The sequence below is a fragment of the Qipengyuania atrilutea genome (assembly GCF_013370205.1).
Lineage (GTDB): Bacteria > Pseudomonadota > Alphaproteobacteria > Sphingomonadales > Sphingomonadaceae > Actirhodobacter > Actirhodobacter atriluteus.
The window spans coordinates 344,574-402,244 of sequence record NZ_JABWGV010000003.1 but is presented as its reverse complement, the minus strand read 5'-3'; the positions used below and the strand labels follow the sequence as shown (position 1 = coordinate 402,244).

44 protein-coding genes and 1 tRNA gene (2 of these 45 cut by a window edge) are annotated in these 57,671 nt (G+C 60.4%); 19 read left to right on the top strand and 26 right to left on the bottom strand.

The genetic code is table 11. The features are described from left to right. Positions 1-120: the 3' end of a riboflavin synthase gene (locus HUV48_RS09980; RefSeq protein ID WP_176267632.1), read on the top strand. It extends 501 nt beyond the left edge of the window; only the last 120 of its 621 coding nucleotides appear in the window; the start codon falls outside the window, past its left edge; it ends in the stop codon at positions 118-120. Positions 121-123: 3 nt separating this feature from the next. Here HUV48_RS09980 and HUV48_RS09975 read toward each other — a convergent pair whose 3' ends face one another. After that, positions 124-1,299: an amino acid aminotransferase gene (locus tag HUV48_RS09975; protein ID WP_176267631.1), complete on the bottom strand. Its 1,176-nt coding sequence runs from the start codon at positions 1,297-1,299 to the stop codon at positions 124-126. Between the two features lie 109 nt (positions 1,300-1,408). Beyond that, positions 1,409-2,191 carry a DUF1134 domain-containing protein gene (locus HUV48_RS09970; RefSeq protein ID WP_176267630.1) on the bottom strand — a complete coding sequence of 261 codons (783 nt, stop codon included), beginning with the start codon at positions 2,189-2,191 and terminating at the stop codon, positions 1,409-1,411. A 254-nt stretch (positions 2,192-2,445) separates the two neighbouring features. Between HUV48_RS09970 and HUV48_RS09965 the strand changes: the two genes are divergently transcribed. Beyond that, a tRNA-Ser gene (locus HUV48_RS09965) sits at positions 2,446-2,537 on the top strand. Positions 2,538-2,900: 363 nt separating this feature from the next. Here the strand turns inward: HUV48_RS09965 and HUV48_RS09960 are convergent. From HUV48_RS09960 to HUV48_RS09950, 3 genes are read right to left on the bottom strand one after another with little or no spacing between them, the layout of a single operon-like run. Beyond that, a complete protein-coding gene (locus HUV48_RS09960) occupies positions 2,901-4,508 on the bottom strand; it encodes a recombinase family protein (RefSeq protein ID WP_176267629.1) in 1,608 nt (535 codons plus the stop codon). After that, entirely contained in the window at positions 4,505-4,912 is a 408-nt protein-coding gene (locus tag HUV48_RS09955; RefSeq protein WP_176267628.1) for a DUF2924 domain-containing protein, read from the bottom strand. The genes HUV48_RS09960 and HUV48_RS09955 overlap by 4 nt, the downstream gene beginning before the upstream one ends. Then, positions 4,909-5,139, bottom strand: a complete 231-nt coding sequence (locus HUV48_RS09950) for a DUF3489 domain-containing protein (RefSeq protein WP_217906769.1) — start codon at positions 5,137-5,139, stop codon at positions 4,909-4,911. Before HUV48_RS09950 ends, HUV48_RS09955 begins: the two co-directional genes overlap by 4 nt. A 207-nt stretch (positions 5,140-5,346) precedes the next feature. Between HUV48_RS09950 and HUV48_RS09945 the strand changes: the two genes are divergently transcribed. After that, the gene (locus HUV48_RS09945; RefSeq protein ID WP_176267839.1) at positions 5,347-6,636 is read left to right on the top strand and encodes a site-specific DNA-methyltransferase; all 1,290 of its coding nucleotides are present in this window, start codon (positions 5,347-5,349) and stop codon (positions 6,634-6,636) included. A gap of 574 nt (positions 6,637-7,210) precedes the next feature. On the opposite strand, the gene HUV48_RS09940 is transcribed toward HUV48_RS09945, so the two are convergent. The 8 genes from HUV48_RS09940 to HUV48_RS14240 form a co-directional block, all read right to left on the bottom strand. Then, positions 7,211-7,567 carry a hypothetical protein gene (locus HUV48_RS09940; RefSeq protein WP_176267627.1) on the bottom strand — a complete coding sequence of 119 codons (357 nt, stop codon included), beginning with the start codon at positions 7,565-7,567 and terminating at the stop codon, positions 7,211-7,213. 391 nt (positions 7,568-7,958) lie between these two features. Continuing rightward, entirely contained in the window at positions 7,959-9,047 is a 1,089-nt protein-coding gene (locus HUV48_RS09935; RefSeq protein ID WP_176267626.1) for a serine hydrolase domain-containing protein, read from the bottom strand. 57 nt (positions 9,048-9,104) lie between these two features. Further along, positions 9,105-9,986: a hypothetical protein gene (locus tag HUV48_RS09930; protein ID WP_176267625.1), complete on the bottom strand. Its 882-nt coding sequence runs from the start codon at positions 9,984-9,986 to the stop codon at positions 9,105-9,107. Next, positions 9,983-10,882 carry an ABC transporter ATP-binding protein gene (locus HUV48_RS09925; protein WP_176267624.1) on the bottom strand — a complete coding sequence of 300 codons (900 nt, stop codon included), beginning with the start codon at positions 10,880-10,882 and terminating at the stop codon, positions 9,983-9,985. Before HUV48_RS09925 ends, HUV48_RS09930 begins: the two co-directional genes overlap by 4 nt. A 1-nt stretch (position 10,883) precedes the next feature. Continuing rightward, positions 10,884-11,234: a GntR family transcriptional regulator gene (locus HUV48_RS09920; RefSeq protein ID WP_176267623.1), complete on the bottom strand. Its 351-nt coding sequence runs from the start codon at positions 11,232-11,234 to the stop codon at positions 10,884-10,886. Positions 11,235-11,492: 258 nt separating this feature from the next. Beyond that, positions 11,493-11,900, bottom strand: a complete 408-nt coding sequence (locus tag HUV48_RS09915) for a DMT family transporter (protein WP_176267622.1) — start codon at positions 11,898-11,900, stop codon at positions 11,493-11,495. A 404-nt stretch (positions 11,901-12,304) separates the two neighbouring features. Further along, a complete protein-coding gene (locus HUV48_RS14245) occupies positions 12,305-13,471 on the bottom strand; it encodes a sister chromatid cohesion protein PDS5 (protein WP_217906768.1) in 1,167 nt (388 codons plus the stop codon). Next, positions 13,468-17,235 carry a P-loop NTPase family protein gene (locus HUV48_RS14240; RefSeq protein ID WP_217906767.1) on the bottom strand — a complete coding sequence of 1,256 codons (3,768 nt, stop codon included), beginning with the start codon at positions 17,233-17,235 and terminating at the stop codon, positions 13,468-13,470. The genes HUV48_RS14245 and HUV48_RS14240 overlap by 4 nt, the downstream gene beginning before the upstream one ends. A 427-nt stretch (positions 17,236-17,662) precedes the next feature. On the opposite strand from HUV48_RS14240, the gene HUV48_RS09905 reads away from it, so the two are divergent. Then, a complete protein-coding gene (locus HUV48_RS09905; RefSeq protein ID WP_176267621.1) occupies positions 17,663-22,192 on the top strand; it encodes a P-loop NTPase family protein in 4,530 nt (1,509 codons plus the stop codon). 122 nt (positions 22,193-22,314) lie between these two features. Here HUV48_RS09905 and HUV48_RS09900 read toward each other — a convergent pair whose 3' ends face one another. The 4 genes from HUV48_RS09900 to HUV48_RS09885 form a co-directional block, all read right to left on the bottom strand. Further along, positions 22,315-23,583: a DUF4062 domain-containing protein gene (locus HUV48_RS09900; RefSeq protein ID WP_176267620.1), complete on the bottom strand. Its 1,269-nt coding sequence runs from the start codon at positions 23,581-23,583 to the stop codon at positions 22,315-22,317. After that, positions 23,580-24,428 (bottom strand): hypothetical protein, encoded by an 849-nt coding sequence (locus HUV48_RS09895; protein ID WP_176267619.1) that lies wholly within the window; start codon positions 24,426-24,428, stop codon positions 23,580-23,582. Before HUV48_RS09895 ends, HUV48_RS09900 begins: the two co-directional genes overlap by 4 nt. 646 nt (positions 24,429-25,074) lie before the next feature. After that, positions 25,075-28,014, bottom strand: a complete 2,940-nt coding sequence (locus HUV48_RS09890; RefSeq protein WP_176267618.1) for a TonB-dependent receptor plug domain-containing protein — start codon at positions 28,012-28,014, stop codon at positions 25,075-25,077. A gap of 126 nt (positions 28,015-28,140) precedes the next feature. Then, a complete protein-coding gene (locus HUV48_RS09885) occupies positions 28,141-28,695 on the bottom strand; it encodes a PadR family transcriptional regulator (RefSeq protein ID WP_176267617.1) in 555 nt (184 codons plus the stop codon). Positions 28,696-29,033: 338 nt separating this feature from the next. On the opposite strand from HUV48_RS09885, the gene HUV48_RS09880 reads away from it, so the two are divergent. Next, positions 29,034-29,783 (top strand): hypothetical protein, encoded by a 750-nt coding sequence (locus HUV48_RS09880; protein ID WP_176267616.1) that lies wholly within the window; start codon positions 29,034-29,036, stop codon positions 29,781-29,783. 682 nt (positions 29,784-30,465) lie between these two features. Here HUV48_RS09880 and HUV48_RS09875 read toward each other — a convergent pair. From HUV48_RS09875 to HUV48_RS09860, 4 genes are all read right to left on the bottom strand, one after another. Continuing rightward, the gene (locus tag HUV48_RS09875) at positions 30,466-30,915 is read right to left on the bottom strand and encodes a DoxX family protein (protein ID WP_176267615.1); all 450 of its coding nucleotides are present in this window, start codon (positions 30,913-30,915) and stop codon (positions 30,466-30,468) included. Between the two features lie 112 nt (positions 30,916-31,027). Continuing rightward, entirely contained in the window at positions 31,028-31,900 is an 873-nt protein-coding gene (locus HUV48_RS09870; RefSeq protein ID WP_176267614.1) for a LytTR family DNA-binding domain-containing protein, read from the bottom strand. A gap of 794 nt (positions 31,901-32,694) precedes the next feature. Then, positions 32,695-33,339 carry a response regulator gene (locus HUV48_RS09865; RefSeq protein ID WP_176267613.1) on the bottom strand — a complete coding sequence of 215 codons (645 nt, stop codon included), beginning with the start codon at positions 33,337-33,339 and terminating at the stop codon, positions 32,695-32,697. Next, positions 33,336-35,312 (bottom strand): sensor histidine kinase, encoded by a 1,977-nt coding sequence (locus HUV48_RS09860; protein WP_176267612.1) that lies wholly within the window; start codon positions 35,310-35,312, stop codon positions 33,336-33,338. Before HUV48_RS09860 ends, HUV48_RS09865 begins: the two co-directional genes overlap by 4 nt. Positions 35,313-35,443: 131 nt before the next feature. Here HUV48_RS09860 and HUV48_RS09855 point away from each other — a divergent pair, with 131 nt between their 5' ends. Continuing rightward, entirely contained in the window at positions 35,444-37,570 is a 2,127-nt protein-coding gene (locus HUV48_RS09855) for an outer membrane beta-barrel protein (protein ID WP_176267611.1), read from the top strand. Between the two features lie 377 nt (positions 37,571-37,947). Here the strand turns inward: HUV48_RS09855 and HUV48_RS09850 are convergent, their stop codons facing one another. The 3 genes from HUV48_RS09850 to HUV48_RS09840 form a co-directional block, all read right to left on the bottom strand. Next, on the bottom strand, positions 37,948-38,424 hold the full coding sequence (locus HUV48_RS09850; RefSeq protein ID WP_176267610.1) for a YybH family protein: 477 nt from the start codon (positions 38,422-38,424) through the stop codon (positions 37,948-37,950). Between the two features lie 83 nt (positions 38,425-38,507). Further along, positions 38,508-38,753 (bottom strand): helix-turn-helix domain-containing protein, encoded by a 246-nt coding sequence (locus HUV48_RS09845; RefSeq protein ID WP_176267609.1) that lies wholly within the window; start codon positions 38,751-38,753, stop codon positions 38,508-38,510. Next, a complete protein-coding gene (locus HUV48_RS09840; RefSeq protein WP_176267608.1) occupies positions 38,753-39,283 on the bottom strand; it encodes a DUF2975 domain-containing protein in 531 nt (176 codons plus the stop codon). Before HUV48_RS09840 ends, HUV48_RS09845 begins: the two co-directional genes overlap by 1 nt. Before the next feature lie 60 nt (positions 39,284-39,343). Here HUV48_RS09840 and HUV48_RS09835 point away from each other — a divergent pair, with 60 nt between their 5' ends. The 7 genes from HUV48_RS09835 (at position 39,344) to HUV48_RS09805 (ending at position 49,048) form a co-directional block, all read left to right on the top strand. Beyond that, positions 39,344-39,628 (top strand): hypothetical protein, encoded by a 285-nt coding sequence (locus tag HUV48_RS09835; RefSeq protein WP_176267607.1) that lies wholly within the window; start codon positions 39,344-39,346, stop codon positions 39,626-39,628. 366 nt (positions 39,629-39,994) lie between these two features. Then, the gene (locus HUV48_RS09830; RefSeq protein WP_176267606.1) at positions 39,995-42,088 is read left to right on the top strand and encodes a catalase; all 2,094 of its coding nucleotides are present in this window, start codon (positions 39,995-39,997) and stop codon (positions 42,086-42,088) included. A 169-nt stretch (positions 42,089-42,257) separates the two neighbouring features. Continuing rightward, positions 42,258-43,316, top strand: a complete 1,059-nt coding sequence (locus tag HUV48_RS09825) for a glycosyltransferase family 2 protein (protein ID WP_176267605.1) — start codon at positions 42,258-42,260, stop codon at positions 43,314-43,316. Next, a complete protein-coding gene (locus HUV48_RS09820) occupies positions 43,309-44,415 on the top strand; it encodes an acyl-CoA dehydrogenase family protein (protein ID WP_176267604.1) in 1,107 nt (368 codons plus the stop codon). Before HUV48_RS09825 ends, HUV48_RS09820 begins: the two co-directional genes overlap by 8 nt. Next, entirely contained in the window at positions 44,412-45,134 is a 723-nt protein-coding gene (locus tag HUV48_RS09815) for a PIG-L deacetylase family protein (RefSeq protein ID WP_176267603.1), read from the top strand. Before HUV48_RS09820 ends, HUV48_RS09815 begins: the two co-directional genes overlap by 4 nt. Continuing rightward, positions 45,127-45,708, top strand: coding sequence for a class I SAM-dependent DNA methyltransferase (locus HUV48_RS09810; protein WP_176267602.1), 582 nt, complete (start codon positions 45,127-45,129; stop codon positions 45,706-45,708). Before HUV48_RS09815 ends, HUV48_RS09810 begins: the two co-directional genes overlap by 8 nt. 244 nt (positions 45,709-45,952) lie before the next feature. Continuing rightward, positions 45,953-49,048 carry a helicase-related protein gene (locus HUV48_RS09805; RefSeq protein WP_318656080.1) on the top strand — a complete coding sequence of 1,032 codons (3,096 nt, stop codon included), beginning with the start codon at positions 45,953-45,955 and terminating at the stop codon, positions 49,046-49,048. A gap of 66 nt (positions 49,049-49,114) precedes the next feature. Here the strand turns inward: HUV48_RS09805 and HUV48_RS09800 are convergent, their stop codons facing one another. Further along, positions 49,115-49,732 (bottom strand): TetR/AcrR family transcriptional regulator, encoded by a 618-nt coding sequence (locus HUV48_RS09800; protein ID WP_176267601.1) that lies wholly within the window; start codon positions 49,730-49,732, stop codon positions 49,115-49,117. 96 nt (positions 49,733-49,828) lie between these two features. Here HUV48_RS09800 and HUV48_RS09795 point away from each other — a divergent pair, with 96 nt between their 5' ends. From HUV48_RS09795 to HUV48_RS09775, 5 genes are all read left to right on the top strand, one after another. Beyond that, the gene (locus HUV48_RS09795; RefSeq protein ID WP_176267600.1) at positions 49,829-50,965 is read left to right on the top strand and encodes an ABC transporter permease; all 1,137 of its coding nucleotides are present in this window, start codon (positions 49,829-49,831) and stop codon (positions 50,963-50,965) included. Continuing rightward, positions 50,962-51,693: an ABC transporter ATP-binding protein gene (locus HUV48_RS09790; RefSeq protein WP_318656079.1), complete on the top strand. Its 732-nt coding sequence runs from the start codon at positions 50,962-50,964 to the stop codon at positions 51,691-51,693. The genes HUV48_RS09795 and HUV48_RS09790 overlap by 4 nt, the downstream gene beginning before the upstream one ends. Next, complete coding sequence (locus HUV48_RS09785) at positions 51,693-52,754, top strand: HlyD family secretion protein (RefSeq protein ID WP_176267599.1); 1,062 nt, start codon at positions 51,693-51,695, stop codon at positions 52,752-52,754. Before HUV48_RS09790 ends, HUV48_RS09785 begins: the two co-directional genes overlap by 1 nt. After that, positions 52,751-54,166, top strand: a complete 1,416-nt coding sequence (locus tag HUV48_RS09780) for an efflux transporter outer membrane subunit (protein ID WP_225871628.1) — start codon at positions 52,751-52,753, stop codon at positions 54,164-54,166. The genes HUV48_RS09785 and HUV48_RS09780 overlap by 4 nt, the downstream gene beginning before the upstream one ends. A gap of 552 nt (positions 54,167-54,718) precedes the next feature. Continuing rightward, on the top strand, positions 54,719-55,012 hold the full coding sequence (locus tag HUV48_RS09775) for a PilZ domain-containing protein (RefSeq protein WP_176267598.1): 294 nt from the start codon (positions 54,719-54,721) through the stop codon (positions 55,010-55,012). A 311-nt stretch (positions 55,013-55,323) separates the two neighbouring features. Here the strand turns inward: HUV48_RS09775 and HUV48_RS09770 are convergent, their stop codons facing one another. Then, on the bottom strand, positions 55,324-55,560 hold the full coding sequence (locus HUV48_RS09770) for a hypothetical protein (protein WP_176267597.1): 237 nt from the start codon (positions 55,558-55,560) through the stop codon (positions 55,324-55,326). A 333-nt stretch (positions 55,561-55,893) separates the two neighbouring features. Between HUV48_RS09770 and HUV48_RS09765 the strand changes: the two genes are divergently transcribed. Then, on the top strand, positions 55,894-57,671 hold the 5' portion of the coding sequence (locus HUV48_RS09765) for a TonB-dependent receptor plug domain-containing protein (protein ID WP_176267596.1). The gene runs 355 nt beyond the window's last position; the window shows 1,778 of its 2,133 coding nt (coding positions 1-1,778); the start codon lies at positions 55,894-55,896; its stop codon lies off the right edge, out of view.

The following is a 57,671-nucleotide window of genomic DNA, read 5'->3' as shown; positions in this document are numbered from 1 at the left end:
ATTATTCCGCACACGTCCGAAGTGACGACGCTCGGCGACCTCGGCGAAGGCAGCCGCGTCAATCTCGAAATCGACATGATGGCCCGCTACCTCAAACGGATGCAGGCGCTCGCGGGCTGAGGCTTAGCCGGTTACGTCGGCCAAGGCGGCCACGAATTTCTCGATATTCCCGTCGTGCAGACCGGCTACGTTAATACGGCCGCTCGCCGCCATGTAGATGCCGTGATCCTCGCGCAGGCGCGCTACTTGATCCTTCGATACCGGCAGCATCGCGAACATGCCGTTCTGCGTGCCGAGCGGCGCGAGATCGACCGCGCCCGCAGTACCCGCCGCCGCCAGCCGGTCGCGCACCTGCCGCATCCGCTTGCGCATCGTCGTCAGCTCGTCGAGCCAGTCCCGCGTCAGCGCCTCGTCCTCGAGGATCAGGCGCACCGCCGCCGCGCCGTGATCTGGCGGCATCGACCAGTTCGCGCGCGCCAGCGAATTGGCGTTGGAAATTGTCAGCCCCAGCGTCTCGCTATCGCGCGCCATCATGTACAGCGCGCCGACACGGTCGCGGTACAGGCCGAAGTTCTTGTCGCAGCTGTAGGCGACCAGCGCTTCGGACACGGTGGCCATGACCTTGCGCACCCCGTACGCATCCTCTGCCATACCGTCGCCGAGCCCCTGGTAGGCAAGGTCGAGCACCACGAGGATCGGGCTGTCCGCGAGCGCCGCGGCGATCGCGTCCCACTCCTCTGGCGAATAGTCGATACCCGTCGGGTTATGACAGCAGCCGTGCAGCAGAACGGCCTCGTCCGCACCGGCGTTGCCGATGAGATCGAGAACCGCCTGCGCATTCGCGGTACCGTCGTCCAGCGCATGGTCGAACATTACCGCCTCGAGACCCATGTCGGCGAGGATCTGCGCATGGTTCGGCCAGCTCGGACTGCCGAGATGGACCTTGGTTACCCCGGCTTTCTGCGCGAGCCCGAGCGCGAGGCGCACAGCGCCCGTCCCCCCGGGAGTCTGCATGCCCTCGACCTTGCCCACGAACTCCGGTTCTTCGCCGAAGATATGCGGCATCAGCGCGTGGGCGAATGCGACATCGCCCTCGGGGCCGAGATAGCTCTTGCTGTCCTGCTGCTCGACCAAGCGCTTCTCCGCAGCCTTGATCGAGGAAAACACGGGCGTTGCGCCCTGCCCCGTCCGGTAAACACCGACGCCGAGGTCGATCTTGCCGCTGCGCTCGTCGGCAGCGTACATCTTGATGAGCGCGAGCAGCGCATCGGGCGATTGGGGCTTGAGGCGTTCCAGCATGGCGCCCCCAATGCCGCGCCTTATGGCTGCTCGCAAGCCTTAAGCGAGACAGCGCGGCGCAAGCAAATCTTGACGTGCGCGAATGGCAGCGCGCGTCAGGTTGCCGCAATCAGAACGGAAGCCAGCGCTGCTTCTTGGAAAACCGCATGTAGCCTGCATTCACGCCGAGCCGTAGGCCTGCGCCCATGCGGATCGGGATCATGACCACGTCGCCCTTGCGAAGATAGCTGGCGGTCAGCCCGCCGATGACATAGGCCTGCCCCTCGCCCGCCGGATAACGCTCGTAAAGTTCATCGGTATCGTAGAGATTATAGACGAGAACGAAGGTGTTCCCGGCATTCGCGCCCGCATCGAAGCCGATCGACGGACCCGTCCAGTAGACCGGCATCTGACCCTCGACCTTGTGGTACAGCGTACCCGAACCGTAGCGTGCGCCCACGATGAACGCGCCGCCCGCCTCGCGCCCGACGATGTAACCGTTGGGTTCGCCCTGCTTTGCAAGCAGGTCTTCGATCATGCGTGCAAGCCCTTCCGCGCCCTTGCCGAACACGCCTTCGGCCGCGCCGATGAGGTCGTCTTCCTTGTAGGTCGTACCGTCGTCGACGCTAGGCGTCGGGGGGATTTCCGCCCCCGGTGCCGCATCGGGATAGACCGGCGGCTGCGCCTGCTCATCCGCGACGGGCGGCAATTGCGCATCCGGAGTGCTCCATTCGGGCGCCGCACTGTCTTGCGGGGAGGAATAGGTATCGCCCGGCTCAGCGAGATCGCCGTCGATGGCGCTGTCCGGATCAATCGTCTCGATCGATTGCGCGGCGGCGGGTGCTGCCACCATTCCGATGGCCGCCAGGGCAGCGAGCGCCGAGCGGCGGACTTCACGAACATAATCGCGCATGGCGATCCCTCCAGAAAACGATGATTTGCGGGTCGGTCAACGCCCATTGAGCGGCAAGGGCAATGAAGCCGCGATGAACCGAATCGATTTCGCGGTGAAGCGCGCTCGCAAGCTTCGGATGCCTTCGCCGAGTTGGGTTAGGGCGCCTTGTGGTAACCGATTTGCGAAGCGGGAAACGAGCCCTTGCCGCATGCCGGACTGGTGGTTATAGCGCGCCTTTCGTTCGCCCATGCAGCCAAGGCGAACGTCCGTGCGGAGACGTGGGTGAGTGGCTGAAACCAGTTCCCTGCTAAGGAACCATACTCTTTAACGGGTATCGAGGGTTCGAATCCCTCCGTCTCCGCCACCCACCCCCAGCACTTTTCTCTGCTAATAGGGGTGCCTGTAACTCGCCGAGAACAGGCGGGTATTTTGGGCCAATCCGTCAAACCGGCATCATTCCAGTGGTCTCTGAGGTCGTTTCAGGCGGCGTTTGAACTGGCCGTCTCTGCGCATGCGAACATCGGTTCGGTTTCCCTGTTTAGCAGGGGAGAACAGGGAAAAATACAACCTTGAACCCCAAAACAGGCCAATATGGGCATATTTGGCAGATCCGGCCGTGATATAGTCTCGCAGTTTCAGGGGGTTGTACGAGCGGATGCGGCATTTTCCTGTTATTCGGCGGAACAGGGTATCTAATCACCCGAAACAGGGCATTTAATCGCCGATATTAGGGTATTTGATCCGCGAAACAGGGCGCGTCCGGTCTACCAAATCCAAGTATGTTGCGCTGCTCAGACCAGGCGAGCGGGATGGCGATTTTCTTGAACGCCTCGAGGTTCAGATGAAGCGGCTGTCGTCCATCGAGGATGGCGCGCTGGATGTCGGGTGCGAGGAAAGCAAGCCGAAAGATGTTGCGGTCGTATGGTGAAGAAGGAGCGACATCCAAGATCGGCAGGCCGCGCTCTGTCCGAACCATTGCGTGGGCTTTTCTTAGGGCAAAGATCAGAACCTGATCGGGCTGTGGTGGACGCGATGTCGCTGGGACGATCTTCTGCTTGCTGCCGCGCGATGCGAACCGGATCGGCAGCAGGATGGTGATTGCGTTGGCGGAGCGATCGAGGACCGCCTCGTCATTGGAAAGCCGAACCGCAATGTCGGCAACTCGCAACGCTCCTATGGTCACCTGGAGACCACGTTCGCTGAGTGATGCCGAACGGACAATTGCGAACGCATCGTCGGCTGTGGGCATCCACCGTCGCACCGCTTCTGCAATCACCCGTTCGATCTCTGGCGCCGATACGCGCTGAACCATATGAAGTTCGGAAGATTTTCGGCCTTGCTGGAGCGAGGCTGATACATAGTAGCGATACGACCGCCCCGACTTCCCGCGTGAGGTGGTGGGGCTCATGGGTTCACCTGAAGCATCGAACAGCTTGCCCGTAAGCGGAGCCTTGCTGATGCGGCGTGCGGCCTTGCTCCGATGCCGCCGCACCTGGGCATTAAGTCTCGCTTGCAGCCAGTCGAATAGCTCTTCGCTGACGATCGCATCATGTGCTCCCTCGTAAATCTCACCCTTGTGCGTGATCTGACCGAGGTAGATCCGGTTGCGAAGGAGATGGAACAGCGCCCCGCGGCTGAACGGCAGACCGCCCATCCTGCGACCCTTGGCGGTGATGTGAAGCTTTGAATGGATCTGTCGACCTTCCAGGTCGCGTTGCAGCGCATGGACCGATCCGAGTTCGAGGTATCGAGCGAAGATGTGCCGAACACGCCCTGCCTCGTCGGGGACGACCTTCAGCGTCCTCGACCCATCGGTTGGCGGATCGTATCCGAGCGGCGGGATACCACCCATCCACATGCCTTTGGCCTTGGAGGCGGCGATCTTGTCACGAATGCGCTCGCCGGTCACCTCGCGCTCGAACTGTGCGAAAGAGAGCAACACGTTGAGCATGAGCTTGCCCATCGAACCGGTCGTATTGAACGACTGGGTCACCGACACGAAGCTGCACTCGTTCCTCTCGAAAATCTCGACGATGCGTGCAAAATCAGCAAGGCTGCGGGTGAGGCGGTCGATCTTGTAGACGACCACGATGTCAACGCGTCCAGCTTCGATATCAGTGAGCAGTGCCTGCAATCCCGGCCGCTCCGCGTTGCCGCCGGAAAACCCGCCGTCGTCGTAGTGGTCGGCAAGCGCCTCCCAGCCTTCGCTCGTCTGGCTTAGGACATAGGCCTCGCAGGCCTCGCGCTGTGCGTGGAGGCTGTTGAACGACTGGTCGAGGCCTTCCTCGGAGGACTTGCGGGTGTAAATCGCGCAGCGCTTGGGTCTGGGCGTCATTGGTCGTCCCTGAGACCGAAGAACCTCGGGCCGTTCCAGCGCGAACCTGCGATGGCGGTGGCGGCAGCCGAAAGGCTCGGGAAAAGCTGGTCGTCCCAGCGAAATCCCTGCTCTTCAATAACCACGGTCACCTCGCGGCCTTTCCAGATGCGAGTGAGCCGCGCGCCCACGCCGAGATGCCTGCCTTCGGGCTGTACGGGGCCACTCCGAGCGAGAGCCCGTCGTGCATCCGCGTCGAGCCCTCCCAAAGCCTGTGCTTGCACTCTCCACGCGAGCAGCTGCCTCATGATCGGTTCGGAGCGCAGCGGTGGAGGCGTGCCGTAGCGCTCCCTCCAGAATGCACGCAGGCCGTCGAGATCGAGGACCTCGATCTGGGAGGCCAGTTGTTCGACCGCCTCGCTCATTGCGCGACCTCAATTCGGTAGCGTCGGGTTCCGTCGTTCTTCGCCGAGGTGATTGAATGGCCGCGTTTCTTCTTCAGCGCACCTGCCATGGCACCCCGGACCGAGTGTTGCTGCCATCCGGTAGCCGTGATCATTTCGGCGATACTAGCACCGCTCTTGCGCTTCAGTAGTTTCTCAAGCCCGTCGAGTTTGGTTGTGGGTTTCTGGGTCGTGACTGCCTTGGTCATTCTTGCCTCCGGTTTTGCGCGGCTACCGAAATGGCCGCCGCTACCAGGGCAAGCCCAGTTGACCGGGCGCATGCACACCAATGCTCGGTTTTGCCCGGCAGTCCAGTCGGAACTGGCGCCGCCGATTTTCCTTGGGGATAATCGGCCCGCTCGCTTGCGCTGTGTTTGCGTTCTTGTAATGTTCCTGCCATGAGCACCACCTAAGAGCTGGCACCTCGCACTGCCGACCGCGCGCTCCAGATCACCTACAGGTGCGTTGCCGAGCTTTCCCCTGATCCGCGCAACGCTCGGACACGTCCCAAGCAACAGATCGAGCAAATTGTCGCCTTGATTGAAGCGTTCGGATTTACCAACCCTATCCTCGCCGATCCAGAAGCAAATGTGATCGCTGGGCACGGTCGCCTGCGCGCAGCTAGGCAGATGGGACTCGACCAGGTCCCGGTCATTGAGCTCACCGGGCTCACCGAAGTGCAGAAAAAGGCACTCCACCTTGCCGACAACAAAATCGCATTGAATGCGGGTTGGGACACCGAGATACTAAAGGTCGAGCTTGCAGAGCTCTCACTCCCTGAACTCGATATAGATCTCAGCCTGACCGGGTTCAGTCCCGGCGAGATCGACGTCATTCTGATCGAGAGTGAGGACCCCGATGACGAGGTCATCCCCGAGGTGCCCGAAAATCTCCGCGTCCAGCCGGGCGACATCTGGCAGCTTGATGAGCACCGAGTCGCCTGCGGCGATGGCCGCGATGCCGTATTCCTGCAGCGCCTGGTTGGGGAAGGCAAGGCAATCGACTGCGCGTTCCTTGACCCGCCTTACAATGTGAAGATCAATGGGCACGCCAATACTAAGGGCCGGCACCGCGAGTTCGCGATGGCCTCAGGCGAGATGAGCGAGGATCAGTTTCGCACCTTCCTTGACGATACGCTCGGGGCCTGCGCCAAAGTCTCTCGCGAGGGGGCGGTGCACTTCGTGTGCATGGACTGGAGCCACATGGATAACGTCACGGCGTCGGCATCCAATGTTTACGACAGCCTCCTCAACATTTGCGTGTGGAACAAGAGTAATGCTGGAATGGGATCGCTATACCGCTCGAAACACGAGATGGTGTTCGTCTACCGGGTTGGCGCTGCGCCGCACACCAACTGTGTCAAGCTAGGCAAGCATAGCCGCAATCGCACCAATGTCTGGGAGTATGCTTCGGTTAATTCGATGCGCGGATCGCGGCGCGAGGATCTCGCCCTGCACCCGACGGTCAAGCCGGTCGCCATGGTGGCAGATGCGGTCTGCGATGTGACGAAGCAAGGCGGGCTAGTGCTCGACATTTTCCTTGGCTCAGGCACCAGCCTAATCGCTGTAGAGCGCGTTGGCCGCAGATTCCGCGGGCTCGATATCGATCCGGTCTACGTCGATCTGGCCATGACCCGCTGGAGCGAGATCACTGGCAAGGTGCCGCTCCTCATTCACCGCGAGGACAAAGCGGAGGCCGCCGAATGAACCGCGCGCAGAACGGTCTCGCCCCGGCGCGGACGGCGCGGATGACATGATGGAAGAAACGGTCGGTGCAGACCGCTGCGCTGGGATGGGATCAAGCAAAAGCGGGGCGATGGGAAAGCGGGGTTAACAGCTACCTTTGATCTTAGATTTGATAGAAAACTTCAAATCGAAATCACTTATTTTGGAGACGTGCCATTCAAATTAGGCGACAACGCGAATGGCAAGTCTACGCGTCATTCGGAACGCAGAAATACCAAAGCTCGTACGACATGTCTCCTGGGTGCTCCCGTCGCATCTCAAGACTTTTGAACCCCGTACGGCAGTTTTCTCTTGATGTGCGTGAGTAGCTACCTTCCGGTAATTCGCTGAGCGCTGGTTTTTGCCGATCGATAATTTGCTGTTCAACATATGATCGAGTTGGCTCCGAAACTGTGTTGGCAGGCGCTGGAACATTTTGGCAACCGGTGACCAACCAACCCGCCTCGATCGTTAGGAAGGCTATTGCTACTTTCACTGTCCTCATCAACCGATCCTTTGCTTTGCCGACCGAAGGCTCGCCTCTACTTTGAATAACTTAAAAAACGTCGATATCATCTCGCTCAATCCGTAGCTCAGGCAAATTTTGAACCCGTATAACGACTGCGGAAACCCGGTTGCTCCGATCGACCTCTTTCAACCGTCTCGACAGGAAGGTGCCACGATGAGAAAGCGCGGACGAAATTATCAACCCAAGATCCTGCAAAATGGGACCTGTGCAATGTAGGTCAAAGACAAAGTGTAAATTTTGCGCACGAGCCCCCGAACTGAATTCTATCGTGACCAGTTCCTCGATTGCAGCTTCAATCAAGGTCTGCGTGATGGCTTGGGCATAGGAAAATACGTCATCCGCCGGAAGTGGCCCATAGCTTTGCATCTGTGCTTCAACTGTCATCTGAATGGGACTGGGCATCATCCAAGTGTTATAGCTATGAATGATCTTCCGCAACATGCGCGCCGAAGCGGGTGCCTATCACCGCTTCGAGCAAGACAGCTTGCAATTGAATTGGCAAAAGTGTCCGAACGGCTTTGACGCCTTATCCATAGGGTAGCTTTTCCGCACCACTCCGGGTGTTACAACCCCGTGTTACTGCCCGCGCCCAAAGTCGATCCGCAGGTGAGTTGGATGCCAAAGGTCGGCTTTCATCGGTCCGCTCACCCGAACCGGACAATCCGTTTCCGGCCCAGTTTTTGTTGGTCATGTAAGCGCCCTCATATCGGTCATTCGCGGCTTCCGCATTCCTGCTTAGAAGCGGCCAGTCCGCTTCTGACTTCTTGCGCTGAGCTCATTCGCCCTCTTGAGAGAGGCGCGGAGCGAGGATCTCTAGGACGAAATCTCCGTCGAAGTCGTCCGTGTTGCCCAGCGCGGCGACGGCGGCACCCGATTGAGGATCGAAGGCAACGAACGCTCCGTATCCGCCGGTCCCGCCTCCGTGCGAGACGATCCAGCGACCGTTCCTCTCTCGCATTTGCCAAAGCATGCCGATCTTCCACACGCCTTTACCGATGTCACGTTGAGGCAGCTGCGCCGCGCGCATCGACCGTTCCAGATCGCTCCGCGCAGGTCCGATATGCGCATCGAGATAAGTGAGCAGGTCGCCGACCGTTGAGTTCAACCCGCCAGCGCCCGCGAGACCATCCACATCCCAATGGGGGACCGGCTCGCCGTTTTTCGCGTGGCCCACAGACATTCCGCGTTCGGGCCGCTCAAATGAGGTGTCACGCAGTTTCAAGGGCTGTAGGATCCGCTTCCTCACCAGCGTCTTGTAGTCCTTGGCGCCAGCGGCGCGCACTAGGGCCAGGCCGAGAAGGCCCGCGCCGTAGTTCGAGTAGCGTTGCGTGCCGATATCATGCGCCAGTTCATGGGTCGCCAGAAACTGAAGTATGTCTTCCGGCTGATACGAGGCGTAGGGGTTCTGCGGATCGGGTGCGGTCCATTCACCCGGCATTCGAGGAAGACCCGAGCGGTGCGTCGCAAGGTCAAGCAGGGTTATCTCCTTGCCTCCACGAGTAGGCACGCGGGTGCCGGCCGGAAGGTGTTTCGCGACCGGATCCTCGGGTGCGACCTCGCCGCGCCTGATCGCCTCGGCCAGCAGGACACCCGTGAAGGTCTTGGTTATTGAGCCGATCTCGAAGACATGCTCGGGCGCAACTGGGCCGATCTTGTCGCCTGCAGTACCCGCGGTCAGCACCCGACGCGAACCGTCAGGCCGTAGAATGCCGAGCGCCACCCCCTTGGTGCGGCCCGAACTCACGGCTTCATCGAGCAGCACCTGGATTTCGGCGTCCGAGGGAATTTGCATCTGCGCCATAACCGGCGAAGACAGGAGAAGGCATGCCGCTGCTGCGGCAGAAGCAATTCTGCGAAACATCATTCGATTTCCTCTGAGAAGCCGGGTTCGCTCCCGGCGAGCAGGTTCAGCTCGGCTGATTTACCCCGTTCGCTCCCGATGGCGGGCGATCGCCGCCAGCAGGAGGATCACGGCGGCGGCGAACCAAGACAGCATCGCAGTGGCCCAACTCCGCAAGCTAGGCAAATCGCGCCATACCGAGACGGTCTGCCCATCAGCACGCATCCATTCATCACTTAGGCTGGACACACCGGCCGTAAATGCAAGGTTGTATCCCAGCGAACCGTTGGCTGCGAGGTCCTGCCACCGCATGAGCGACTGCCCGACCGCGCCGCCCGGTGACGCCGCAAAGACGATCGCCAGCAACATCGCGCCGCCGAAAAGCACGACGCCGAGTATCCGGAGCGGATGCCGCAGCCCGAGCAATGCCGCACTTGCCAGAAGATAGACGATCAAAGCGGAGAAGACCGGCACGAACCAAAGCCAGAGGGGCGGGCTCCATCTGCGCAACTCGAGTTGCGTAAACGATGTGCTGGCATCGCCCACCAAGCGCTGTTCGGTCTCGCCCATCGAGCCGCCGCTTCCCAATGCAAGTGCTGCAATCCAAGCGAATACAAGCAGAACGAGCACGAGCAGCCAGAATGCGCCCGCTACCACCTTTGTCGCCGCCACCCTTTGACGACTAACTGGCATGAACCAGACGAACGCATCGGCGAACGCCGGCTCTGCTCGCCAGATGGCGAAGGGCAGAAGCAGCGCGAGCGGCAGGGTGGCCAGCAGAAGCTCGGGATCGGCATTAAGTCCGACTCCCCCGCGGATCGCTTCGAAGAGGCCGATGGCCGTCAGGACCAGGAGAATGACGATTAGCGCCAGCGCCTCACGCCGAAGGCTTCGGCCGATAATCCTGATCTGCTCAACAAGCTGGCGGCCAAGGCTCGCGGGATGATCCTTAACTGGGCTCATGACTTCGGCTCCGACTGAAGGCGGGCAACCACTGCCTCGGATAAATCGAGCCTTCCGGCGTGGCGAATAGCAGCACCCGATTTCGTGATGAGCGGCTGAATCGAAGCGAGTTGGCCCGTCACCAGGAGGGTGGGCGAGCGGCCAATCGCATGGTCTTGCCGCAGGACCGCAGTCTGAAGCTCGGATGGTGCGGACCAGCCAGATGGCGCATCCAGTTCCAGCCGGTGAAGTTCGCCGAGCATGCGCTCGACCGGCCCTTGATGAAGCATGGCACCGGAGCGCAGGATGGCGACGTGGTCGGCCAGTTGCGCCACTTCGGAAACCAGGTGGGTTGAAACCACTGCGGTGCAGCCGGTATCGGCTGTGTGCTCTGTGAAGAGGCGCAGCGTGCGATCACGGACTAGCGGATCAAGCCCGTCCGTCGGCTCATCAAGGAGGAGCAGCTGTGGTCGGTGCGCCAGTGCGGTAACGATTTGCACGCAGCGCCTCTGGCCCTTCGACAACGCCTTCATCCGCCGGTCCATGCGGACGGCGAGGATCTGCGCGAGCTCGAGCGCATATTGGGGATCCCACGAGGGGTAGTAGCTGGCGACGTGGGCCAGCATCTCGCCGACGCGCAGCCAGCCATAGCCCCAATCGGTCGTTTCAGAAACGAACCCGACCTGGGCCCGGACCGCCGCACCGTTGCATGCCGGGTCCAGGCCCAAGACCTCGCAAGCGCCCGTCGTGCGCCGCTCAAGGTTGATTAGAATGCGCAGTAAAGTGGTCTTGCCGGCACCGTTTGTTCCCGCCAGCAAGCACACCGCGCCTTCGGGTACTGAGAAGTCGACATCTGTCAGCGCGCGGTCGTGTCCATAGCGCTTCGTAAGTGCAGAAGTTTCGATCGCGCTGTCCATCTCAGGCTTCCTTCGCCTGCTTTACCAGAGCCTTGGAGGCGGGTTGAGTGGCCTCGATGATCCCGGCGGCGAACTCGTCGGGAGAGATGCCGTTGCGCTGCGCCTCGATCAGGGCCCGGGCTACGACGTCGGCGAGGATGCGCTTACGCTCCTCGGGCAGCTTCAGTTGCGCCGAGACGAACGTCCCATGGCCGCGGCGCACGTAAACGACACCTGCACGCTCGAGCTCGCGATAGGCCTGAACGATCGTGTTGGGGTTCAGCCGCAAATCAGCTGCAAGCTGGCGCACGGATGGCAATGGCATGTCGGACTCAAGCTCCCCCAGAACAATCAGCCGTCGCACTTCATCCATGAGCTGCACGTAGATCGGTCGAGGCTGCGATGGATCAATCGTTAGATGCACTGAATTTCCCGAATTGTATCGGTGAACTAGTACACTAGGATTATTGCGTCAAGGGTTGCTTTTCTATGCCTTAGCAAATCTGGCGCCGAGCGGCTGCAGTAGCCCCGACCACTGGTCCACTCTCTGCGAGATATAGCTTTTTAACGGGGCCAAAGCCGCTTCGCCTGTGGATGACATGTCGAATGGCAGGTTCCTGCCCTCAGATGATTAAGAGCGGATTGCTCGCAATCGGCCCACATGCTGCCATTCGTCTTCGCCTATCCCGCGCCGCCAGCGGACGCGTTCCTTGAGTATGGCAATGGCCAGCAATACCGTCATCGGTGCGCCCGAGAGCTGTACGATGGCGGATGAAGAAGGGGTTGCATCCTGCAAGCCCACAAACAGCAGGGCAAAACCGCCTCCGCTGACAGAGGTGGTCACGAGCGCAACGCGCCACCAGTCTTTCCCCGGCCACTTGAGCCACGGAAACAAAGCGGCAACTAGGATCAGCGTGCGCATCGCAGCATAAAACAGCGGCGGGATCGCCATGTCTGTCACGACGATACGGCTGACGATAACGTTGCCCGCCCAGATCACGCATAGGAGTACAAGCAGGGCGACATCGCGAACGGGCATTTTTGGCGATTAGCATTCCGAATATCGCGGGTCAGGTAGGAATGCTGAATCATTCAGGGAAAGATGCCGAAGAGTGCCTCTCAGCCAGCAGGTTCAAGCTGCTGCGGTAAATCGCTGACGCATCCATGCGCCACGTCTGCTTACGCTGCGCTTCTGCTTGGGACCGGTCAGTCCGCTACCGGCCCATAAGCAGCTAGGCCGCTATCAGCGTAAGCTGCCGGTCAGCTTTGCGCCCCAATTCGGCCATTCGTTAAACTCTGCGCTGTCCCCAAAAGCGGACTTAAGTGAAGCCGTCTCAACCGCCCCCTTGATGCGGTGCGAACAAGGGAAAGTATCGGCCTTGACGGATGGCAAAGCTGTTGTCCGACAACTAGAGGGTTCGTGGTGACCCACGGTCCTTCTAGCTAGCGCAGCAGGTCTGGCAGGTCGTAGAGCAGCCTGATCGCGTCGGTCCATCCGACCTCGGAGAAGAGCTGCAGGATCTCGACCAGCATCGCTCTTCGCGCGGCGTCATCGAAGATGCCACGATGATCTGCGATGTACCGCTTCACCACCTTTACGACGGCGGTGCTGCCAAGGCTCTCGAACTGGTACCCCTCCTCCGCGCCGATTCCGGTCAGGATCGCGTGGACCGCCTCAAACACGACGACCGGGTCACCCGGGATCAGGCGCTCGTATAGCTCGATAAGGTGATGGAGGGTGGCGGGTTCCCGCGACTGCTGGAGAAGCGCGAGGATTTCGGCGTAGTCCGCCAGGAAGCGCGCCTTCGCCGCGCTGTTATTGAGGCCCGGTCCCTCCTCCATGTCGTCAGCCCGCGCGCCAGCACCGAAGTAGAGTTGGTTCATGGCGTGGTGGACGACGTGCTCCGCAGCGCTGTAGCGCTTACCGGCCGCTTTCTTCTCCTCGTCCGTGGCATCCGACATGAGCGTGGCGTAATTGGTGGCCGACGACGCCAGCGCCGGGCGCAAGATGGTCGCGAGCCCCTCCTGAGCCCGGTCGCACATGTCCCTGTTGCCCTGCTCGGCGTCGGCGGCATACCGGCTGAAGAACGTGCCACGCAGGCATGAGGTGTAGGCGTTGAGCGCGTCCTGGAACTGCTCCGGGTCGGCTGACCACTCCTCTAGCCATGCGCGCGCGAGCGGCCTGCCCTGGCCCGCGTCGAGCTGCGCGGCCCAGCCCCCGAGGCACTCCTGCAAGCGGTCCCGGGCGCCCTCCTTTGGGGCGAACTCGTCCAACCGACCCTTGGCCGTCGTCAGGATCGCCTCGCAGCGCTCGGGTTCGGCATGGCTGAACCGTCGGAGCGACCGGTTGAGATAGGCGATCAGCACCTCATCGTCGGCTTCGCCGGCGGCTATCCTCGCGCCCATCTCCCACATGCGGTCGGGCGCCGTCTTGCAGATGACCTGCAGGTTCTGCGCCGCCTGCAGTCGCACGGCGGGCTCGACATCCTCCAGGATCGCCTCGATCTGATCTACGATCTCCGGTCGTTCCTCGGCGAACCTCGGCGCCAGAGAGACCCATGCGTCCGCTGCATATACTCTCACAGACAAGTTACCCCAGCTGATGCTCATTCCTCTTTTCCGCTCGGTTCGGGATACTTGCTGGCCGACAACCTGCCGAGCAGCGCGAACATCGTGTCCAAGTCCGGCAGCCCATCCGCGCCCGGATTGTAATTGGGGCTGGACGCGACGCGCTCGACCGCGTTGGCGATGTGACCCCAGGCGGATCGATCGACCTGCTCGTGCAGGCCGGGGGTGGCATCCATCGTTGCCGTCAGGGCCACGGCGTCCGACCAGAGCGCCGCCAGCACCGACGCTTCGCTTCCACTAGGGGTGGCCTTGTACTTGGCGTCCAGCGCATTCGACGCGTCCAGGATGGTCTTAATGGGGCCGGCGTCCAAATCCACGCCGTCCCGGCGCAACTGCTCAAGCGCCCAATCGTCGTGGCCGCCCCACGAGCTGTAGAAGTTGCGTACCGGCCGGTTCTCCTCGAGCTCTCCGTCCTTCTCCATCTGCCGGCGAAGCTCGCGTGTGGCGTCGAGTGAAAGCATTTCCTCGGGGATCAGCGCCAGCAACCGGCCAAGGATGTGTCGCCACCGCTTTTGCTGCTTTTCGTCCGGACGAAGCGTGTCATCCAGCGCCATCTTCTCGAAACGCTCCCGTTGCTCCGGCGTCCGCGCAGGCCATGCGGCGGCGATGAAGCGAACGGCGTCGCGGAGTGTGTCGCCGTTCTCGATGAGGTCCGGCTTGGCCATCACGGGCCAGACCAGATCTCCTACCTCGGCGACGCGTTCGCTCGCAACGCCGAGGATCCTGTTCCAGACCGAAGCAGTCGCATAGTCGCGTGACGCCGCCGCGACGGTCGCCGAGAACGCGTCGACGTCGCAGTCGCGCAGGAACTTCACGAAGTTCGCCAAGACGTCGTCCTCGCGCCCCGGCGTGTCCTCATCCTTCTCGTCCCAAGCGTTGAACTCAACGTCAACCCCGCGGAACTCGACCTTCGCGGTCCCAAGATCGACAATTTCGGGGTCGTCCGGCTCGGCGTATCCTTGCGTCCTGGCATTGCCGACGCCGGCGTCGATCACAGCTCGCGTTCCATGCTCCGGTGAGATCGCGAGGAACTTCCCGACCGACTTCCCCAGATACCATCGGGAGTGCTCGTAATCCTGCCGCCGGTTCGAGGAGAGCGGCATGATGCGGCTGCGGTGACCGCCGAACGCGGACGTGGCGGTGTCCGTGATCGTCTGGGCGTAGAGGCACCTGTACACTTCGGCCGCGAAGGCAGGGTCCGCCTCGGCGATCGGCAGGATCTGCTCGGTGAGCCAGTGCGCCTCGCGATCGGCGTGCAGCGAGAAGTGCGGCTCCCGCAGGATCCTGTCGAGGAGCGCCCGTGAAGACGCGACGTCGGCCGCGAAGCTCCTTCCGACGAATCTGATAGCGCTGCCGCCCGCGGTCTGAAGCGGCGGCGATTTCGACCACGCGAATTCGAGCATGGTGCGCGCGGCGCGTCCGAAGATGCCGAGCAGCGTACCCTCGGAGAGGTCGGCATGATCGAACAGCGTGTGCATCAGGACGCGGGCCGCATCTATTACCGGAAGACTCTTGGTGCTCGTCAGCTTCCCTGCGAGGGTCGCCCAGGCGATCGCGCGTTCCAGAGTCACTGTGCGCGATGCGTCGATCTCCATTGCCACGAACCGGCTGAGGCGGTTCAGGAGGCTAATGAGCGCCTCGTCCTCGGGGTTGTCGGCCACACGGTCGAACAGGCCTGTCAGGTCACCCACCTCGCTCACGTTCTCAGCGAGGATGCGCAGGGCCACATTGCCGAGCACAGGGTCTACCTTCTTCGCGGAGAAGATGCCGTACACGAACTTCCAGCTCTGCGGGCGACCCAGCGTGTCGTTGCGCCATATGCGCTCGACCGCGAACCGAAGCGCCGGGGCGAGAAGGAGTGCGGCCGACGTGTCACCCTCGAGCTGAGCGATCAAACGGTTGGGGTCGTGCCAAGCGAGATGATACCTGCCAGCGATGTGATCGAAGAGCACGTGGTGAGCGAAGCTCACGAGGTCCCCGGCCGTTGCCAATACGCCGGCATGTATGACCTTGTCGAGGTCGCCATGCTTCACGTCCACCTTGCGGACCGCAAGCCGGCTGCTGGCCGTCATCGTCGACACCGTTTCAGCCGCTGCCTGGGTCATGCCCGTGGTTGGCATGCGGAGGTCCTCGTAGGTGTCGATCAGGCCGGACTGCGTCCCGATGGCGGAGAAGCCGGCGGGATCGGTGCCATCCGCGAGTAGCTCTGCCGCGAGCGACAGATTGAACACGTTGCGCAGCAGTTCGGCGAGGTCTGGTGAGGCTGAGGAGAGGAGCCCCGCGATCTCGGCGGAGGCAGCCCCTGCCGCGGCGAGGTCCCCGTCTGCGAGCTGCGGTATGGAGAAATGGCGGATCGTGCCCAGGGTGGTGTCCGAGTGCGCGGCATCGGCGGGCGCACCGGCAAAGGCGGTGCGATACCGACGGCCGTTGCGCAGGTCGAAGGTGCGCATGGACGCTATCACGGTCCAATCCTCTGCGAGTTCCGCTCTCGCCCTCTCGATCAATGTCGCGAACACGGCCTCCGAGGGGCCTCCCCGCGCTGCGTCGAGCGCATCGATGATCAGGTATCTCGGCTGAATCCCGGGCACGGCTGCCAGAACCTCGACGAGATCGTGCTCCAGGCGCAGCTCGGAGGTCAGGTCGGCGGCGATGGCGACGCCGGGGAAACGATCGACCGATAGGAAGACCACGAAAGCGCCACTGGCCACCAGGGAGTTCGCCGCGTGGACGAGGGCTCCAGTCTTGCCGGCTCCCGGTTCACCCACCACCAGCAGTGAACCGGACGCCATCGCCGCCGTCAGCGGTGCATTGCTTTCGCGGGTGATCGTTATGCCTCTCGCGACCGGTAGCTCGCCATGGATGCCGAGCCGGGCGAGTTCCATCTTGGTAGCGTCACGGAGCCGGGCGACGTCCGCTTCGTACCGGGGAGCTACGGTGTCGTCGTGCCCTCGCAACCGAAGCGCACGGAGGAGGCCATCCCGGTCAGCCGGGGCGCCGTTGCCGATGAGGTCGCGCATGATCCCGCGCAGGTCGCGCAGTGGATCGTCGCCTGCGGCATCGCTTCCGTAGAGGTGGCGGCCAAGCAGCCTAGAGGCCTCGCGCCAGTCGGCGTCACCTTCATCCATCGAGAAGCGAGCGATGTGGAAGCTACGCGCCATGTCCGTGAGGTCGGCGTCCGTAGGCGGCGAGCCTTTCAGGGTGGTCCAAGCCGTGGTCACGATCGTTCCGAGCGCGTCTAGCGCTGTGCGCTGCGCGACGTTGCGCTGGGCCTTGGTGACGGTCCAGTCACCGCCCAGATCGAACGCCCGACAGGCGGCCGCGAGGTCGTCGAGGGTTCGTGCAGCGTCGGACCGGACCGCCAGTACCGCGGCGTTGCGGGTAGTGTCCGGCGCGCCACCGGATGTCTTCGCCTCCGACATCCAGCCAGCGAGCTGACCGCCGGTCTTGGTCAGCGGCGCCTTCTCGCCGGTGGCAAGCGTGGCCGAGGTCTTGCTCTGGATGTGCAGCGCGCCACCGTCGGACTGCGTGACCTCGATGTCGTCGAGGCCCGTGCCGGTCTCCAGCCTGATGGCGACTGGTAGTGCGACGTTGTTGATGCCGAAGCGGCCGCCCACGGGTAACCGCGCGAGGATGTGGACCGCGAACCAGGTCGCCACCGCAGCCTGGAACGCCATGCCGGCTTCGGTCGCCCGACCGCCTGCCCGCATCCGCTTTTTCTTCAGAACTGTTGGAGGTGTAGTGGCCATACCGATACTGTGCCCAAATTCACGCGCTGTTCCAATGTATTCGCCTGGCGATACGCCGATCGACCGCCGGCGCGCTGCTTGGCGCAGCCGAAGCCCAGGGGTGGAAGCTGATCGTCCTTGTCGCGGCCGCCCGGGGGGGGGTGGCTAGGCCACGGCGCCCGATCCTTTGCGTCAGACAAACCAGTCGAACAGCATCGAGTCGCAAATATGCCACTTGGCGATCAGGTGGTCGCGCAACGCTTGATCGATCGAACAGCCAAGGTCGATTTATTCAATGGCCGACCTCCTGCAGCCAACCATAATCGACAAAAAGAGCAAATTTTTCGCCCTGAGGCGCTGGCGAGGCGGTGTCTGAATGATTGGACTTACCATCATTTCTTGGCGCTTGCTCTTGCCATTGAGATCGCGAATGATTCATCAAGAGCATATGCCTGCCATAGATTTCCGCACCATCCGTTCCCACCGTGGAAGCCAGCACAGCGCGTTCGAGGAACTCGTTTCTCAGCTCGCAGCGCTCGAGACCCCTGCGGGCACGCCGTTCCATCGAAAGGGAGTTGGCGCCGATGCCGGCGTCGAATGCTATCGCGTCGACGCGGACGGAAGCGAAACCGCCTGGCAGGCGAAGTACTTTTTCGAATTCGGCAATTCGCAGGCGCAGCAGCTAACCGAGTCATTCGACCAGGCAGTTGCCAGCCATCCCCGACTCAACCGCTACATCGTCAGCGTACCGTTCGACTTTTCGGACGGAAGGGTTGGCAAACAGAAGTCGCAAAAGGATCGATGGGACGACTGGGTCGCCGCGCGGGCGGCGGCTATCGCGCCACGCCAGATCGAGATTGTTCCGTGGAGTGCGTTCGAACTGACCGAACGTCTCTCCCGCAACACACCGCTGTATGTCGGCCGACGGACCTACTGGTTTGACGCCGTCCATTTCGGGAACGATTGGTTCGAAAGTCGCTTCGCGATCACGCGCGCTGCGCTCGGCAAGCGCTATACTCCCGAACTCAACGTAGATCTGCCGATCCGGCAGGCGCTGACGGCATTTGCCCGCGATCCCGCCTTTCTGCGCAAAGTCGAGCGTTGGGCCGACCAGATCGACGAGACGGCGCATTCGACGCTCGATCATATGCGCCGGGCACTGGCGGACGGTGACGTTTCGCTCGTCAGCACGCTTGAGGATCAGTTGCACGCAGTTAGCCGGGCGATCCGGACGACGTCACTGGATACCCTCGACACCTTGCCGTTCGAGGATTGGGCAACGATGCTCGATGCCACGCGCGAGACGCTCGGCACATGCGCCGCGAAAATCTGGGATCTGCGCATCTCTCCGAGCGGCGACAATAACGACATCCGGCACGGCGTCTATTTCGCCGACAAGCTGCACGAAGTCATTGGCGAGATAGAAGAAGAGATAAGCTCGCCCGAAAACCGCTGTGGCAATCCGCGTCGGCTTCTCCTCACCGGCGCGGCCGGTGTCGGCAAATCACACCTTCTGGCTGACGTCGCCAAGCATCACATCGCGCAAGGCTTTCCCGCGCTGCTCGTTCTCGGCGGCTCGTTCAGCGACGCCGAGCCCTGGCGGCAGATCGCCGACCTGATCGGGCTCACGACGACCACCCCGGCCGAAATACTCGGCGCGCTGGACGCCGCAGCCGAAGCGGCAGGCACCCGGGCGCTGGTCATGGTCGATGCCATCAACGAGCGGCAGGGTATTGCAGTCTGGTCCGAACGACTGGCAGCGTTCCTCGAAACCGCGACGGCCTATCCCCGGATCGGTATTCTCGTTTCGTGCCGCACCACGTTCCTGCCGTATGTCGTGAGCGACCATCTGGACGAGGCCGCACTTCCGCGCATCGCCCATCCAGGCTTTGCCGGCCGCGCGGCCGAAGCGGCGCGTCGATACCTGGACCAGCGCGGGATCGTCCGGATGGCGGCGCCGCATTTGGCGCCGGAATTCGAGAATCCGCTGTTTCTGAGAACCTGCTGCGATCTGCTCGACCTGACCGGCGAGCGCGAGTTCCCGCGTGGCCTCGCCGGCATTTCGAGTATTTTCGAGTTCTATTTCAGGGCCATCGCGACCACGCTCAACCACAAGATGGGTCTGTTCTCCAGGTCGGCGATTGTCGAAGGCGCTTTGCAGACGCTGACGAACGCGATGGTCGAAGCCGGTAGCGGCTATCTGCCACTCCACCAGGTCTTGACGCTCCTGGAGGCGATCCATCCGTCGCAGGGGCGTCATGAGCAAAGCCTGTTCTTCCAGTTCGAGAATGAAGGCGTGCTCGCCGTCGAACCCGTCAACGAAAACGGCGTGCTGATCGAACTCGTGCGCTTCACGTTCGAGCGACTGAGCGATCATCGCATCGCCGAGCGCCTGCTCGACGAGAAGGTCGGAAGCGGCGATCCGGCCCTTGCCTTTGCGACGGACGGCCCGCTTCGCGGCTATATCATCGGCCAAGACGCGCACCGGTTCGCTGGGGTTGCCGAAGCCTTCGCCGTTCAGATCCCGGAGCGCTACGCCCGCGAACTGCCCGACCTGATCGAGGACGAATGGGAGCGATGGAGCGTCGCGCACGCGTTCCAGCAAAGCTTGTTGTGGCGCAATCAGGCGGTGTTCACCGAGCGCACACTCAAGTTGGTCGAGGATCTATCGGAAGGCAATCAGAGCGACCCTTTGCTCTCGATTCTGCTGGCGGTTGCGACCGAGCCCGACAATCCGTTCAACGCCGATCATCTCGATCGCAAACTACACCCGATGACCTTGGCCGAGCGCGATGTCGAATGGTCGACCGCCGCGACCGGCATTGCCGACGAACCCGACAGCCCGATCACGACCTTGATTGAGTGGACCATGTCGAACGGTCTCGAAGCGCTCGAGCCCGAACGCGCCCGTCTCGTTGCGCTGACCCTCGGCTGGCTGACCAGTCTGAGCCATCGCCATGTCCGCGACATGGCGACCAAGGCGCTCGCCGCCTTGTTCGTCACGCGGCGCGTTCTTGTTGTACAGATGGTTCGACACTTCGCCGATGTCGACGATCCCTATGTCGTCGACCGCGTGCTGGCGGCCGCCTATGGCGGGGCCACGCGAAGCTATTCCGACGATGGTCTGGCCGAGCTGGCGCGGGCGGCGTTCGCGGCAGTGTTCGACCGTAGCCCCATGCCGCTCCATGCGCTGATCCGCGACCATGCCCGTGGGCTGGTCGAGCTCGCAGCCGCCCGCGGCGTCCTGCCGGCGGATCTCGATCTTGTGCGTGCGCGTCCGCCCTATGGCCCGGGGGTTCCGCTCGAGGAGATCTCCGACGAAACCCTTGCCGCGTTCGTCGAGGATTATGGCGGCACCAAGCTGCGCGACGAGATCTGCAGTTCGGCGATCGAGGATGGCGACTTTGCCCGCTACGAGATAGATCCGCTCGCCGGACGCTTTCTGCTGCTGCCGCGTGAAGATGTGGGGCGGCCGCTGGACGACATCTACGAGGAATGGCGCGCCAGTGTCATCGCACCCTTCCCGGAGCGCGTCGCAGCGCTCGATCGCCTGGTCACGACGGTCAAGGACCTGCGCGACAACCCGCTCGGTTTCGACTTCCTCGACAGGCCGGCGCGCCCTGCGCGTCCGGGTAAGCGCGACGCGCGCAAAACCGCCGAGAGCGAGCACAAACTGGCGCTCGCGGCGTTCGAAGCGCTGCTCGACGAAGCCGGGCAGCAGGAATTCCGCATCCGCGGGTTCGGCTATGTCGAGCGCGCGATGTGGGATCCGGACTCGTTTGGCTCGCACCCCGATCATACCGGCATGGGGGCGCGGCGCTGGGTCGCGTGGCGCGCACACGATCTGGGTTGGACCCCCGAACGTTTCAGCGCCTTCGACCGGCACGTGCATAATCACGGACGGATGGAACACCGGATCGAGCGGATCGGCAAAAAGTATCAATGGATCGCGCTGCACGAACTGACCGGGCGGCTGTCGGACTATTATGCAGTCGACGGCAACTGGCGCTATCCGCCCCAGCCCTATGAGGGGCCATGGCAGGTCGGCATGCGCGAAATGGACCCGACCGTGCTGGTCACGCATACCGAGCAACGCGACAATGATCGCCAGGGGGCGACATGGTGGTCGCCACTCGCCGTCCGCTGGTGGCACGATCCGCCGCCCGCCAGGATCGCCTGGATGAGCGACCGGCAGCGCGACATGCCCGATCCGGTCCGCGAGATCGACGTCACGGATCCCGAGGGCCGGCGCTGGCTGGTGCTCGACGCCAATGTCGGCCGCAACCAGTGGGTGGTGATCGATGGCGAGCGCGTCATCCATCGCATGACATGGCACAAGGTCAAATCGCTGCTCGTCTCCACAGCCGATGCCGACCGGCTGGAAAGGCTGCTCGTCCGCGATGCTGGGGATCGCGACCATCCGCCCGAAACCGACGTGTCTAGCGGCATGTATCTCGGCGAGTATCGCTGGCACCCGTCCGCCGCGAGCTCGCGGGGCGATTGGAAGATAGGCAAAAGATCGCCGATCGGGGTCATGACGACGATCGGGGACTGGTATATCGAGCGTTCGGGTCACGATTATTCGATTCAGAACAGCTTCAATCTGACCGTGCCCTCCCCCGCGCTGATGGACGGGCTGGGTCTCCGGCTCGCCGAAGGCCGGTCACTGCTCTATGCCGATGCCGGCGGCACGATCCTCTTCAAGGACCCCTCGGCCGAAGAGCCCGGCTTCAGCGCGGCGGTAGTCGACCGGGCCGCAATGCTCGCCTGCCTCGAACGCGAAGATCTCGAACTCGTCTGGTCGTTCAGCGGCGAAAAAAGCGCCCATGGCGGCAAACGCCACAGCAACGGCTGGGGCGGCATGCTCGAATATTGGGGTATCTACCGGCTGCGCGGCGACCAGATCTGCGGCAAGCTCAGGTTCGAAGAGAAGAGCCCGCGCGGTGAGCAACTCGCCCAGTTCCTCGCCTCGGGCTAGCGCTGCACGGGCGTCATCGAGAATGCTCAAGTGACGCAAAGTGCACGCTTCGGGTCTCGGAGCTTGGTCCGTAACGCAGCACCTTCAACGTCCGCGCGTACGCCAGCCCGCACCCGCCTCGATCACTGTTGGCCAGCGACGAATGCCCTGATTTGTTCCTCGGTAGGAGCCTCGGCCTGCAGTTGCTGCTCCTGATCAATGATTGGAGACTGCGGTACGGCCGGTGGTAACTCCAGCGGCTGACCGCCCAGCGATGCGGCCAGTGCTCGTGCAGAGCCGATTAGGTCGACCCAGCGCAACATACGGTCAATCCACGAGATCAGCATGTGGGCCGGAACGTGGCGCGTGCCGTCGGGCTCCGCCGCCCGACCGTGCTTGAAGAGCTCGGCACCATCCATGCCAGCCGAACGAGCCAACTTGCGGGCCTGGTCGACGACCCTGGCAAGCAGTCGGTATTCCTCCGTTTGGTGATAGCTACCGCTGGCGGGATCGTACTGGAGTAGTAGATCTGAGCCAAGCGCTCCAAGAAGCGGCGAGGGGTCGACGCCGCCGTCCGTGGCCAGGGTCGCGGCGAAGACGAGTTGACTCCACAACTTCTCCGGAACCTTGATCGTGGCCGTCAACTGCTCCGCCTTGATGTCCAACTCGCGCCGGATCTTGAGTACGGTGTTGACCGGGTTCATCGCGCTTCCGTTGATCAAAGGCGCGACGCCCTGCAGCAGCTGGACGACCTGAACCTCAAGGGCCTTGCGTCCGGCAGCCTGGCTGACGGTAAGGCCGTGGGCGATCAGTGGGTCCACCGCCTGCCTTACCTGCGTGAAGGTAGTAAACGGCGAGATCCAGTTCGCGATCGGCGCGGTCGCCAGCCCCTTCGACGCGGCGATCGTCTCACCATTTCGCGTCACCTCGTCGATGAAGGAGATGATGGCCTCGGCATTGTCCATCGCCATGGTCGGGTGGTTGGCCAACCGATGGCGTTGTTCGACACTCAAAGCGGGATCCGCCTTCAGCGCCTTCTCCAAATCGCGCACGCTCTGCCGATGGTCGAAGACCTCTGAGCGAACGAAGCACAGGATCTTGATCTTCGACCGCTCCGCCAACTTGTAGGCGTGCCGGTACTCCTCGCGCGTGATGCTGATCTTGGCGGGTTCGTCGAACCAGCCACCGACGCGTCGGCCGATGAAAAGCACGAAGAGGTCGGCTTGCTCAATCGTTTCAAGGCACGCGTCATAAGAGTGCTTGTCGAGTGGCCGGGTGAAGTCGGTGAACTCGGACGCAAGGACCCGGCACCCGCGCGCTTCCAAGTAGTCCTTCAGCGCGCTTCGGAGGTCGCTGAAGTCATGCACCGTGGATGACAGGAAAATGGTCGGACGGTCCGGTGCGATGCTCATGCGCCCGTGCCTTTCGCCCGCTGCTTCGACCGCGCCCCCGGTCCCACCATCACCATCGGCTTCCAACTGAGGTCCGCCTTGACCAGTTCGAATTCGGCTTCGGCGTCCGCTTGGGTGAAGAACGGCTTGGTCATGTAAAGCACCGCATAGAAGCTGCGCCATTCATGATGCCCCGAATAGCCGCGCATGTCGGCATAGATGCCGTCCAGCGCAGCCTTGGCCTCGGTGGTGGAGTCGATGAACTTGTACTCGGCAGCTGCCATAAGTGACCGCACGCCGATGTCCGGCTTGTAGACCTTGACGTTCTTGCCGAGGTGAATATCCGGCACAACATCCCGGAATGCGTGCCGCAGGACCAAGAGCACGGCGCGCTGCACGTCCGCCTCCTTTGACGGCTCAACCTCTGCTTGGCCGATGATTTTCGGCGTGTTCGACAGTATGGTCTCAAAAACGCCGAGCCCGGTGACCGCACGACCTTCTGTCATGGCGGCGAGCGAGGCATATAGGCTCCTCGCCGCAGCAAGTGGCGGACTGTGAAAGCCGGGATCCCACCGGGTTGGACCGGCATCCGCTAGGTTAGGGAAGGACCGCATCTTGTTCATGATGTCCTTGCGGTAGGCGGGAAGGCCGAGCCGCTCAGCCAGTATGGCGGTGTCGCGGTATGCCTTTTCGACAAGGAAGCGGAGGTACTCCGTGGCGTCCTCCAAATCGTCGGAGTGATCGCCATCCTCAACGTTGTCGCTCGTATTGCCGCTGGCCACGTACTCGTACTTAACAAGCGCACGGTCGGCGTCACCGAAGGTCTCGCGAATCGACGCCGCTAGCAGCTGTTCTTCGATATTCATGTGGCGGCAATCCCATAGGCGCCCTGTGCGGAGCAATATTATTTTACGGCTGCTATCGTGGGCTGCCATCCCGAAACTAGCCATTCCGCTAACGGCCCAATTTCAGTCATTCAGTGACAGCCTATCATAGCGGCCGTTTCTGGGCCGGAAGCGGCCATTCCGGTTTTGGCAAGCAATTAGCATAACCGAACCAAAGTGCCCTTGCTGCCCGCACTCTCAAATCGAGCGCTACGCCCGGTAAACAGAGCGATGATGTCCGCGCCGGTGCGAGTATGCTGACTTACCTCGGCGCTCGCAAAGACGCCGACGCCGCCGATAGCCATCGGCAACGGGGCCTGATCCTGCGCAGAGGGTCCGGCGAATGCGCCTGATGCTTCGTAATCTGCCAAGCGCTTGTCGACGGTATGGCCGATCCGCCCCGCCGAAGGCCCAGTTTGCCGAACGTGAAACCACCTCGGTCACATTCTCGTAGGCAGCGTCCAGAACAAGAGCAAATCGCTCTCAACGCATAAACACCGGCTCGATATCAGACGTTGTTCATCGGGATACACTTCCCAAATACGTAAAAGGCAATGAAACTCGCTTCAGCAGTCATCCCTGTGATGGTCGGGTTGGCGGGAAGGGGGATTCCCCCTTCCCGTCCGAATTAGAGTTTCGCCCTGATGCCGGCAGTATAACGACGACCAAAAAGGTCGAAATCAGGTGCCGTCTCCAAGCCAGTTGGCGTACCGAAAGGAGTACCTGGCAGGTACTGAGGCTTTGTATCGAAAATATTATCGACATTAAAATAGAATGTTATGTCGTCGTTCGGGTCAAACGAAATCTGCGCATTGTGCAAGAAATAATCATCGATATCATTGAGCGCAACTACGTCCGGATTATTACTAATGAAGTTATCCGGATTAATATACGGCGCTCCGCTCAAGAAAGTGGTTTGCCAGCTCAAGCTGATACCTTCTACTCCGTACGTAGCTCGGGCTGACGCGCGATGCGTCGAGAATGACGCGCCGAATGTACCTGCATTGTCGACTGGGTCCGAAGATGGATCACTCTGCGTGATGAAATCGATCAAATATGTGTAATTAATATTAGCCGAAAAGAAATCGTCATCAGCGAAACCAGGAGCGGTTTGATAGCGCAGTTGCGCATCGACACCGCGAACATCAAAACCAGCGATGTTGATGAGCTGCGAATTCACAGTCTGCAATCTTCCAGTAGGAAAGCGAATAACCTGGTCGCAGAAGACGGGTTCATTGGTAAGCAAACACTCTTGAATCGTAAAGTTGCGTCCGACCGTACTAACGGCGTCTTCGATACTGATATCGAAGTAATCGACGCTTAGCGACAAACCACGTACAAGATCCGGAGCAACCACGAGGCCAGCTGTGATCGTTGTGCTGGTTTCCTCTTGCAGATTGATGTTACCCCCGATGAAACCGTTCACGCCTTGCGTATCGGCAAGCGTGTAGGTGAATGCCTGCCCCGGGTTCGCTGCTAAGAACGAGTTGATCGCTGGGATTGCGCGGCACGCGGCATCAAATTCGCCGGTGGAAGTTGCCGTCACACCGTCGCAGGGATCAATTACGGAAGCGAAGGTTTCCGATGGCTGGCTGAACAGTTCGGAATTGTTGGGCGCCCGGTTGGACACTGCGTAGCGTCCCCGGAACTTTAGACCGGATACCGGCTCCCATTCAGCACCGGCATTCCAGCTGAAAACACTGCCGATAGTGGAGTAGTCTGAATATCTCGCTGCACCGTTCAGTCCCAAGTAGTGAAAGAAGGGAGTATTGCTGATGAGGGGAACGCTTACCTCACCAAAGACTTCGAAAACATCCTGGCTTCCGACAAGGTCGGGCAGGGTATTTCCGGAATTCCCGCCAGTATTGGTGAGAATGTCCAGATCATCCACCGTCGAATCGTAGCGGTATTCGATCCCTAAGGCCGCGCCGATGCCCCCGGCACCCCACAAATCGAACAAATCTGCAGAAGAAAGCACCGCCGTTGCGACATGCTGCTCGTTAGTAATCTCTTGAGACTTTGGCACCACAGCCTGGACGTAGGCTGCCGCGGCGGGATCGACTGTGTTGAAACCGAACAAGTCGATCGGAACGCAGCCTTCCGTGCGCGCTTCCTCGCTCCGGCAGACAATGTCAACGCCAACGACATTGCCTGAGCCTACCCGGATAGAGTCGAGGGCATTGCGGTAGCGATTGTTGTCAATGTCTTCGCTTGCGTTAAAGTCAACGAGATGACCGTACACATAGCTGATGTCGAAACCGATGCGCTCGGTGACATCGCCGCGTATCCCCAGGACCGCTCTCCACGTCTCGCGCTTCACGGTGTTGCTACGGTCAAACACATCGTTTTGCCGCCGCCGGCCGCCAATCGCGTCTACGTCGTTCGAAGGATCGGCGTCCGAATTGGCCGCTTCGATTGCGGCGGCAATATCGTCGGGTATAAATGCATTCGTGATCGGAATGCCGAATGGATCTTGCGGTCTGAAATAAATGTCGCCGAGCAGATCGAGCGCGAACGGTTCGAGTCTCGAGTTGGACAACACCCGTGCATAAGTTGCTTCGCCGTAAAGCTCGGCTGCATTTCCAAGATCGTAATTGGCAATAGCGTAGGCCAGATACCGTTCAATAGGCACGGAGATGTAGCGCTCGTTGTTTCGATTGAACCCATAACCTGGTGCGCCAAGATTGGAGATGTAGGCAAGGCTGTTATCGCGGTTGAATGAGAAGGTACTGACGTCGCCGGGCAATATCGGGACCGGCGTGCCGCCGGCATCAACCAACTGGAACTGACCCTGCGGCGCGAACGAACTGTATGAGGCAGGACCGCAAATTAAATTTGCGCAATCCTCATCCGAAATATCGCGGTTCCTTGAACGCAGCCCTTCGTCCTTATCATACTGGAAATTGAGTATGATATTACCTTGGTTATCGTTGCCCCAAGTCGTCCCCCCCATGGCGCTGACCAGATAGCGGGGATTATCGCCGGCCTCGGTGATACCCGCTTGAGCGCGAACCTGGAATCCGTCGAATTCATCGCGTAAAATGAAGTTGACGACACCGGCCACTGCATCGGACCCGTAAACTGCGGACGATCCACCCGTAACGACCTCGAACCGCTCAATCAGATCGATTGGGATATTGTTAAGATCCACAGCGGAATCACCGGCGAACCCGCTGATGAAGCGACGGCCGTTGACGAGCGTCAAGGTACGGCTGGATCCGAGGGCGCGAAGGTTCACGGTCGCAATTCCGGTGCCAGACGTGAGGAAGTTCGTGTTGGTCCGCGTCGATCCGATACCGACTTGGGGCAGTTCGTTGATGACATCGGAAACATTACCCGCCGCGTCTCGCAGGATCTGTTCGCTATCGACGACCGCAACCGGCACTTCCGATTCAATTTCTGGCCGGGGAATGCGAGAACCAGTCACTACGATCGGCGCTCCTTCTACCTCACTGCCGGTCTGTTCTTCCGGCAGCTCCTGCGCCGTGAGCGAAGATGCTTGAATGGCTATCGCCAGCGCCGTCCCGGCCAAGAGTCCAGGGTGGCCCAATGTTTTGCGAATATACATAAGTCTGAGATTCCTTACCTGTTGATTGGGCAAAGTCCTATCTCAAACTTGCAAGGCGCCAAACCCCTTTATAGTTCGCTTCGTACTAATGCGTTGGCGGGTGTGGCTTCTCGGTTACACGTTCACTTACGGTCCTTCCGGATTCTGGTCAGGTTCATCCGTCAAGGTGCGGGCTATCAAACGATCAATCCAAACCGTGCGAGCATCGCTCGTTAAGCGGGCGTTCTCCAAGGCATCCAATTCGAACCGGTCGGTTGCAATCTCTATTCGCGCCAGAATACGGTCTAGTTCGACGGCGACGGCAGAACGCATCGCCAGCAGCCAAAGCCGCCGGTCCTGCAGCGACAGACCTTCTGATAGGAGTACTCGGGTGCGCCAAGGGTCTTCGGGCAAGAGATCAGACTGAACAATAGCCGTGATCCAAGACTGCACCGCGTCCTCGCCTAGTGCCGTACAGGAGAGTAGTTCTGATTTCCGCGCGTTATCTGGCCCCGGTTCAGTATCGATAAGTTCTCTTTTCTTTAGCCGTTCGATCGCGGGATAGATGCTTCCCGGACTATCAGAAAATGTCGATGCCAAACTGCGAGGAATTGCCTTGCGCACGAAATAAGCGGTTACCGGCTGCCACTTCCGAATGATCGCCAAAATATGGCTTTCATGATGAGTGAGCGGACTAGGCATTCACGAGAACTCCCTGGCTTGGTGCGGCATCTGGGCTGCGGGCATGCACTCTAGCCGGGCGGATGTCTCTCGAAAGATTTCGACGATCGCGAACGCGCCCGTCAGACCCCCCAGAAACGAGCATCGATAAAAGCCTTGTTTAATACGTCTCGTATTATTAATTGCGGTTTATGACGTTGATGCAGAGGATCTTGGACAGCCGGTCTGTACTACCGAGTTCCGATGTGCGGGTATCCCGCAGAGACGCTTTGCGCGTGGCCGCATGTCCGCTGCGCTATGTTCTTGACGTAGACGCATCGCTGCAGTGCGCTGACCTGATCCGGGACTGTCCGGAATTGATGTCTCTCGAAAAAGCCGTGCTCCGCTTGCCGGCGTCGGAATTCTGGCTAGAATGGTTTTGCGAACCGGAAGAGCCGGGATCTGAAATCAGCGGCCTCAAATTGGGCTGCCTCGCGCGCGCTTCCGAAGATGGGCGTAGCGGTACATTGTTGCCATTTTACGCTGCGACCGACGGTGCAGCGAAGCGGCTCCCGGGGACCATCGAATTCGATCTCGATCGCGACGTGCCGCGATCGGCGTTGGGTAGTCGAAATTTCTCCCACCGCCTGTTTCCCCATCTTGATCACATCCTGCAACATGCCTTCATCGTCATGGACGACCGGTGGGTCGCCAAGGCGTCTAAAAAAGGTCCGGCGACGTTGCAGAACATGCTGACGCTTGAGGCTGAAGGTACGTGGTTTTACCTTCCCTTTCTGCTTACGTTTTCGCTGTTGCTGGGCAGTCCTAATGTCGTGCAACGACGAAATGGCGCATCAGGCTCTTCGGGGACGGGTTCCCCAACGAGAATGGCGACCGACCACATCGAAGTAAGTATGCACCTTGGCGAGACGCGTCAAAAAACAAGCAACGCCAGTGAGTGGGCTGGTTCGCGCGCCAGCCGCGAGACGCCAAGGCTGCATCTGGTTCGCGGCCATTACGTATCGAGAGGAGAAAAGACTTTTTGGCGCACGTCCCATCTACGCGGTAACGGCGAATGGGGAGGCCTCTACAAGACCGTGAACGTGAAGGCCGGTCGCGCTTTGCCGTGATATCTGTGCCGATGGCCGCAAAACCGAAACTCGGACGCCACTTACTGCTTTACTGCGCGGATCAACAGCACCGTTTCGCTCGGTCTTGTAATAGGCCTGAGCTGGTCCCGTACCCACCGCGTGTAACTTCATTAAGAAGTTGCACGCGCAGTTTACATGTTAAGTATTAAGCGCCCAACCTGCGAACATCAACATGGGGCAATAACATGCACAAGGCATCTGTCGTAAGTCGGCGCGCAGAATCGTAATCTCGACGTTCGAACCAAACGGCAATCTGTTGGCTAAGACGCTTTCGCTCCTCTCTGGACGAGCTCCGCGTAGCTCCAACGCACTCCAGAAAGCGGTCGAGCTCACGATTGATTTCAAGAACCGTGTAGCCGGAGCTCAAGACGACCTGCGTTATCCGCTCGATCGTATTTTTGATACAAGTTCGCTGGTATAAGGCATCATGCTTATAGGAAAGGCTTCCTAGCTCATGCGCATCGGCAGCCGAAAGCACGGTTGATCCCCGTAGAGCTTCTTCTTTCCGATCGGCCGCCATGAGGATCACAGGCATTTTTTACAAGAGCGCGGTGAAAGACACAGCGAGCGGTCAATTTGGGATCCAGCAAAAACTTGGTTCGCGTCTGTCTGGAGCGCAGTCCGCTTACGGTCTTCTCTGACGTTGCTGGCATGAGGAACATTATGCATTTGGCGCGGCCTCGAACATGCGGTCGACGCTGTATCGTCCCGCCCCGCGAACACCAAAATAGACGCCCAGAAACACGAGAATTGCCGCCGGCCAAATCTGGGGCACATCCTGCCCCCAATGCACCATGAAAACAGCAACGGAAAAATTAAACGCGGTAACCAGACCGGCCCAGCGGGTTAGAGCACCGACAATGAAGCAAATTCCGGCAATGAATTGAGCGTACACTGATAACGGTGCCAAGACTGCCGTGTTCGAAAATCCGAATTGATCCATGAAGGACTCGAATTCAGCCATTCGTTCGGTGCTGAAAACGTTGTCATGACTCTGATAGATCAAGAAGCTTCCCGCTGCGCACCGCAGCACGAGAAGGACGAAATCGGAATAGTCTTCGAGGCCGCTCAAAAATATAAGGCGCCTCTTGAATGTGGTATCTTTGGGCATCGTACATCTCCCGCACTGCCAAATAACGCCGACGCGCCTTGGTCAATACGGGCAGAAAGACGAATGACCCGTGAGAACGATGAACATCCCCAAACGCACAGTTATCTGAAAATTAGAGGCGTTCCCGCAGCTCGCGTAGTCCGCGAGAGTAGCTTCGGCCTACCGGGACATCCGATCCGTTTTTCAAAGTGAGGGTGATAGTTCCACTCGGCCGCCTAACAACAGAAGCGATAGCCTCACGGCGGACAAGCGCGGAACGATGGACCCGGAGAAAAGCCGAGCCGAGATCGCCTTCCAGTTTTGCCAAAGTGCTCCGCATCATACCGCCGATGTCGTCGGTATGAAGGACGACGTAGTCACCGTTGGCTTGGACCCATTGAATGTCGCTGGCCTCAATTTTGACGTGTTTCGTGCCGTTTGCCGCCCAAAATATGTGGCGCTCGCGATCCTCCTCGGCCTCAAACTTGCATGTTTCGCCTGTATCCAAAGTTCTTGCATGAAAATCGCTCTGGCGCATGGCCAAGCGTACGTCGGACAGCTCCTTATGATTGGCCAAGGCAAAATGCGCTGCAATCCATGCAGCAAAATAACCCGTCATTATGAGCGCTTGCACGACGCATTCGCTCCAACTCATTGGTGCCACGCCTTCGATAGGCGCGAGGGAACAGCTCAGTTTGAGAAAAAAAGAATGCGCAAACGGCATAATGGCAAGCGCGAGCAATGCGTAAATGATGCGTGTTCGCGAATCGCTTGCCCTGGCCAAAATTTCAGCAAGCAAAAACGACATCAGTCCCGCGAAACTGAAGGCCGCTATCCTGTGACCCCCTGCCAGATGGAAAGGTAGTTCGTCCATTGCGTAGGCGCGGATAGAATTTATAACGAAGGCAACGATCCAGAAAAGGATCATCGCTTTCACGTTGACGCGGCGAAACAGGCTTACTTCGTGCCTGGACCGAAACATATTCGCGTCGTGACTCAGGTTCACATCTGATCCTTACATGTTCTAACCTTCGGTACACGCACCATGCGACAGCAGCGTGCCGATTGCCAAGGGCGGTCTTCGAAAGATAAATTAAGCCCTTCAGACGTTCGATCTGTAAATTAAATCGCCATACTCGGTTTCACATTTGAACGTGGCGCGCTTCCGCTGCCGCAACAGCATCACGCATTTGACTTAGAATGAACGTATAAAACGGATGAGCAAGATACTCGATTTATGAGCGTAGACCTTTATTCCTCGTGCTACACGAGTAAAATGTGTGAACCATGTGCGCAGTATGTAGGCGAACAGCAGCTTGGCACGGATGAGACGTGTCGAGGAAATGACCAATCCATTACTGATTTTCTTTAACAATGGCATGAAGGGCACTTGATCTTGCGCAGCTTGATACTCGTAGTCCTGTGCGGTCTCCTTGCTACGCTGACTTCGACTGCGCATTCTACTAAAGCGACTGCTATCTATCCTGAAATAATGGGATGCGAGGGGGGTTGCGACGTAGCCGCGGCGGGGTGGCCTTTTCCTTACATCGTCGATCATCCGGGAGTTTCCGTAGCTGGCGCGGCTAGTTTGATTGGCCTACTTGTCGGGGAAGACCAGTCCCGATGGCTACCCTTTATCCTCACGACGCTGTTCTGGACGCTCTTAACCACGATAACGGCGATGTGCTGGCGGCGTTTTCGGACGCGGTCAGAGAGCTAGAACCTTTGCGTCATCCTCATCGATTCCGCACCGACTTCGATCACGAACGAACTTCACTTCTCGCAAACCGGCAAGTTTGCTCATTCCAGATGCCCTTGCTGCAGCGCTTTTAGAGCAGCACGGGTTCGATCGCGGGCATCAAGCTTAAGCAGAAGATTGGAAACGTGGTTCTTAACGGTTCCTTCCGCTAGCACCAGCAGATCTGCGATCTCTTTGTTGCTATAGCCTCCGCAGATCAGCTGGAGTACTTCGCGTTCGCGAACGGTCAGCGTATCGGCGACTATTTCGTCCGGCATGGGCGCAGGACCCCGGCGGATCGCGGCCATCAAACTATCGGTCATGGCAGGCTGAAATGCCGTTCCGTTATTGGCCAGCGACCGAATGGCATCCGCCAAATCGTCAAGTGAAACGTCCTTGAGCATCAAGCCCTTTGCGCCGGCCTTGATGGCGGCAACGGCGGCGTCGCCATCATCGAAAGTCGTCAAGACCAATGTCGGCGGTAACGCGTTCGCTGCGTTAAGTGCCGTCAATACCGCGACGCCGTCCATTCGGGGCATGCGAATATCTAAAAGAAGCACATCCGGTGCCAAGTCCGGGATTTTCTCCAAAGCCTCTTTTCCGTCGCGCGCCTCTCCCACGACTTCGATGTCCGGTAAAAGCTCGAGCAATCCGCGCACACCCTGGCGAACCAGCGTCTGGTCATCGACTATCATAACCTTGATCATACGAGCTCAGGTGTCATGGACGGTAGCCACGCGTCGACTGTAAAGCCCAGCTCGCCTCCCGGCATTATCGCTAACTGTCCGCCGAGACTCTCAAGCCGTTCACGCATACCGAGGAGCCCCGAGCCGGGAGCAGACGCCACGGGTCTCCTGAGACCGTCATTTCTAGCTACCAGCCGCACGCCTTCCTCATCGGCGGTTACCTGGAGCCATAAATTGGATCCCTGGGAATGCCGGATCGCATTGGTAATGGCTTCCTGCGCACAACGCATCAAGGCATGGGCCTGCTCGGGACTTACCTGAACACCGGGATCGAAGGCCACGTGGACGGTTGGTCGAGGTACGGCGCGCGCCAGCGTCTCCAACGCCTCCTTCAGGCCGGATCGTTCAACCTCACGCAGTGTATCGACGACATCGCGCACTTTGCCGAGGAGGTCGCGCGCCAAGTTTTTCGCCTGGATGACATGGTGCCTTGCGCGATCGGCATCGGAAACATGGCTCGCGATTTCGAGTTGCAGACCAAGGGCGGTCAGTTCGTGGCCCCAAGCATCATGTAATTCGCGCGAGACCTGCAACCGTTCCACATTGCGGGCATTCTTTGAGATTATCGCTTGTACGGAACGCAGCTCTCGGTTCGCTTGCGCAAAAGCTTGGGCCGTTTCTTCCTCTCTTCGCAGAGTCTGTGCCGCAAAGACGAATAGCAGCTGCAGTGCAAGCGCCTTGCCGATCACCCAGCACAAATCGGGAAAAGGCGTTAGAGCGAGCGCTCCGACAACCGTCAGCGTCTGAGCTGCGACCCAGCTCAGCGCTATCGTAGGGCCCGTCGTCACCGCAACTTGCCACGCGACGATGATGAGGAACGCCGTCATCATGGGCGCCGACGATGCGAAGGCCATTGCTGCGACCGAAGCAACCTGCATGCATAAGAGACCCCACCGAATGCTCGAGCGAACCTTCAGAACTGTCGCAGCGATTGTGGCTACGACAAAAACAATGAACGCGACGATCCAAGCTTCTGAGACTGCGGACTGGCCGGATAGCAACCTCTGAAGCACCGGCCAGCCCAAGGTCAGCGCCACAGCCAGCGCTGCCCCGGTAAAAACCCACTTGTGCCGTTCGCCCTCATAGCCGTCTTGATGGAGCGAAAGAGCACCGGCCTGGCGGGATGGGGCGCCCTGATAACCGTCGCAGAAACTGTTGCTTTCCTTGCCACACTCGGCCTCCCGCAGAGTGGCGACGACGTCGCGTACTTTGTTCAGAAGAACCCGCGAGATGGCTTTCGCCTGCATGACGTGATCCATGGCTCGTCGCGGCTCGCCGACATTGTTGGCGATCTCTAGCTGCAGCGCAAGCGCCGTAAGTTCGTGGCCCCATGCGTCGTTCAATTCATTCGAGATGCGCAGGCGCTCGGTATCCCGAACCCTGTTGGCGATAATGGCTTGTGCGGACCTTAGTTCCTCGTTCGCGCTTGCCATCGCTCGCGCCGTTTCCGACTCCCTCTTGAGCGCCTGTACCGTGAGAACACAGCAGAGCTGCAGCACGAAGGACAGAACCATTATGTAGGACAAGCGGGTATCGGAAGCCTGAGAGATCACCCCGATGATCGCCAGCGTCTGCAAAGCTATCCAGCCAAGCGTTTTGGCAGGTGTCGTTACGATCGCCACCTGCCAGGCGATTATAACGAGGAATATCGACATCAGATCTTTCGGATGCATCGCGGTCATGGCCACGACCGCTGCGAGCTGCGCACACATCAATGTCCATGGCGCTCTCGTCCGCGAGCTCGGCGTCGCTGCGCCGACGACAGTCACTCCGAATATGGCGTAGGGCACCAGCCAGAGGGGCGGCACGGGAAAAGAGCCCCGCATCTTTCCTGTCGTCAGTTCCTGAAGGAACGGCCAACCCATCGCGAGCCAGACCGCGAGTGCCGCGGCGGCGAAGATCCAGTAACGCTGGTTGCTGCGGTAGCCTGCCATGGACCAGATTTTGCCACAGCTTGAGGCCTCTTACTATAGGTCAAAAGTCATGGTCGGCGCATGTGACCTACGGCACTTATCCAAAGGGCAGAAGAACGGCATCAAGTTAGGACCCATTGGAGGGAATTGCCATGATCAAGTTCGCCAGCCTTACCGCTGCTCTGCTTGCCTCGGCTGCGCATGCTCAGGTGACCCCACCCGGTACGCAGCCACCCGTCGTTACACCGCCGACCGACACCCCGACGCAGCGGACCACCGTGTACGAAGCGGCTTACTTCGAAACCTTCGCTCCAAGCACGGCGCTCGACATCGTACGTCGCGTGCCAGGCTTTTCTTTAGAGGAGGGTGATGCCGATGTTCGCGGCTTCGCTGGCGCGGCGGGAAACGTGGTCATCAACGGCGTCAGGCCAAGCTCGAAGGCTGCGACACTCGAAACCACCCTAGCGCGGATCCCGGCAAACAGCGTCCTTCGGGTGGAGGTGGGTCCAGGTGATCTTTTCGGCGCCGAGTATTCTGGTAAGAGCCAGGTTATTAACGTGATCCTGTCCGGGGTTGGTGGAACCAGCGGCAACGTCACCTTGTCGGCCCGTCGTGTGTATACCGGGCGCATCACCCCCAATGCAGCCGGTTCGGTGATAATCCAGCGGGGAGCATCGACTTTCAGCCTGGCGGCAGCGAGCGAACGCAATTACATCGCGGACGCTGGGACCGACGAGCTCAGCAATTTCGTCACAGGCGATCTTCGCGAATCCCGCCGCAAGTTCATCACATATCACGACAACGATACTTACGTGTCCGGTAGCTGGGCAATAGAGCATGCCGCCGACAAGGCGATCCGCCTTAATGCCCGGTGGGAGCCGAGTATCTACGAGGTAGAACAGGATGTCCGCGTCGTTCCAGTCAGCGGCGCGCCGCGCGATGAACGGCTGCTTCAGTACAATGACGAACCGTCCTATGAGATTGGCGGCGACATCACCCGGCCTCTCGCCGGCGGGGCCATCAAGCTGGTCGCGCTCGCTACCCATGCGAAAAAGGACAATTTTTCTGCCTCGCAGCGATACGACGCGCTTCTTAGCGAGGATGCGGAGCTGACCGGCGGCTTTGAACAAACGCAGCGGGCTCAGTTCGACGAACGGATCGGCCGCGTAAGCTGGTCGCATCAGGATCTTGCCGAACTCTCTTTCGAAGCGGGCGCAGAAGCCGTGGTGAATACGCTCGAAAGCAATGTCGAATTGTTCGTCATCGACTCCGACGGCGGGCGGACGCGGATCGATTTGCCGATCGACAACGCAATCGTGAAGGAAACCAGAGGCGAAGTTTTCGTCAACGCCGGCCGCTCGATCACTCCCGTCTTGCGCGTCGATGCCGGCTTAAATTTCGAATACTCGCGATTGAAGGTGCGCGGCGATGCAATGGCCGACCGGACGCTGGGCTTCCTGAAGCCGAGCGCGACAATCGACTGGAAGCCGGGCGGCGATTGGCACACCCAGTTTACTGTCCGCCGCAACGTGGCGCAGCTGGACTTCTACGACTTCATCAGCGCGGCTGAGCTGTCGAGTGACCGGGTCAATGCGGGCAATGAGGATCTCGTGCCGCAGCGTGCCTGGGAATTTCGCCTCACGGTCGATCGGCCAATCCTGGGAGATGGCATCGCCAGGCTGGACGTTGGCCACGATCTTGTCAGCTTGCTTCAGGACCGGGTGCTCGTTTTCGACGAAGAAGGCCAAGGCTTCGACGCGCCGGGCAATATCGGCACGGGTCGCCGCTATTTCACCAAGCTAACTCTCGATGCACCCCTCACCAACCTGTGGAGCGGTCTGCGCGCCAAGTTCAGCGGACAGATACAGCGGACCCGCGTGGAAGATCCGATCAGCGGAGAGATGCGCAACTTCAGCGGGGGTTTTCGGGACTGGGAGTGGAGCCTCGACGTTCGGCGGGACGTGGGCGCCTTCTCTTACGGTCTGGAGGTCGCTGACGGGGACGGGTTTACCTTCTTCCGAACGGACGAATTCGACTCCAATTTCAACGGCGGACCGTTCGGTGAACTCTTCGTCGAATACCGGCCCGATGCCCGTACGACCATAACATTCGATGTCGACAATCTGTTCGATACGGGGGCCAAGCGCGAGCGGCTGATATTTTCTCCCAATCGGGCTGTACCGCAGTCATCCTTCAGAGAGTTTCGCGAACGAAACCGCCATCTGAACTTCGGGCTCACACTGAAGCGCAGCTTTGGCGGGGCCATTGCCGGTCGATAAGACAGTTGCCTGGCACTAGAGTTCCCGGAAGGATTGTCCGTTAATCGGGACCCGCATTAGGGCGTGATGTAGATACTGAAGGGACCATTGTAGGATGATACGCTGACCAAACACCGAACCGGTAGAACGCCAATAGTAACAGGCGAGAAGACGTGCACGAATTCAGATTAATCTCATACAATTTTTTTTGGTACGCGTTGCATATCGGCGAGCCAGACAAACGTATGATTGTTGGCCATCAGCTTCATGCAGCCGGCGCGTCAAAATTGGAGCTTGCTAACGTCGTTGTTACCGATCTCAAAATTCGCTCTGAATTAGAAACGCATTAGCTTAGCAAGCTGCAGTTTTACAAAAACCTACAAAAGGATAGGCTAACTTTAATTCGGCGACTTTTTAAGCGGCTCGGCAGACGCATGGAGGTGGACGATCTTCCACCCATTGCCTTCTCTGTGCAGGATAAGGGTACGTCGCCCTAAATCATCGCCGCCTTTCAGGTGGAAGGTAACTACTGCGAACGTGTTATAGTCGTGAACCTTAAGGTCGGCGGGTTCTATATTGAGGTTCCCGGTGCGCTCGCGCATCGCGTGGAAGAATTTGCCGAACCAAGCGAGCACCGCCGTCTTGCCCTCTACGCGCTGAATGTCAAAAGGTGCACTCGGGAAGAACACCGTCACGTCATCGGCAAAAAGTGGATCGAAGCGGGTACGATCCAGCGCATTGAACGCGCTTACGAATTCAGCCGCTGCGGCTTCAGCATCCGGCGCGCTGATTGATTGCGAAGATGCTGGCGCGGCCAGAGCAAACGGCGCGAGCATTAGAACGGCACCACAAAAAGCGAACGGAACCAATTTCATGGGTGAATTCCTTGGGTGAGGGGCAAGCCCGAAAACTGGCGCCAAGAACTTTATATAATAGTTAAAGCTCCTATGCAAGCTAATTAGGTTTCATTGAAAGATTCATGGGGCGACAAATCACCGGTATCTGGTTGATAGTCGAGCAAGTCGCCCGGTAAACAGCGTAGAACGGCGCACATCCGAGCAAGGGTTGAGAACCGCAGCCCTCGCACCTTGCCTGAACGGAACAGGCTCATTTGCGTTTCGCTGATGCCTATTCGGGAAGCGACTTCCCGCGCCGTCATTTTGCGGTGAGCGAGCACCGCATCAAGGGTAATCTTGATCGGCATCAGAGAAATTCACCCAGCTCCGTCTCCAGGCGATTAGCGCGCTCATGTTCGTTTGCTGCAGCTGCAATAAGCCTTGAAAGCAGGAGCAGTGCGAGTGCGGTCAGGATCAGCATAATATACGCCGGATCAAACTTTAACCCCCGAAATGCGTGCGTTTCGCCCGTGGAGAATCCGTCGGGCACGTACGCGCTTTGGACGACATGGATGATAATCGAATTGATGGTTCCGCCCATCAACAACGCCCAGCCGATGTGGCGGAGACCGCGCGCAATGGTCGATCCGAACATCGAGCCTTGTCCGATATCGCGGAAGGTTTTTCTAACGGCGGATAGCGCCCACAGGTAAAAGAGAGTTGGAGACCAGTATACTAGGTACAAGACCGTTAATTCAGGTCGGTCGGCAGCCGGGCCGGTGAGAGCGCTCACCATTGTAATCGCGAACGCCGCGATAATGATCAGCGCCAGCCCTGCGGTAATTACTGCAAACTGACGGCTTCGGCGCTGTATTTCGGTGTCGGTTAAGGCCGCCAAAGTTCTGCTCCTGCTTGAAGTGTTGATTCATGAAGCAGACCCGAAAATCTGTCTAGTACTATGGCTGTTAGCGGCAGCGCGAATTCATTTTACGCGAAGTTCGCGTTGAGATGGCACCACGGGCGGTTCACGCCTTATGTTTTGCGCCCGTCTTGCCTGCGGCTGATCGGCGGAACATTGACCCTCAACGTGAAACGCAAACGCAGCGTTTCCATATTCGAAAACCCGAGAAGGGCGGCGCGTGGTTCTGTGCAGGAGCAGGAACATCACGGCTCGAGCGGGCTTGCCAGGGTTGGTCACCCGCGTTTTCCAAAATCGTCGGAACAATCGAACGACCGCTTTTAGGTTGCTAGAAGAGTGAGAAGACTGGCGAGAATTAGGGCGCGAAGCGGATACTCAGGCGAAGACAAGTTGCGATATGACTGCCTCCACCGCCACCTGCCTTTCAAGGCTATCCAACTCTTACAGTACCACTCCGCTTTGACCGAGCGAACGGCGGTCTGCGCGTTAGCGCCGATGACACAGGGCCACGACCTGTCGCGCTCTGGCTCTGCCTGCGACCGGTGAAGCCGATACTCTTGGCGGACGTTACTCGGCCCAGAACTACAGCGACCTGGCTATAAAATGCCAATACAACATGATGTTTGTTAGGTTCGGGATCATCGGCAACGTTCACCAGTCTTTGAATCGTATCAACAAAAGGAGCGATTTGTGGCCAAGGAATTCGAACTGTCCGACGGCGGTGCCAATCATCAGAAGCCGAAAGGCGACGATGACGTGATGACCACGGCGCAAGGTCATCCGATTGCCGACGATCAGAACTGGCTCACCGCGGGTCCGCGCGGACCGCAATTGCTCGAAGATCACATCGCGCGCGAGAAGATTTTCCATTTCGACCATGAACGTATCCCCGAGCGCGTGGTCCACGCACGGGGTTATGGCGTACACGGGCATTTCGAATTGAAGAAGGCGATCCCGCAATATTCGCGGGCGGCGATCTTCAACGAAGAGGGTGTCAAGACGCCGACCTTCACCCGCTTCTCCACTGTGGCGGGGAACAAAGGATCGCCCGATTTGGCGCGCGACGTGCGCGGTTTCGCCACCAAGTTCTATACCAAGGAAGGAAACTGGGATCTCGTCGGCAACAACATTCCAGTGTTCTTCATCCAGGACGCGATCAAGTTCCCTGACCTGATCCACGCCGCAAAGCCCGCCCCCGATCGTGGTTTTCCGCAGGCACAGACGGCCCACGACAATTTCTGGGACTTCATCAGCCTGAGCCCTGAATCGATGCACATGGTCATGTGGATCATGTCCGACCGGACGATCCCGCGCAGTTTTCGCTTTATGGAAGGGTTCGGCGTCCACACCTTCCGGCTGGTAAATGCTGAGGGCAAAAGCCACTTCGTGAAGTTCCACTGGAAGCCGAAACTTGGGCTCCAGTCGGTGATCTGGAACGAGGCGCTCAAGGTCAACGGCATGGATCCCGATTTCCATCGCCGCGACATGTGGGATGCCATCGATGCAGGCGATTTCCCCCAGTGGGATCTGGGTATTCAGGTCTTCGACGAAGACTTCGCCGAACAATTCGAGTTCGACGTGCTCGATGCGACCAAGATCATTCCCGAAGAACAGGTTCCGGTCGAGATCATCGGCACGCTGACACTCGATGCCAATGTCGACAATTTCTTCGCCGAAACCGAACAGGTCGCCTTCTGCACGCAGAACATCGTGCCGGGGATCGACCACTCCGACGACCCGCTCCTACAGGGGCGTAACTTCAGCTATCTGGATACGCAGCTGAAGCGACTCGGGGGACCGAACTTCACGCATTTACCTATCAATGCGCCCAAATGTCCCGTACGCCATTTCCAGCAGGACGGGCATATGGCGATGACAAACCCCAAGGGCCGGGTGAACTACGAGCCCAACAGTTGGGGCGAGGGGGACGGCGCGGAAGAGGATCGCGGACCCCGCGCCTGCCCGATGCGCGGCTTCGAAAGCTATCCGGCTCCGGTCGAAGGACCCAAGGTCCGCGTGCGCAGCGAGACCTTTGCGGACCACTACAGTCAGGCGCGACAGTTCTACGTCTCCCAGACCCCCGTGGAGCAAACGCATATGGCGAACGCGCTCACCTTCGAACTTTCCAAGGTCGAACGCATGAGCATTCGCAAACGCATGATTGGGCATCTGCGTCATATCGACCAAGGTTTGGCGCAAGAAGTGGCCGACGGGCTCGGTTTCACGGAATTGCCTGAGAAGGTACCTGCCGCGCGCGATCCGATCATCGACCTTCCGGAAAGTCCCGCGCTTTCGATCCTCAAGAACGGCCCGGACAGTTTCAAGGGGCGCAAGCTCGGCATCTACATCGCCGAAGGTGCTGACGCTGACGTAGTCGCCGCGCTCAAAAGCGCGGCCAAGGATGCCGGCGGTATGGCCGAAATCATCGCGCCGCATGTTGCGGGTGCCAAGCTTTCGGACGGCTCGATGATGGAGGCGGACGAGAAAATCGATGGAGGCCCGTCGGTCGTCTACGATGCGGTCGCGGTGGTCATGAGCGAAGCCTCTGCAAAGCGCTACAACACGGACAAACCGAGCGTCGATTTCGTCAACGATGCTTTTGCCCATGCCAAGTTCATCGCCTACGTACCCGAAGTCCAGCCGCTCTTCGAAACTGCCGGTGTCTGGAACTGGATGGATGACGGGTTCACCGACGTCTCCGACGGGAAAACCGCGGCACAGGACTTCATCAAGATGTGCGGAAAGCTGCGTTTCTGGGACCGCGAAAGCGTGAAGCAGGATTGAGGATCTCGGAGTTGGTCATGCAAGCCCGCAGGACATCGTCTCTCACCGGCACGGTGCCGAGAGTGTCATGCGGGCAAACGCAGCCTGCTTTGGCCGTCCGCGCGTAGATGCCTTTGGAACCGCCAGCCCGACCATTTCACGAACGAAACCTAGCGCACAAAGCGGCAATATGAGCGGTTCACTGTCATCGGACGTCGGGGAAATTCTGAACGGTTCGCCCTTCGCTGGGCAGGTTCATGCATGGGATTGCGACGGCGACCTTGATGGTCCGCTCGACTACGCGATCGCCGTACCGGCGCGGGACGAGGAGGCCCTCATATCCCGCGCGGTGGATGCCCTTGTGGAGACGACACAGGGCACACCGCTTCGCGGCGGTATCGTGGTTGTCCTCAACGACACGCAGGACAATTCCGCATCGATCGTGCGCTCGCGACTGCGGGAGGCCAAAGTCGACTTCGCCCTAATCGAGGTGCGTTTTGAGGACGCGATCCGAAATGCGCCCCATGCCAGACGCCTCGCTCTCGACATCGCGGTTCGCTCGGCCTCGGACGGAGTGTTGTTGACGACCGATGCCGACAGCTATGTCGGTCCCGGCTGGCTCTCGTCGCGCCTCGCGTGGATTACCGCCGGTTACGATCTGGTCTGTGAGGATGTACGGCTGGACGAAGCGGAACTCTCGCTACTCCCCGCCCAGGTCAGAACGGTGGGCGAAGCTGAGCGCACCTATTTCGAAGCGAGCGAACGCCTGTGGCGCAAATGGACCGGCAATCGCGCCGGCTCTTTTGCCCACCGCGCATCGGGCGCAAGCCTCGCCATCAAAGCACAGGCCTATCGTTCCATTGGCGGCTTACCCACCCCGCCAGTGGGCGAGGACGTGGCGCTGTGCGAGAGCATACTCGCAGCGGGCATGCAGGTCTGTACGGCGAACGATGGCGGCACGCGCACGTCGGCGCGGCTTTCGGGCCGCGCGCAGGGAGGATGCGGTGCCTGCCTGACGATGCGTTCCATCGAGCCGGATCCGTCGTGCGATCCGGCGCTCGTGCCTCTATCGACCCTGCGGGAATGGGCGGAGATAGCATCCCGCTTCCCCGCAACGCACCCTTCTACCGTCTCGGCGGAAATCCGGCGGGGGGCGGGCCCGCTGCGGCCCATGACCTACTCCCAGATACTTGGCGAACTGGAGCAGTTGCCGATGATTGAGGCTGAAAAGGCTCCGGCGAATGCCTGATAGCGAGAGGGGGCTGCGCGAATTCGAAGGAGCGATCGAACAGATCGCCGAGCGCGCCAGGGATACTGATCGAACCGATGGTGACCTGCGTCCCGATATCGAGGTTCTCAGGCGTTCGGGTTGGCTGTCTGCATGTCTTTCTCACAAGGATGGCGGAAAAGGCTGGGGAAGTGAACCGGAGGGCAGTCTTCCGGCTCTGGACGCGTTACGCGTTCTGGGCCGGGCGAACCTGTCGGTGGCCCGGCTCTTCGAAGGCCACATGAACGCAGTGAAGCTGATCGCATTATACGGCGACGCGCGCCAACGAGAGCTGTTAGCGAAGGACGTTGCGAACGGAGCCTTGTTGGGCGTGTGGGGTGCTGACGAGCCCGGCAGCCCTGTTTCTTGCGAGCAAGACGCTAACGGCGTTAAACTAACGGGAGCGAAACGTTTCGCTTCCGGCATGGGTCTCGTCGATCAAGCGATCGTGACAGCTGACACCGAGCACGGCCCGAGCATGTTCCTCGTTCCGGTGGATGATGAGGAACGCGCCGACGCAGGCGTCTGGAAAATGGCCGGAATGCGAGCGACCCGGTCGGGGCGCTACACGTTAGAAAATCTGACCCTTTCGAGCGCAGCGCGTATCGGGGAGGAAGGTAACTATCTGCGCGAGCCTTTCTTCGAAGGCGGTATCTGGCGCTACTGCGCCGCGCACTTGGGTGGAGCCGAGGCGCTCTATCGCGAGATGATGACGCAACTTACGAAACGGGACCGCACCGACAATACCGAGCAGCGGCAACGGGTGGTCGCCTGTGCGATCGCTTTGGAGACCAGCCGGCTGTGGCTCGAACGATGCGCGCTCGAGATCGAAGCGGATGGCGCCGCGCCGCGTAAAGTGCTGCTCGCCCTTCTCGCACGCGAAGTGACCGAAAACGCCTGCCGGGAAACGATGGAACTGGTCGACCGCGCTCTCGGTATGGCGGCTCACGAGGAAGGCGGCATGGTCGAGCGCATGAGCCGGGATCTGTCGCTGTTCCTCTGTCAGGCCGGTCCGGATGCGAAACGCGAACGTGCGGGGCGCGGGCTCTTCTCCATGGGGAAACTCGCAGAAGCGATATGAGCGTTCCCGAACTACCAGCCGGAGCTATCCTCGACGCCAGCGCAGGGGCGCCCCACACAACGATCGATGCGCTCGCACCCGGAGGCTCGCTATTGATCGTCGCCCCTCATCCGGACGATGAAACTTTCGGATGCGGCATGGCGCTGGCCGCGGCGGCGGCGAAGCGTCGCCGCATTGCCATAGTCCTTCTGACCGATGGCGAAGGATCGCATCCGAATGCGCGAACGATTACGCCAGAGGAACTGGCCGTTCTTCGTTTCGGCGAGTTCGAAGCCGCGCTCGCGGTGCTGGTTCCGTCGCAAGAGATAGACGTACTGAGATTGCGGCAGCCCGACGGGCGAACGCGTTACGACCCGGCGCTTCTCGAAAAGGTCATTCCGTTTGCGCGCGAGCGGAACGTCAGTGCCGTGTGGTCCACGTGGCAGGACGATCCGCACTGCGATCATGAAACCGCGGCGCTGCTCGGGCGGGCCGTGGCCCATGCCTGCGCTATTCCGTTCTGGCAGTTCGCGGTGTGGGGGCGGTTCGGAGAGGGGGCAGTTCCCTCTGGCCTCTCTATATTCGACGATCCCCAGACCAAGACGCTGAAACGCGAAGCGATCGCAGCCTACAAGTCGCAGATCGATCCCAAAGCGATCGACGATCCGCACGGCTTCGTAATGCCGCCCGCCCTCGTCTCGCATTTTGCCGATCACCCGGAAGTTTTCATCAGTGGCTGACGAGTTATCCCGGCGGGACCGGTTCGAAACGCTGTTCGAGGACGATCCCGATCCGTGGGACTTTGAAACGAGTTCGTATGAGCGCGAGAAGCGCAAGCATACTATTGACTCGCTAGGTGGCCGCCGTTTCGAGTGTGCGCTGGAAATCGGTTGCGCAACCGGCGCCCTCACCGAAGAGCTCGCAGACATCTCAGGCAAAATTATCGGCATCGATATTGCGGATCGTGCACTCGCGATCGCCCGGACGCGTCTTGCGGATCGCGCAAATGTTACGTTGATTCAAGGAGAACTCCCGTACGATTGGCCAGCCGGCTCGTTCGACTTGATCATGTTTTCCGAGGTGCTTTATTTTCTCTCCCAAGAGGAGATACGCGAAGTATCCTCACGAGCTCTACAATCATTATCGGACGACGGCGTTTGCCTGCTGGTCAACTGGACCGGACCTTCGAACTTGCCGCTCGGTGGCAATGAAGTGGTAAACCTGTTTGCCAAAGCGAATGATTGGAAGCACCACCCAGTAGGGAAGGCCGAGCGCTACCGGATCGACAAATTGCTGCCTGTTCGAACTGTCTGAAAAGCTAGTTCCTTCCGAACTTCGAGCGGCAATGGGGCGGGTTCCCCTCGACCGCAAGCAATCACCATTAACGGCAAGATTGAACGCCTTAATCGCAGCTCGCTGCAACGAATGCCCGGGGCCAATCGTATAGGCGATGCCGATACCTCCTCGGCGCTGTTCAGAATAGGGTTTGCAATTGCATAAGTCGGATGATGCCCGGGCGGGCGGGTCGGTGAGTGGCTTGGGCGCTAAGGTCTTGCGCGTGCTCCGGGCTATCGGTGAACAACCAGTGCTATACCTCGCCGATGACGAAACCGAGGCGGAGGGTTTGGCTTTCGTCCTTCAAATGTTGTTACCGGACGCGCCGGTAATCCACCTTCCCGCAAGCGACACACTGCCGGGCGAAGACGCGCCCGCTTCGCCTGCGAATATCGGTCACCGGGTAACGGCGCTGCGCCGACTGCGAGCGCTCTCGGGTGACGCCAAAGGCGCAAAGCCGGTCGTGGTGACGAGCGGAGAAGCTGCAGCGCGTCGCTATCAACAGCCGGAAGCTTTTGACGCCGCACCGCCGCTGATCCGTGCAGGCGATGCGATCGATCCGGAATCCTTCAGTGCGCAGGCCGTCGCCAACGGATATTTTGCCGACGATCGTATCGACGAACCCGGCGAGATTGCCGTTCGCGGCGAGGTGATTGATCTGTTTCCCGCAGACGCGGGCGGGCCCGTGCGGATCGATATTGCGAACGGAAAGATCTCCGCAATTCACCATTTTGATCCAGTCACGCAGATGCGCGGAGAGGCTTGCGACGAACTTGAAATCGGCCGCGCGGCCGAACCCGAAGAAGCAGCGGACGCGACCCTGCTCGACCACCTTTCGCCAGGCATCGTGCTGTTTTCCCCGCAAGCGGAGAAGCGGCGCAAGAGGTTCGTACGGCTTGCCGAGCGAATGGCAAAGGAGATGAAGATCGAAGTCGGTGCGGTATCGGACGAACGCTGGACAGAGGCGTTGAAGGATTGGCGAACCGAAAGCGACATCGATCACGAAGACGGCAGCGTGATCGAAGCCGTGCCTCGCTTCGCCGAAAGCAAGTCCACCGCCCGCGCCGTCAAGCGCTTCCTGGCCGCCGAACGGGAAGCGGGGCGCGGTATCGCTTTGATCGGGAGCGAACGCGACCTGCGCTTCCTCCGCGTCCGCCTGAAAGAGGTTTTACCTGCCGCGCATGAGATCACGGATATCCGCGCGATTGAGAATAGTGAGAACAGCGGAGTGGCACTGATCGCCGCTCCGCTCGACCGGGGGGCACGAAACAAACAGCTGACGCTTATCGCTGCCGCCGACATTCTCGGCACGCGCGCGTCGCTCCAACAGGGACTGGCGGCGGCGCAACCGGTCGGGCTCGGCGGCGCCGAAATGCGCATCGGCGACCTGGTCATCCACGAAAGCCACGGTTTCGCCGAGGTGCTCGGCCTCGAACCGGCGCCCGACGGTGAGGGCGAGGTCATCGCGTTGAAATACGCCGACGACGACCGCCGGTTGGTACCGGTGCGCGACGCCGGGCTGCTGTGGCGCTACGGCGGCGACAGCGACAGCGTCAAGCTCGACAAGCTGGAAGGCAAGAGCTGGAACAAGCGCCGCGCCGCCATCGACAACGCGGTCGCCGAGACCGCTACCTCTCTCATCGCGCTCGCGGAAGAGCGGGCCAAGCTCGAAGCATCGGTGATGGAACCGGACGGTGCCGCTTACGAACGCTTCGTGGCGGGATTTCCCTACACCGAAACCGCCGATCAAGCGCGCGCGATTGCCGAGGTTCGCGAAGATCTGGCGGCCGGCAAGCCGATGGAGCGTCTGATAATCGGCGATGTCGGTTACGGAAAGACGGAGGTGGCGCTGCGTGCGGCAGCAATCGCTGCGCTCTCGGGCTACCAGGTGATCGTCGCAGCGCCGACCACTGTACTTGCACGTCAGCATCTCGACGAGTTCACCCGCCGCTTCTCCGATACCGGTGTGAAGGTCGCCGGTTTGTCACGCCTATCGAGCGCAGCCGAGAAAAAACAGGTTCAGGAAGGGTTGGCGGACGGGTCGATCGGCGTGGTTGTCGGCACTGCGGCGGTTGTCGGAAGTTCGGTCACCTATGCCAAGCTCGGGTTGGTGGTGATCGATGAGGAACAGCGCTTCGGTGCGGCCGACAAAGCAAAACTGCGCGGAAACAAGAGTGTGCATCTGTTGGTGATGAGCGCGACGCCGATCCCGCGTACGCTCCACCGCGCCATGATCGGTTTGCAACAGGTGTCGATCATCGCGACGCCGCCCGCGCGCCGTCAGCCGATCCGCACGACCGTAAGCCAATTGGACGATGCTACGATCCGCCTGGCACTGCGCCGGGAGAAGGCGCGCCGGGGGCAAAGCTTCGTCGTTGTCCCGCGTATCGCTGACCTTGCCGACATGCGCGAGATGCTGGAGCGGCTGGTGCCCGACCTGACCCTTCTCGAGGCGCACGGCAAACTGCCGGGTGCCGAGCTCGACGAGGTAATGATCAACTTCGCAAGCGGAAAAAGCGACATTCTGCTTGCCACAAATATCATCGAGACCGGCCTCGACGTGCCGCGGGCGAACACCATGCTCATCTGGCGATCGGATCGCTTCGGTCTTGCGCAGTTGCACCAACTGCGCGGGCGCGTGGGCCGCGGGCGGCGGCGCGGGCAGGTCATTCTCGCAACCGCGAACGAGGAGATCAGCGAGGCCACCCAGAAGCGGCTCCGCACGCTCGCAACCTTCGACCAGCTTGGTTCCGGCTTCGCCATCGCCGGTGCCGACCTCGACCAGCGCGGCGGCGGCGATATCCTGAGCGACGCGCAGGCCGGACACATGAAGCTCATCGGCGTCGAGCTTTACCAGCATCTCCTCGAGGGCGCACTGCGCCGCGCGCGCGGAGAGGAGCAGCGCAAATGGCAGCCGGAGATCCGCACCGGCGCAGCGGGCGGCTTCCCTCCCGAATGGATACCGGAAGAGGAGGTGCGTCTGAACCTCTACGTCCGTCTGGCGCGGCTGAAGGACCGCGAGGAACTGCAGGCGTTCGAAGCTGAATTGCTGGACCGCTTCGGAACGCTTCCCGACGCCGCGTCTGCTCTTATCGACCGCGCCCGCCTCACGATGCTGGCAATCGAGATGGACATTCGCGCCGTAAACGCCGGCCCGGCAGCGATCGCATTTACACCGCTTCAGGAAAAGGGCGCGGCGTTGAAGGCCCAGGGACTCGTACCGAGCGATGGGCGGTGGCTTGCAAAGGACGGCGCACCCTTCGACGATCCAGCAGCCGCTGCGGTAAGTGTCTTGGAAGCTTTGGCCGAGGGCGACTAACATGAACGGGACCGCCACGCTCGCACGGAGCAAGCGGACTAATTTTACCTTCGAAACGCCCCTTTATCAGGTAGAGGCGTAAGCGCGGCAGAACATTTCGACCGCACCTTCGATCCTTTCCGCATCGCGCTTGTCGTCCTTGGGCATGCCGAACCTGCGTTCGAGATCGCCCATGCCCTTGCACATCGCGGCGAATTGTTCGGCGGCGAGATCGGGATCTTCGATAGCGACTTCACCAGCTTCATGCATGGCCTTTAATAGTGCCGCGAAAGCCTTCTTCATGCGATGGGGGCCGGCGGCAAGGAAGGCTAGGCCAAGGGCAGGCACCCGTTCCGTTTCGGCAGCGATGCGGCGTTCGAACTGCACCATTTCCGGACGGGAGAGAAAAGCGGACATGGCTTCGCCGATTGCCGTCAAGCGGTCGCGCAAGCTGGCTCCTTCCGTGGTGTCGATCTGGAAATGACCGCGCATACGCTCGCATTCAGCCTCGACCGCAGCTGTGAAAAGCCCATGCTTATCGCCGAACTGGTTGTAGATGGTGACCTTGGACACACCGGCATCGGATGCGACCTGTTCAATGGAAGTCGCAGCGAAACCGTGTTCGAAAAAGCTCGAGGCAGCCGCGGCAAGTATGGCTCGCTGCTTGGCGGTATCGACCGGCCTACCCGGACGGGGTGTTGACAAAGTGAACGACTCCGTTCAATTAAACGCTACCGTTCATTAGTGGCGCAATGCAGCTTTGCCTGCAAGCCCGCCGCAGCAGCGAGGGCTAATGACCTGATGCTCTGGATCGCGATCCGAATGCTGACCGGCGACGCGCAGAAGTTCTACGGACTGGTCTTCGGGATCGCCTTTTCTACCCTTCTCATCACCCAGCAATTGACGATCTTCGTCAACCTGATCGAGCGCGGGGCGAGCGCGGTCTACAACGTGCCGAGCGCCGACGTTTGGGTGATGGATCCGGTCAGCCGGACGACCGACGTGAACTTCCCCATGCCGGCCACCGCGCTCGATAAGGTGCGTAGCGTGCCTGGCGTCGAATGGGCGGTGCCGCATCTTCGTGCAGGCGCCAGCGTGCGGACGGGCGACGGCGATCTGGAAGGCGTGAGCGTCATCGGGGTGGACGATGCGACGCTGATCGGAATGCCTAGGCGAATGGCCGCAGGCAGTACCGATGTCCTGTCGCGTCCCGACAGCGTCATCATCGACGATGTCGGTACGACCCGCATGTTCGAAGGCGGGCAGGATCCGATCGGGCAGCGGTTGGAACTGAACGACCAGCGCGCCGTGATCCGCGGCGTCGCCGACGCTATTCCCAGCTTCACCAGCCAGGTGACGCTCTACACGAAATACTCCAACGCGCTGAACTACGTGCCGGGAACGCGCAACCGGATGAGCTTCGTCCTCGTCGGGTCGGCTGACGGCATCGCGCCGGAGGTTTTGACCCAGCGTATCGAGGAAGAGACCGGCCTGCGGGCCCGCACCCGCGACCAGTTCGCACGCGACGGGGTCGATTTTATCATCCAGAATACCGGCATTCCGCTCAATTTCGGGATCACCGTGCTGCTCGGTTTCATCGTCGGCGTGGCGATCGTAGGCCTTACCTTCAGCCTGTTCATTCGCGACAACATCAAGCAATTCGGTGCGCTGAAGGCGATAGGGGTGACCAACAGCAAAATCAGGGGCATGGTCGCGGCCCAGGCGGGTCTCGTAGGGCTGATTGGCTACGGCCTCGGGGTGCTGGGCACGGTCGGGTTTATCTGGGGCTTTTCGAGCAACCCGACGTTCAAGGGGTTCTACATCCCGTGGCAGGTGCCGCTGATCAGCCTGGGCGCGGTCACCGTCATCCTTGCGCTGACCGGATGGCTGGCACTACGCAATGTCCTCAAGACCGAACCTGCGGCGGTGTTCCGGTGAGTACCGGCCCAGCCCCCGAACACGAAGCGATCGCGGCCATCTCGACCCGCGGCGTGACGCGCGATTTCAAGGCGGGTCAGCAGACGATCACTGTCCTGCACGGCATCGACCTCGACATCCGCGCTGGCGAGCTGACCTATCTCGTCGGCGAAAGCGGGTCTGGCAAGACGACGCTCATCTCGATCATGTGCGGCATCCTGTGGCCGACCCAGGGGGAGGTCAAAGTCTTCGGAACCGACATCTACAGTCTGACCGACACCAATTTGGTCGAATTCCGGCTTCAGAATATCGGCTTCATCTTCCAGCAGTATAACCTCATCCCCTCGATCGATGCGGCCAGCAATGCTGCCGTGCCCCTGATCGCGCAGGGAATGGACCGGCTCGAAGCGCGCGAACGGGCGGTCGCGATGATGGAAAAGCTCAATATCGGCGATCAAGTGGACAAGCTGCCGAACCAGCTTTCGGGTGGGCAGCAACAGCGCGTGGCGATCTCACGGGCGCTGGTGCACGAGCCGCGCCTGGTCGTGTGCGACGAGCCGACCGCCGCTCTTGACGCTGGTTCAGGCAGGCGGGTGATGGACCTTCTGCGCGATGTCGCGGTGGCCGAAGACCGCGCCTGCATCATCGTGACCCATGACAACCGCGTTTTCGATCTCGCCGACCGTATCCTTGTCCTGGAAGACGGCAAGATCACTCATGATGGCACCGACATGCCGGAGGATCATTGATGGGTTTGCTTCCTCAAGATTTCAGTTTCGCTCGCAAGGGCCTGCCGATCGTGGCGGTCGTCGGGCTTATCGTGGCGGCCTTGTTCATCTGGTTCGGGTTGCCCGAGCGCGAACTGGAAGAACCCGAACGCGAACCGCCTCGCGCTACGGGCGAATTGGCGAACGTTCCGCGCGTGGCGGGAGCGGGCGTCGTCGAACCGTCCAGCGAAACTATCTCCATCGGCACTGCGCTCGCCGGCCTCGTCACCGACCTCAAGGTGCAGCCGGGGGACTACGTAACGAAGGGACAGCCGCTCTTCGCGGTCGATACGCGCGCTATACGCAGCCGCATCGCCGAGACGGGCGCCGGGGTCGGCGAAGCCCGCGCTGCGATCAGCGAGGCGCAGGCGGCAATCGCCGAAGCTCGCGCCGCCGAAGCCACCGCCGCACGTCAGCTGGCGCTCTATCGCAATGTCGAAGACCCGGCCGCCGTCAGCCAAGCAGAGGTCATCCGCGCCGAAGGTGAAGCAAGCGCGGCACGCGAGCGGCGGCAAACGGCCGAAAGCCGGCTCGCGGCAGCACACGCCCGGCTGGACAGCGCGCAGGCGCAGGTTGCCAGCGCGCGGACAGAGCTTGGCCGTGCAACCGTGCGCGCGCCGATCGCCGGAGAAATCCTCGCCGTGAACATTCGTCCAGGGGAATATCTTTCGACCACGGGCGGCGGCGGCAATTCCCAGAGCTTCATCGAAATGGGCGAGACCCGGCCCCTGCATATCCGGGTCGACATCGACGAGGAGCAGGCGCCCCGCGTAGCGCTCGGAGAACCAGCGACCGTATCTCCGCGCGGCGCGGCGGATCGGCAGGTGAAGGCGAGATTCGTTCGTGCCGAACCCCAGGTCGTGCCCAAACGCTCGCTCACTAACAGCGCAGCCGAGCGGGTCGACGTCCGCGTCCTCCAGATCATCTACGAGTTGCCTGACAGCGACGGCCTGTTCCGCGTCGGCCAGCAAGTCGATGCGTTCATTCCCGCGCGCCGCGGCAGGTCGACCGAGCCGTCCCAGCCGGCGCAGCTGAGCGAATGATGCGGCGTCCGTTCCTCCTCGCATCGGCGCTCGCGGTCAGCGGCTGTGTGGCCGGACCGCCGCCGGAAATCGGCGCCAGCCTGCCGGTCTTACCGAATAGCTTCGCGTTCGCGCCGGATACCGCCACGAGCGCTTCGCTGGCAGCACTGTTGCCGCTTGGCGATCCCGCCTACGCTAGCTTGTCTACCCTCGCCGTGCAGCAGGCACCGACCCTCTCGCAGGCAGCAGCGCGGATCGAGATCGCGCGCGCCAATGCAGCGCGCGCAGGAGTTGACCGGCTGCCGATACTGTCGGGTGATGCATCGATCACCGCTACGCGCACCAATCCCCACCAGTTCGGCACCGCCCTTCCGCCCGGCATCGCTATCGATACCGAGCGCGTGCGCTACGGCGCCAATGTCGTAGCAAGCTGGGATCCCGACCTGTTCGGACGGCTCCGCAATCGCGAGGACGCAGCGCAGGCGAGGCTCGATGCGGCGACGTTCGAAGCCGTCGGGGTGCGCAATGCGTTCTTCGCAGAAATCGCCACTTCGGTGATCGACTGGCGGACACTGGAAGCGCGCCGCGCGGCGCTGGAGGAAGATACCGCCGCCGCCGACGAACTGGCGCGTCTTGCCGGCGTGCGCGAACGGGCCGGCATCGCGCCGGGCTTCGATCGGGTCCGCGCCGAAAGCGCCGCACGGGCCAGCCGCAGCCGGATCGAAGCGCTGGCCAGCGAACGCGCCCGGATCGCCGGACGTCTGACGACCCTTACCGGGGTCCCAGCACAAACGGTGCTGTCCCTGCTTGCGGAGCCCGCTGATCCGCTTGCGGCTCCGCCCCCGCCCTTAGCCATGCCGAGCGATCTCCTGACCAACCGCCCCGACGTGCTGGCCGCCGAAGCCAATCTGCGCGCCGAGGATGCCGAGCTTGCCGCCACGGCCGCGCGGCGCTTTCCGCAGCTTACGCTATCGGCTGCGCTCGGCCTGCTCGCCTTCGATCTCGGAGGCTTGTTCGACGCCGACGCAATTGTGGGTTCCGCCGGGCCGAGCTTGCTAGCCCCGCTCCTGGACTTCGGTCGTATCGAAGCCGAGATCGAGGGCGCGGCGGCAGAAAAGCGCCTCGCTTTCGCGCAATATCGCGACGCTGTGTTTTCAGGACTGGGTGATGCCGAAACCGGCTATGGCCTGATCGCAGCCGCCGACCGCGAACTGACCGCCGCAGAAGGCGAAGCCGCCAGTCAGGACCGCGCCGCTCGGCTCGCCGATACCCGATACCGTGCCGGTCTCGCCGATTTCCTCACCGTGCTCGAAGCGCGCCGCGCAGCGGATGGCAGCGCCGAGCGAGCCGCCGCCGCACGCGGCCGCGCCTTGCGCGCCCGCGTTTTTTTGTGGCGTGCCTTGGGAGGTGACCCCGTCAGAGGATTAGAATAAGCAGGATTGGTGCGACGCTGCGCGAGAAGCGGCGCCGAGATTGTTTGCAGTGTGATGATCAGGCTCTTGCCCGGCTCCGACTCCCAGGCACAATTGCACTTCAAGGTGCGGATTATGCCGGCCAGTAAAAGAGCGGCTCCACCCGAAGGCGGAGCCGTAGGTTGAGCATTAGTTCAGAAGCTGGCCTTATCCCACGGCTCGCTTAACGTAACCAGAAGCTTAACCTTTAATGCGAAGCCAACCGGTGCAAGCGAATGAGGGTCAACGCGTGGCCGCACGCGAACCGGCAGCTGTCTGGAACAAAGAAGCAGTGCCGATGCGATCGCACTTACCGGAAAGGGTAAACAGGCGATGATCCGCGCATTCGATATGGTTTCCGCGACTGCTGACAACCGGGTTTAACATAGGCTAAGCGGCGGACTTATAACGCTTTTATCCGCGCCGACTTAACGCTCTGGTAAGGCAGCGCCTTCTAGTTAACCCTTCATGTTCTCGGTCACCGGAAAAGCATACAAGGCGGCGTTCCACAATCGCGGCCGCTCGCAAATCTTGTTGACGGGACTTTTGCAACTTGATGACGAATGGCGCGCGTTTCGAATCAAGGACATCTCCACGACCGGGCTGAAGGGCAACGGTATTCTCGATCTTCCCGTCGGAATGGACGTGCAGGTGCGCATTCGCGATAGCGAACCGATTGCCGCCAGTATCGTATGGTCGAACGGGAGCCTGTTCGGACTGAGCTTCGCCCATCCGATCATTCCGGAAGAGTTCCGCACCCGCATTACCGGTTCTTATAATCCTCCAAGCGGCTCCAAAAAACCAGCTCCGCCGCGGCGACCGGTCTGAGCCTGAGTTTCCGAGATAAGCCGGGGCTCGTGACTGCTCAAAAGCTCGGAACTGACTTCGCTCGTAGACCCGGAGAAGCCGAACATATATTCGCCTTATTGTGTGCTGCGTTCCATAACGGAGGCCAATGTGAAACTGAGCGCTCGTCGGGTCAACTATCCCACAGCCTTCCATGACAGAAGCTTTGCAGCTTACTAAATGGCCGAGTTCGTAATCGGTGCTACATGCGCCCTGCTCCGTGCCCAACGGTGCCGACGGTAAGCGCTGACCGCGTAGCATAGCGAGGGCCAGAACAAGGTCGCGCTATGTCGCTACTCGTATCGGCCCAGTGCCAAGGAACCTTTATCCAACCGGTTCATGATCTCGTTGAACATTTCAAGCTGCAGCACCGCGACCAGCGCCATCAGCGATCCGCGCCGGTCGCGTAGGGCGAACTGGGTGACGAGGTAGATCGCCATCCCTGCATGAACATGCAGCATCGGGTGAGACATGCCGGTTCCCTCGACGATACTCTGAGTGAACTGCGCGTAGGCGTCTACGATCGACATGCGAACGTGGTCGCAGCAAACACTTACGCAAAATACAAAGGTCGCAGTCAATTTTACGTGAAGGACATACCACCGGGCGAAATTCAGGAGGTATGACTGTTGGTTCCCGCCGCAACGCCATCGGTCCTTGAACGAACTCTGAAGGCGAGGCCGAACCGGCAGGTCTGGTCGAACCAACTACGTCGTAACGTCGTTCGCCCCTCGGCCATTCACCTTCGTCGATTGTACGCGCCGTTAGGCGAATTTGCCTCAGCTTTTGGAACGCAGTCCGGCAGGCCGTCATCGAGGGGTCGCATATTATTCGGTTCGACCACCAGGAGTGATGTGCGTCCGATGATTTGTACCCGCAATACCGCCACGTTCTACGGAGTTCTATTCCTGGCATCCGTCCCGCTCGCAGCACCATCTCAGGCTCAGGAAGTAGACGCTGACCCCGCCCAAACCGGTGACGCCCCTGCCCCGCAGCCGGCAACCGCAGCGCCGACTGCTGCCGCGCCGACCGGGGGGCAGGTCTATACTGCAGCAGATTTCGCCCGCTACGCACCCAAGAACGCACTCGACATGCTAGTTCAGGTTCCGGGCTTCAATATTCGCGAGAACGAGCAGATGCGGGGGCTTGGGCAGGCGACTGGCAACGTTCTGTTCAACGGACAGCGCACGTCGAACAAAGGCGACTCCTTAGGCACGCTGCTCCAGCGGATACCGGCATCGAACGTCATACGCATCGAAATCGTGGACGGGGCTTCGCTGAACGTCCCGGGCCTCTCCGGCCAAGTCGCCAACATAGTGTACGAAGCTGAAGCGGCGCTCACTGGCCAGTTTTCATGGAAGCCGCAATTCCGACCGTACAACACCGATCCGTTGTTCACGCGCGGCGATGTATCGATCAGCGGAAAGACCGGCGCAATCGAGTACGAGGCCGCACTCAACAACGACGACGCCGGACGCGGAGGAGCCGACGGACTGACCTTCATTTACGACGCGGCTGGCAACGTGATCCAGACGCGCGACGACGCCTGGAACTCGAAGTCCGATTCTCCGAAGCTCTCTGGAAAAATCATCTGGGATGGCCCCGGAACGAGCATCGGCCATGCGAACGCGCATTACCAGCGGATCTACGAGCGCTATGATGAGGATGGTTTCCGTCTGTCACCGGGTTTGCCTGATGAAGTGCGGACCGTGAAAGAGCGCACCGACAGCTGGAACGTCGAGTTCGGCGCCGACTACGAGTTTGACCTCGGCCCCGGACGCCTGAAGGCTATCGGCCTGAGGCGGTTCAATCATGAGCCGTTCTCGCAAACCATTATCAGCACCTTTGCTGACGCGTCAGCAGATAATGGCGACCGGTTCGCCCAGACCGGAGACCTCGGGGAGACCATCGCCAGGGGCGAATACAGTTGGAAGATGTTCGGCGGCGACTGGCAGTGGTCGGCGGAAGCAGCGTTGAACACGCTTGAGAATGTCTCAGGACTGTTTACGCTCGACCCGTCGGGAAAGTTCGTAGAAGTGCCGTTCCCCGGCGGCACCGGCGGCGTAACCGAAGATCGGTACGAATCCCTAATCAGCTTTGGACGAAAGCTGACCGGCACGCTGTCGTTTCAGATCATCGGCGGAGCCGAGCATTCGACGATCACGCAGACCGGCAATAACGGCCTCACCCGTAGCTTCTTTCGCCCCAAGGGGACACTGTCTTTCGCCTGGAATCCGAGCGATACGTTCGACGCTTCACTCAAGATCAGGCGGCGCGTGTTGCAGCTGTCTTTCTACGATTTTCTCGCCCGCGCTTTCCTCAATGACGATAACCAGAACGCCGGCAACAACCAGCTTCGCCCGCAGCAGGATTGGAGCTTCGAGGGCGAGGTCAACAAGAAGCTCGGCCCGTGGGGTTCGCAGCAACTCCGCTTGATCTACCGGGACGTCGAGGATTTCGTCGATATCGTACCGGTGCCCGGCGGGGAATCTGTTGGCAATATCGCGAAGTCATGGGCCGCCGCGATAGTCTCGACGAGTACGATCACCTTCGATCCGGTCGGGCTAAAGGGTCTGAAGCTCGATGGGACGTTCGTCTTGCAGAAGTCCAGCCTGCGCGACCCGTTCACAGGCGAAACGCG

Coding starts and splice junctions, on each gene's coding strand:
- HUV48_RS09975 (WP_176267631.1), bottom strand. CDS start 1,299: ATGCTGGAACGCCTCAAGCCCCAATCGCCCGATGCGCTGCTCGCGCTC.
- HUV48_RS09970 (WP_176267630.1), bottom strand. CDS start 2,191: ATGCGCGATTATGTTCGTGAAGTCCGCCGCTCGGCGCTCGCTGCCCTG.
- HUV48_RS09960 (WP_176267629.1), bottom strand. CDS start 4,508: ATGACGCCCAGACCCAAGCGCTGCGCGATTTACACCCGCAAGTCCTCC.
- HUV48_RS09955 (WP_176267628.1), bottom strand. CDS start 4,912: ATGAGCGAGGCGGTCGAACAACTGGCCTCCCAGATCGAGGTCCTCGAT.
- HUV48_RS09950 (WP_217906769.1), bottom strand. CDS start 5,139: ATGACCAAGGCAGTCACGACCCAGAAACCCACAACCAAACTCGACGGG.
- HUV48_RS09940 (WP_176267627.1), bottom strand. CDS start 7,567: ATGACAGTTGAAGCACAGATGCAAAGCTATGGGCCACTTCCGGCGGAT.
- HUV48_RS09935 (WP_176267626.1), bottom strand. CDS start 9,047: ATGATGTTTCGCAGAATTGCTTCTGCCGCAGCAGCGGCATGCCTTCTC.
- HUV48_RS09930 (WP_176267625.1), bottom strand. CDS start 9,986: ATGAGCCCAGTTAAGGATCATCCCGCGAGCCTTGGCCGCCAGCTTGTT.
- HUV48_RS09925 (WP_176267624.1), bottom strand. CDS start 10,882: ATGGACAGCGCGATCGAAACTTCTGCACTTACGAAGCGCTATGGACAC.
- HUV48_RS09920 (WP_176267623.1), bottom strand. CDS start 11,234: ATGGATGAAGTGCGACGGCTGATTGTTCTGGGGGAGCTTGAGTCCGAC.
- HUV48_RS09915 (WP_176267622.1), bottom strand. CDS start 11,900: ATGCCCGTTCGCGATGTCGCCCTGCTTGTACTCCTATGCGTGATCTGG.
- HUV48_RS14245 (WP_217906768.1), bottom strand. CDS start 13,471: ATGAGCATCAGCTGGGGTAACTTGTCTGTGAGAGTATATGCAGCGGAC.
- HUV48_RS14240 (WP_217906767.1), bottom strand. CDS start 17,235: ATGGCCACTACACCTCCAACAGTTCTGAAGAAAAAGCGGATGCGGGCA.
- HUV48_RS09905 (WP_176267621.1), top strand. CDS start 17,663: ATGCCTGCCATAGATTTCCGCACCATCCGTTCCCACCGTGGAAGCCAG.
- HUV48_RS09900 (WP_176267620.1), bottom strand. CDS start 23,583: ATGAGCATCGCACCGGACCGTCCGACCATTTTCCTGTCATCCACGGTG.
- HUV48_RS09895 (WP_176267619.1), bottom strand. CDS start 24,428: ATGAATATCGAAGAACAGCTGCTAGCGGCGTCGATTCGCGAGACCTTC.
- HUV48_RS09890 (WP_176267618.1), bottom strand. CDS start 28,014: ATGTATATTCGCAAAACATTGGGCCACCCTGGACTCTTGGCCGGGACG.
- HUV48_RS09885 (WP_176267617.1), bottom strand. CDS start 28,695: ATGCCTAGTCCGCTCACTCATCATGAAAGCCATATTTTGGCGATCATT.
- HUV48_RS09880 (WP_176267616.1), top strand. CDS start 29,034: ATGTCTCTCGAAAAAGCCGTGCTCCGCTTGCCGGCGTCGGAATTCTGG.
- HUV48_RS09875 (WP_176267615.1), bottom strand. CDS start 30,915: ATGCCCAAAGATACCACATTCAAGAGGCGCCTTATATTTTTGAGCGGC.
- HUV48_RS09865 (WP_176267613.1), bottom strand. CDS start 33,339: ATGATCAAGGTTATGATAGTCGATGACCAGACGCTGGTTCGCCAGGGT.
- HUV48_RS09860 (WP_176267612.1), bottom strand. CDS start 35,312: ATGGCAGGCTACCGCAGCAACCAGCGTTACTGGATCTTCGCCGCCGCG.
- HUV48_RS09855 (WP_176267611.1), top strand. CDS start 35,444: ATGATCAAGTTCGCCAGCCTTACCGCTGCTCTGCTTGCCTCGGCTGCG.
- HUV48_RS09850 (WP_176267610.1), bottom strand. CDS start 38,424: ATGAAATTGGTTCCGTTCGCTTTTTGTGGTGCCGTTCTAATGCTCGCG.
- HUV48_RS09845 (WP_176267609.1), bottom strand. CDS start 38,753: ATGCCGATCAAGATTACCCTTGATGCGGTGCTCGCTCACCGCAAAATG.
- HUV48_RS09835 (WP_176267607.1), top strand. CDS start 39,344: ATGGCTGTTAGCGGCAGCGCGAATTCATTTTACGCGAAGTTCGCGTTG.
- HUV48_RS09825 (WP_176267605.1), top strand. CDS start 42,258: ATGAGCGGTTCACTGTCATCGGACGTCGGGGAAATTCTGAACGGTTCG.
- HUV48_RS09820 (WP_176267604.1), top strand. CDS start 43,309: ATGCCTGATAGCGAGAGGGGGCTGCGCGAATTCGAAGGAGCGATCGAA.
- HUV48_RS09815 (WP_176267603.1), top strand. CDS start 44,412: ATGAGCGTTCCCGAACTACCAGCCGGAGCTATCCTCGACGCCAGCGCA.
- HUV48_RS09795 (WP_176267600.1), top strand. CDS start 49,829: ATGCTCTGGATCGCGATCCGAATGCTGACCGGCGACGCGCAGAAGTTC.
- HUV48_RS09785 (WP_176267599.1), top strand. CDS start 51,693: ATGGGTTTGCTTCCTCAAGATTTCAGTTTCGCTCGCAAGGGCCTGCCG.
- HUV48_RS09780 (WP_225871628.1), top strand. CDS start 52,751: ATGATGCGGCGTCCGTTCCTCCTCGCATCGGCGCTCGCGGTCAGCGGC.
- HUV48_RS09770 (WP_176267597.1), bottom strand. CDS start 55,560: ATGTCGATCGTAGACGCCTACGCGCAGTTCACTCAGAGTATCGTCGAG.